The sequence below is a fragment of the Arthrobacter sp. UYCu511 genome, from assembly GCF_040547105.1.
Classification (GTDB): domain Bacteria; phylum Actinomycetota; class Actinomycetes; order Actinomycetales; family Micrococcaceae; genus Specibacter; species Specibacter psychrochitiniphilus.
Genome location: NZ_JBEPPB010000012.1, coordinates 1 through 56966, shown reverse-complemented (window position 1 = coordinate 56966; position 56966 = coordinate 1). Strand labels below are relative to the sequence as shown.

Annotated in this window: 55 protein-coding genes and 1 pseudogene (1 of these 56 running past the window's edge); 40 read left to right on the top strand and 16 right to left on the bottom strand. The window is 60.6% G+C overall.

The genetic code is table 11. The features are described 5' to 3' along the window. Positions 1–163: the 5' portion of a hypothetical protein gene (locus ABIB48_RS14960; protein ID WP_110107686.1), read on the bottom strand. The gene continues 203 nt to the left of window position 1, outside the view; the window shows 163 of its 366 coding nt (coding positions 1–163); its start codon is at positions 161–163; its stop codon lies off the left edge, out of view. A 1314-nt stretch (positions 164–1477) separates the two neighbouring features. Between ABIB48_RS14960 and ABIB48_RS14955 the strand changes: the two genes are divergently transcribed. Further along, positions 1478–1684: a helix-turn-helix domain-containing protein gene (locus tag ABIB48_RS14955; protein ID WP_110107701.1), complete on the top strand. Its 207-nt coding sequence runs from the start codon at positions 1478–1480 to the stop codon at positions 1682–1684. Then, positions 1681–2925, top strand: coding sequence for a type II toxin-antitoxin system HipA family toxin (locus tag ABIB48_RS14950; protein ID WP_354213495.1), 1245 nt, complete (start codon positions 1681–1683; stop codon positions 2923–2925). The genes ABIB48_RS14955 and ABIB48_RS14950 overlap by 4 nt, the downstream gene beginning before the upstream one ends. Positions 2926–3061: 136 nt before the next feature. On the opposite strand, the gene ABIB48_RS14945 is transcribed toward ABIB48_RS14950, so the two are convergent. Together ABIB48_RS14945 and ABIB48_RS14940 are read right to left on the bottom strand one after the other, a co-directional pair. Further along, positions 3062–3517, bottom strand: coding sequence for an SRPBCC family protein (locus ABIB48_RS14945; RefSeq protein ID WP_315915172.1), 456 nt, complete (start codon positions 3515–3517; stop codon positions 3062–3064). A gap of 769 nt (positions 3518–4286) precedes the next feature. After that, entirely contained in the window at positions 4287–4610 is a 324-nt protein-coding gene (locus tag ABIB48_RS14940) for a hypothetical protein (RefSeq protein WP_354213494.1), read from the bottom strand. 241 nt (positions 4611–4851) lie between these two features. Between ABIB48_RS14940 and ABIB48_RS14935 the strand changes: the two genes are divergently transcribed. Then, positions 4852–5100 carry a type II toxin-antitoxin system Phd/YefM family antitoxin gene (locus ABIB48_RS14935; RefSeq protein ID WP_354213493.1) on the top strand — a complete coding sequence of 83 codons (249 nt, stop codon included), beginning with the start codon at positions 4852–4854 and terminating at the stop codon, positions 5098–5100. After that, positions 5097–5354, top strand: coding sequence for a type II toxin-antitoxin system RelE family toxin (locus ABIB48_RS14930; protein WP_354213492.1), 258 nt, complete (start codon positions 5097–5099; stop codon positions 5352–5354). The genes ABIB48_RS14935 and ABIB48_RS14930 overlap by 4 nt, the downstream gene beginning before the upstream one ends. A gap of 214 nt (positions 5355–5568) precedes the next feature. On the opposite strand, the gene ABIB48_RS14925 is transcribed toward ABIB48_RS14930, so the two are convergent. From ABIB48_RS14925 to ABIB48_RS14915, 3 genes and pseudogenes are all read right to left on the bottom strand, one after another. Continuing rightward, complete coding sequence (locus tag ABIB48_RS14925; RefSeq protein WP_354213544.1) at positions 5569–5730, bottom strand: hypothetical protein; 162 nt, start codon at positions 5728–5730, stop codon at positions 5569–5571. A 62-nt stretch (positions 5731–5792) separates the two neighbouring features. Continuing rightward, positions 5793–5909 (bottom strand): annotated as a pseudogene (locus tag ABIB48_RS14920) (isocitrate lyase/phosphoenolpyruvate mutase family protein); the annotation flags it as partial. A gap of 308 nt (positions 5910–6217) precedes the next feature. Next, positions 6218–6670: an Lrp/AsnC family transcriptional regulator gene (locus tag ABIB48_RS14915; RefSeq protein WP_110105650.1), complete on the bottom strand. Its 453-nt coding sequence runs from the start codon at positions 6668–6670 to the stop codon at positions 6218–6220. A gap of 259 nt (positions 6671–6929) precedes the next feature. Here ABIB48_RS14915 and ABIB48_RS14910 point away from each other — a divergent pair, with 259 nt between their 5' ends. From ABIB48_RS14910 to ABIB48_RS14885, 6 genes are read left to right on the top strand one after another with little or no spacing between them, the layout of a single operon-like run. After that, on the top strand, positions 6930–8111 hold the full coding sequence (locus ABIB48_RS14910) for a thiamine pyrophosphate-dependent dehydrogenase E1 component subunit alpha (RefSeq protein WP_354213491.1): 1182 nt from the start codon (positions 6930–6932) through the stop codon (positions 8109–8111). Further along, on the top strand, positions 8108–9178 hold the full coding sequence (locus ABIB48_RS14905) for an alpha-ketoacid dehydrogenase subunit beta (protein WP_354213490.1): 1071 nt from the start codon (positions 8108–8110) through the stop codon (positions 9176–9178). The genes ABIB48_RS14910 and ABIB48_RS14905 overlap by 4 nt, the downstream gene beginning before the upstream one ends. Beyond that, complete coding sequence (locus tag ABIB48_RS14900; RefSeq protein ID WP_354213489.1) at positions 9175–10536, top strand: dihydrolipoamide acetyltransferase family protein; 1362 nt, start codon at positions 9175–9177, stop codon at positions 10534–10536. Before ABIB48_RS14905 ends, ABIB48_RS14900 begins: the two co-directional genes overlap by 4 nt. A gap of 36 nt (positions 10537–10572) precedes the next feature. Further along, entirely contained in the window at positions 10573–10818 is a 246-nt protein-coding gene (locus tag ABIB48_RS14895; RefSeq protein ID WP_354213488.1) for an MBL fold metallo-hydrolase, read from the top strand. Positions 10819–10839: 21 nt separating this feature from the next. Then, positions 10840–11088, top strand: a complete 249-nt coding sequence (locus tag ABIB48_RS14890; RefSeq protein WP_354213487.1) for an MBL fold metallo-hydrolase — start codon at positions 10840–10842, stop codon at positions 11086–11088. 31 nt (positions 11089–11119) lie between these two features. Then, the gene (locus ABIB48_RS14885; RefSeq protein WP_354213486.1) at positions 11120–12397 is read left to right on the top strand and encodes an MFS transporter; all 1278 of its coding nucleotides are present in this window, start codon (positions 11120–11122) and stop codon (positions 12395–12397) included. Here the strand turns inward: ABIB48_RS14885 and ABIB48_RS14880 are convergent. Together ABIB48_RS14880 and ABIB48_RS14875 are read right to left on the bottom strand one after the other, a co-directional pair. Next, positions 12381–12866 carry a hypothetical protein gene (locus ABIB48_RS14880; RefSeq protein WP_354213485.1) on the bottom strand — a complete coding sequence of 162 codons (486 nt, stop codon included), beginning with the start codon at positions 12864–12866 and terminating at the stop codon, positions 12381–12383. The two genes, ABIB48_RS14885 and ABIB48_RS14880, sit on opposite strands and share 17 nt — an antisense overlap. A gap of 62 nt (positions 12867–12928) precedes the next feature. Further along, the gene (locus ABIB48_RS14875; RefSeq protein WP_110105421.1) at positions 12929–13831 is read right to left on the bottom strand and encodes a phosphatase PAP2 family protein; all 903 of its coding nucleotides are present in this window, start codon (positions 13829–13831) and stop codon (positions 12929–12931) included. A gap of 59 nt (positions 13832–13890) precedes the next feature. Here ABIB48_RS14875 and ABIB48_RS14870 point away from each other — a divergent pair, with 59 nt between their 5' ends. Then, complete coding sequence (locus tag ABIB48_RS14870) at positions 13891–14895, top strand: o-succinylbenzoate synthase (RefSeq protein WP_315915183.1); 1005 nt, start codon at positions 13891–13893, stop codon at positions 14893–14895. A gap of 154 nt (positions 14896–15049) precedes the next feature. Beyond that, positions 15050–16864, top strand: a complete 1815-nt coding sequence (menD, locus tag ABIB48_RS14865) for a 2-succinyl-5-enolpyruvyl-6-hydroxy-3-cyclohexene-1-carboxylic-acid synthase (RefSeq protein ID WP_354213541.1) — start codon at positions 15050–15052, stop codon at positions 16862–16864. Here the strand turns inward: menD and ABIB48_RS14860 are convergent. The 4 genes from ABIB48_RS14860 to ABIB48_RS14845 all read right to left on the bottom strand — a co-directional run bounded on the left by ABIB48_RS14860 (position 16848) and on the right by ABIB48_RS14845 (position 21000). Next, positions 16848–17639, bottom strand: coding sequence for an amino acid ABC transporter ATP-binding protein (locus tag ABIB48_RS14860; RefSeq protein WP_354213484.1), 792 nt, complete (start codon positions 17637–17639; stop codon positions 16848–16850). The two genes, menD and ABIB48_RS14860, sit on opposite strands and share 17 nt — an antisense overlap. Further along, positions 17632–18588 carry an amino acid ABC transporter permease gene (locus ABIB48_RS14855; RefSeq protein WP_170120910.1) on the bottom strand — a complete coding sequence of 319 codons (957 nt, stop codon included), beginning with the start codon at positions 18586–18588 and terminating at the stop codon, positions 17632–17634. Before ABIB48_RS14855 ends, ABIB48_RS14860 begins: the two co-directional genes overlap by 8 nt. Beyond that, positions 18585–19508 (bottom strand): ABC transporter substrate-binding protein, encoded by a 924-nt coding sequence (locus tag ABIB48_RS14850; RefSeq protein WP_110105426.1) that lies wholly within the window; start codon positions 19506–19508, stop codon positions 18585–18587. Before ABIB48_RS14850 ends, ABIB48_RS14855 begins: the two co-directional genes overlap by 4 nt. A 166-nt stretch (positions 19509–19674) precedes the next feature. Beyond that, on the bottom strand, positions 19675–21000 hold the full coding sequence (locus ABIB48_RS14845) for an isochorismate synthase (RefSeq protein ID WP_354213483.1): 1326 nt from the start codon (positions 20998–21000) through the stop codon (positions 19675–19677). A gap of 124 nt (positions 21001–21124) precedes the next feature. On the opposite strand from ABIB48_RS14845, the gene ABIB48_RS14840 reads away from it, so the two are divergent. From ABIB48_RS14840 to ABIB48_RS14830, 3 genes are read left to right on the top strand one after another with little or no spacing between them, the layout of a single operon-like run. Further along, a complete protein-coding gene (locus ABIB48_RS14840; RefSeq protein ID WP_110105428.1) occupies positions 21125–21853 on the top strand; it encodes a demethylmenaquinone methyltransferase in 729 nt (242 codons plus the stop codon). A 20-nt stretch (positions 21854–21873) separates the two neighbouring features. Continuing rightward, positions 21874–23196, top strand: a complete 1323-nt coding sequence (locus ABIB48_RS14835) for a geranylgeranyl reductase family protein (protein ID WP_354213482.1) — start codon at positions 21874–21876, stop codon at positions 23194–23196. After that, entirely contained in the window at positions 23193–24296 is a 1104-nt protein-coding gene (locus ABIB48_RS14830; protein ID WP_354213481.1) for a polyprenyl synthetase family protein, read from the top strand. The genes ABIB48_RS14835 and ABIB48_RS14830 overlap by 4 nt, the downstream gene beginning before the upstream one ends. A gap of 32 nt (positions 24297–24328) precedes the next feature. On the opposite strand, the gene ABIB48_RS14825 is transcribed toward ABIB48_RS14830, so the two are convergent. From ABIB48_RS14825 to ABIB48_RS14815, 3 genes are all read right to left on the bottom strand, one after another. Beyond that, positions 24329–24928 (bottom strand): hypothetical protein, encoded by a 600-nt coding sequence (locus tag ABIB48_RS14825; RefSeq protein WP_315915189.1) that lies wholly within the window; start codon positions 24926–24928, stop codon positions 24329–24331. A 63-nt stretch (positions 24929–24991) separates the two neighbouring features. Then, complete coding sequence (locus ABIB48_RS14820; RefSeq protein WP_110105432.1) at positions 24992–25423, bottom strand: hypothetical protein; 432 nt, start codon at positions 25421–25423, stop codon at positions 24992–24994. Between the two features lie 49 nt (positions 25424–25472). Beyond that, positions 25473–26117, bottom strand: a complete 645-nt coding sequence (locus ABIB48_RS14815) for a trimeric intracellular cation channel family protein (RefSeq protein WP_354213480.1) — start codon at positions 26115–26117, stop codon at positions 25473–25475. Between the two features lie 126 nt (positions 26118–26243). Here ABIB48_RS14815 and ABIB48_RS14810 point away from each other — a divergent pair, with 126 nt between their 5' ends. Then, complete coding sequence (locus tag ABIB48_RS14810) at positions 26244–27221, top strand: ABC transporter ATP-binding protein (RefSeq protein WP_315915192.1); 978 nt, start codon at positions 26244–26246, stop codon at positions 27219–27221. Beyond that, positions 27208–28428: an ABC transporter permease gene (locus tag ABIB48_RS14805; RefSeq protein ID WP_354213479.1), complete on the top strand. Its 1221-nt coding sequence runs from the start codon at positions 27208–27210 to the stop codon at positions 28426–28428. Before ABIB48_RS14810 ends, ABIB48_RS14805 begins: the two co-directional genes overlap by 14 nt. Positions 28429–28453: 25 nt before the next feature. Here ABIB48_RS14805 and ABIB48_RS14800 read toward each other — a convergent pair whose 3' ends face one another. Next, entirely contained in the window at positions 28454–29785 is a 1332-nt protein-coding gene (locus tag ABIB48_RS14800; protein ID WP_354213478.1) for an NAD(P)/FAD-dependent oxidoreductase, read from the bottom strand. Positions 29786–30079: 294 nt separating this feature from the next. Between ABIB48_RS14800 and ABIB48_RS14795 the strand changes: the two genes are divergently transcribed. The 23 genes from ABIB48_RS14795 to ABIB48_RS14685 form a co-directional block, all read left to right on the top strand. Beyond that, the gene (locus ABIB48_RS14795; RefSeq protein WP_354213477.1) at positions 30080–31552 is read left to right on the top strand and encodes an MFS transporter; all 1473 of its coding nucleotides are present in this window, start codon (positions 30080–30082) and stop codon (positions 31550–31552) included. A gap of 74 nt (positions 31553–31626) precedes the next feature. Next, the gene (locus ABIB48_RS14790; RefSeq protein WP_354213476.1) at positions 31627–32112 is read left to right on the top strand and encodes a CBS domain-containing protein; all 486 of its coding nucleotides are present in this window, start codon (positions 31627–31629) and stop codon (positions 32110–32112) included. A 73-nt stretch (positions 32113–32185) separates the two neighbouring features. Further along, positions 32186–33226: a pyruvate dehydrogenase (acetyl-transferring) E1 component subunit alpha gene (gene pdhA, locus ABIB48_RS14785; protein ID WP_354213475.1), complete on the top strand. Its 1041-nt coding sequence runs from the start codon at positions 32186–32188 to the stop codon at positions 33224–33226. Beyond that, positions 33223–34236: an alpha-ketoacid dehydrogenase subunit beta gene (locus tag ABIB48_RS14780; protein WP_354213474.1), complete on the top strand. Its 1014-nt coding sequence runs from the start codon at positions 33223–33225 to the stop codon at positions 34234–34236. Before pdhA ends, ABIB48_RS14780 begins: the two co-directional genes overlap by 4 nt. Positions 34237–34245: 9 nt before the next feature. Next, positions 34246–35553, top strand: coding sequence for a dihydrolipoamide acetyltransferase family protein (locus tag ABIB48_RS14775; protein ID WP_354213473.1), 1308 nt, complete (start codon positions 34246–34248; stop codon positions 35551–35553). A gap of 175 nt (positions 35554–35728) precedes the next feature. Continuing rightward, positions 35729–36442, top strand: a complete 714-nt coding sequence (locus ABIB48_RS14770) for a sirohydrochlorin chelatase (RefSeq protein ID WP_354213472.1) — start codon at positions 35729–35731, stop codon at positions 36440–36442. A gap of 137 nt (positions 36443–36579) precedes the next feature. Continuing rightward, a complete protein-coding gene (locus ABIB48_RS14765) occupies positions 36580–37677 on the top strand; it encodes a thioredoxin domain-containing protein (protein ID WP_354213471.1) in 1098 nt (365 codons plus the stop codon). Between the two features lie 136 nt (positions 37678–37813). Further along, complete coding sequence (locus ABIB48_RS14760) at positions 37814–39595, top strand: nitrite/sulfite reductase (protein ID WP_315915199.1); 1782 nt, start codon at positions 37814–37816, stop codon at positions 39593–39595. Continuing rightward, the gene (locus ABIB48_RS14755) at positions 39592–40305 is read left to right on the top strand and encodes a phosphoadenylyl-sulfate reductase (protein WP_354213470.1); all 714 of its coding nucleotides are present in this window, start codon (positions 39592–39594) and stop codon (positions 40303–40305) included. The genes ABIB48_RS14760 and ABIB48_RS14755 overlap by 4 nt, the downstream gene beginning before the upstream one ends. Beyond that, entirely contained in the window at positions 40302–41255 is a 954-nt protein-coding gene (gene cysD / locus ABIB48_RS14750) for a sulfate adenylyltransferase subunit CysD (RefSeq protein ID WP_110105444.1), read from the top strand. Before ABIB48_RS14755 ends, cysD begins: the two co-directional genes overlap by 4 nt. Beyond that, a complete protein-coding gene (locus ABIB48_RS14745) occupies positions 41255–42643 on the top strand; it encodes a sulfate adenylyltransferase subunit 1 (RefSeq protein ID WP_354213469.1) in 1389 nt (462 codons plus the stop codon). The genes cysD and ABIB48_RS14745 overlap by 1 nt, the downstream gene beginning before the upstream one ends. Before the next feature lie 207 nt (positions 42644–42850). Continuing rightward, positions 42851–43834 carry an urea transporter gene (locus tag ABIB48_RS14740; RefSeq protein ID WP_146212999.1) on the top strand — a complete coding sequence of 328 codons (984 nt, stop codon included), beginning with the start codon at positions 42851–42853 and terminating at the stop codon, positions 43832–43834. Positions 43835–43904: 70 nt separating this feature from the next. Then, entirely contained in the window at positions 43905–46034 is a 2130-nt protein-coding gene (locus tag ABIB48_RS14735; protein ID WP_110105447.1) for a HelD family protein, read from the top strand. Between the two features lie 121 nt (positions 46035–46155). Further along, positions 46156–46737, top strand: a complete 582-nt coding sequence (locus tag ABIB48_RS14730) for a hypothetical protein (protein ID WP_110105448.1) — start codon at positions 46156–46158, stop codon at positions 46735–46737. Between the two features lie 173 nt (positions 46738–46910). Then, positions 46911–47924 carry a GTP pyrophosphokinase gene (locus ABIB48_RS14725; protein ID WP_110105449.1) on the top strand — a complete coding sequence of 338 codons (1014 nt, stop codon included), beginning with the start codon at positions 46911–46913 and terminating at the stop codon, positions 47922–47924. Positions 47925–48048: 124 nt separating this feature from the next. Further along, the gene (locus tag ABIB48_RS14720) at positions 48049–49227 is read left to right on the top strand and encodes an ABC transporter substrate-binding protein (protein WP_110105450.1); all 1179 of its coding nucleotides are present in this window, start codon (positions 48049–48051) and stop codon (positions 49225–49227) included. Between the two features lie 173 nt (positions 49228–49400). Continuing rightward, positions 49401–50588: an ABC transporter substrate-binding protein gene (locus tag ABIB48_RS14715; protein WP_110105451.1), complete on the top strand. Its 1188-nt coding sequence runs from the start codon at positions 49401–49403 to the stop codon at positions 50586–50588. Then, positions 50585–51382 carry an ABC transporter ATP-binding protein gene (locus ABIB48_RS14710; RefSeq protein WP_110105452.1) on the top strand — a complete coding sequence of 266 codons (798 nt, stop codon included), beginning with the start codon at positions 50585–50587 and terminating at the stop codon, positions 51380–51382. Before ABIB48_RS14715 ends, ABIB48_RS14710 begins: the two co-directional genes overlap by 4 nt. After that, positions 51375–52271 carry an ABC transporter permease gene (locus tag ABIB48_RS14705; RefSeq protein ID WP_110105453.1) on the top strand — a complete coding sequence of 299 codons (897 nt, stop codon included), beginning with the start codon at positions 51375–51377 and terminating at the stop codon, positions 52269–52271. The genes ABIB48_RS14710 and ABIB48_RS14705 overlap by 8 nt, the downstream gene beginning before the upstream one ends. Positions 52272–52402: 131 nt before the next feature. Then, positions 52403–53656: a uroporphyrinogen-III C-methyltransferase gene (gene cobA, locus ABIB48_RS14700; RefSeq protein WP_110105454.1), complete on the top strand. Its 1254-nt coding sequence runs from the start codon at positions 52403–52405 to the stop codon at positions 53654–53656. Between the two features lie 33 nt (positions 53657–53689). Further along, the gene (locus ABIB48_RS14695; RefSeq protein WP_179442487.1) at positions 53690–55150 is read left to right on the top strand and encodes an FAD-dependent oxidoreductase; all 1461 of its coding nucleotides are present in this window, start codon (positions 53690–53692) and stop codon (positions 55148–55150) included. Between the two features lie 118 nt (positions 55151–55268). After that, entirely contained in the window at positions 55269–56528 is a 1260-nt protein-coding gene (locus ABIB48_RS14690) for a hypothetical protein (protein ID WP_354213468.1), read from the top strand. A 101-nt stretch (positions 56529–56629) separates the two neighbouring features. Further along, the coding region (locus ABIB48_RS14685; RefSeq protein WP_354213467.1) for a chaplin family protein at positions 56630–56966 on the top strand (337 nt) is incomplete at its 3' end.

The following is a 56966-nucleotide window of genomic DNA, read 5'->3' as shown; positions in this document are numbered from 1 at the left end:
CGGGCCATCTGGCCAATAACGCTTCGACGTACGTTCGGATTCTCGTTGTTGGTTCTGGAGCAGGTTCGAGATTGAGAATTGCCATGTTCATTTCCAAGGCGGCATTCAATTCGTAGTCCGAGTTGGGCATTTCACCCTCCCATACAGCAAGGTCATAACTCACATTGACTCTCCGATCTGTTCGATGCGATCGTGGCTCCATCCAAGCCGAGCCTCCAAACTGCACCACCGACGCAACAACCAAGCCCAGGAATGGGGTGACTCAATCCGCCGTTCCCTACCAGTCTTACCGTCGCTTTCGGTAAAGCTATCACCCCCGGCGACAGTATTAACCCGCAACATGCGAGTTCCGACCATGGAAATGAGCTCAAATCTGCCAGACAAAAGTACAGTCATCTGGTTCTGCCAGGTAGGGATTGGGGTTGGAACCGGCGAGCAGAAATCGACTGCGACGGTGGTAAATTCGAGGCCACCCGATGGGCGCATGAACGCGCCGTCCTGTCCTTCGCCTCATGGTTGGGATCCATAATCGTTATCTCTTAGCCGCAAGTTTCGCTCCATCGCGGAGCCGCGCCGACATTCCAACTGGAAACGTCAGTGTCCATCGCTACGCCGATGTCCCGTCGTAGCACCTTACCCAGCCCAATTCCTACGGTCATTCCTGGCGGACCCCATTATTGGAAACACCCTGCTGTCGGTCATCACCGGTTCTTGCCATGGTCAGCGGTGTCAAAATCCGGGCAACAACACAGTGGATTAACCCATCCGCCCGAGCTCTGTCGCAGCTAAGAAACTAACTGCCAAGGAAAACAACGAAACGTGTCCCGCGGAACGTTCCATCTCCGGCATAGGAGAGAAACTTCGCTGGTTGCTCCTCACGGCTCATTGGTGGTGTGCTCTTGGCCTGCTGGACTGTCTCCTTCCCGACTTTTGAGTTCCATCCAAGCCCGAATTGCTTGATAAACGCAGAAGCTACCAAGGGCCAGCGCAGCGACAGCTACCCACGTTTTGATAGAAGAGTCCCGTTCAAAGAGCACAAAGGAGGAGATAAAGAAGCTTGCCGCTAAAACGAAACGATTATTCCTGAACGCCCGCACCTGTACGACTGATGACTGCCGCAACTTGTCTCCATTCATAGCTAAAGGTAACAAGCTGACGACGGGATATATAGGTCCTGGCAACGTCCCGCAGCGGGTTCCCCTACGGGCTCAGAGCTACCAAGCTAACGACTTCTGATAGTCGTGCCGTCGCTTTCTGAAAGCGACAGCTGCATAGCCAACGGTCAATATGACCAGCTGCGATCCTGAATTGCAAAGGTGCTGAGGTCAACGGCATTCGCCAGACACCGGAATTGATGCGAATATTCATATCATTGGTTACGATGTGAATATTCGTATCACAGCATCGTCTGTGTCAATGGGGAAGGCTCAAAGTGTCGAAACAAATAGCGAAGATCCATTCACCGTCTGATCTAGGGATGGCTTTGCAGCAGGCGAGGCTGGCCGCAGGGATGTCCCAGAGGGAGCTTTCCGCGCGGACGGGCGTCACGCAGAGCGCTATCAGCAATCTGGAGTCCGAGACCTATACCCTCTACGCGGAAAGGCTTTTTAAGCTCTTTCGCGAATGCGGTGTGACCGTCACCGCGGAGTGGGACGACAGTACTGAAAGTGGAGAACCTCAATGAGACTCCATGTTGAGTTGAGCGGGCAGTTCATTGGGGAGCTGAGCGGTGACGAGCGCACATTCGACTTCACACCGGCACGCACGGCTATCGATCATTTCGGGGTGGGTAGCCGGGCCTTATCCGTCGCTGTGCCATTCGTCGCGCGGCCAAACAGGGCGCACTCATCGCGGAGGCGGAACTTCTTCGAGGAACTCCTCCCGGAAGGAGATCAGCTTGAGTTCATGCTGGCGATGGCCGGGCTGCGCAGGCGCGATACTTTTGCGTTCTTGGCCCGGTTCGGGCGCGACATCGCGGGCGCGCTTCAGATATGGGACGCTGACAATCCTACGGAGCCACAGACACCCGAAGCCCGGCCGGTGTCGGAGGAGGACGTGCACGTCCTGCTGACTGAGCGCGCCGCGAACCCGCTCGCTAACTCCGGCGTTCTGGGCAAGACGTCACTCGCTGGCGTGCAGCCGAAGATTGTTCTTGCCCACCTGAACGGCGGGTGGCACCAAGTCTTCGGCGGGTTCCCGTCGACGCACATCGTGAAGCCGATAGTTTCAAGTCGGCCCACGGAAATATTCGATGAAGAGTACGGAGCGCGCTTCACCCGTGCGCTTGGCATTGCCAACTTTGACACGCATCTTGCAAACTTTGGCGGAACCGATGCGCTCGTTATCCAACGGTTCGACCGTGATCTTGCAGTTCCCGGCGGGAGGGTTCACCAAGAAGACTTCAACCAGGTCCTCGGAGCCGCCAGGAACCAGAAATACCAGGCGTACGGCGGCATCGTGAATCTGAAGCGCATCGCTGAAGTACTGAGAACTCACGGTCAGGCACACGATATGCGGAAGCTTGCCGTCATCACAACCCTCGGCGTCGCCATCTCAAACCTCGACATGCACGCGAAGAACCTGGGTCTTCTTCACTATGCCGATGGGCACATTGCATTGGCGCCAGCGTATGACTTTGTACCTCATGGTCTTCGCGAAGGGTTGGTTGGGCAGCTGGCCCTCGCTGTGAACAAGAAGTACTTGCACGCGACCGTCACCAAGGACGATCTCGTCCTCGAGTTCAGTTCGTGGGGTCTGCGCGGCACTAAAGACATCGTCAACGACACGCTTGAACAGGTGCAAGTCATTGCCGCTAGGGAGGAACCCGTTACTCAGGCGGCGCCAGGATTGGCCGAGAATGCTAGTGCGACTGTGCAGCATCTGCTCGACGGACGTGCCGCGGGCGCAATGGAAATAGGGTCGTGACAATCAACGACGAGAGATTTATGCGCTAGCGCCAGCATGCGGTTTCGGACTTACATGCCTCGTTCGGCTCCCCTTGGATCAGGCCTTCAGTCCAGGCCACCAACGTGTTCCGTCCAAGGTTGGGTTACTGGATGACTTATCTGTGCGTCAGTTCCTCGGTGAGGTGGCGATTCCGTGTTTCAATCAGTTTTCGCATATAGCGGGCCAGGGCCAGCTTCTCAACGAGTAGCCCGACGGGGCCGAAGGGTGCCGCGAACTCTATGCGGTCAATCATGATGGTGCCCTTCGCATCCTGGCTGAACTCATGGATATGACGGAACGACTTAAACGGGCCCTTAACCTGTTCATCAACGAAGGAGTCTGGCGCCTCCATTTGTGTGATCCGGCTTGTCATCCGCAGCGGAAGACCGAAATGCCACGCACGCCACGTCACCTCTTCTTCAAACGAAATGAGTCCCGAGGTGACACCAGCGACAGCTTTTTCACGGGAGTGCGCCATCGAGTCCTTATGCGCGTCAATGCTGCGCGCCAAATCAAAAAGCTGCGCTTTTGGCATGCTGGATGGTGTCGTGCATTCGAACGAAACGGCCATGATCAGCGTATGTCAGGTAGTTCCGTCTTTGCCCGTATCGCCGGGCAACCACTGGCAAACCGCCATAGAAGCGGCTCCCCGCGGCATGAGATACCCACCCAGCAGCTGGATGCCTGGAACACCACGAGGTTGCCCCGCGGAGGGTTCCCCTCTGGAACTGCCATGGCAGGACTTTTCGGCTCCCGCGTGCGCCTGAATCCGTAGGCCGGTATCCGACCGGCTTGTGGGACGGTTGGCCGACATCCTTTGACAGACAGTCTTTGCGGGGACCCAAGCTGTTGTGACGGTAAGGAAGCCATGTTCCGGATTCCTCAACTGGTGGTGTTATATGCTCGAAGAGCGATTCGTTCATTAACGCCACCGAGCAGGTGGTACTGGAAAGCTGGGGGTTCAAATGTATGGTTTTGGTGTCATGGGCGGCCTTTTTATCGGCCTCTACTCATTGGTTCTCGTCGTTATCGCAGTACTTGTTATCTGGGTCTTGATCCTGGCCGTTACTTTTCTGCGACTCCGGATTGCGGAGATTAGGGGCACCACGGGGTCTGCAAGCCGAAGCGCATAGTCTCAGTATCGCCATGCCGGCTTCGGTGGCGCTTGAACCCAGATGGATATCTGTCATCCGTACAAGGTTCCCTTGCGGGTGAGCATCGTCTATTCCAGACTGCCCAGACAGTGCTCGGATCCCACATCGATTCTCCTCAGCACCTAGTCCAGCGAAGAATTCAGACGGTGCACATTCCACAAGATTCCTGCACCCTGTATGTATAGCTCAGTGCCTTAATGATGGCTCGCATAAGGGCTCAACCAGTGCCGGACGAGAACGCTGACGAGACTTCACCAAGATGACCACGAACACTGCGGCCAAGACATCAGCGACCAGCACCATGAGCAAGGAAGCATGCGCCGCCATCCACATAAGATCCGCATTAGGAAGCATCTGGGATGGATCGAAACCATTAGTCGTCTCCATCCGATTAATAGCCGCACCATCCGCGATCTGCCAGAGAGCGAAAAACAGCGAGACCGCGATATTAAGGCCCAGCAGCGTCAGACCACTGAGAATTCCTAGAGCCTTCTTGGTACCTTTTGACATTTGCATTCCTTCTCAGAACCGTTCGAATGCCGCCTAGGAGCCCCGTGCGGTCACATCTGAGTCCATGCCCCAGTATTCCTTGTTTGGAGCCTGCAAGAGTGCAGCGAAATGATCGAACCCCTCCTGTTGCAATAACCGCCAGAATCCGCCGTTCCTTCAGTGGGTATCTCGATCAGCGTGATTTTTCTTTCCAGGAACTCATTTCATGTACATTTCAAGATATGGGATGTACAGTTTGACTATGTCTACAGTCAGCGTCGCAGACGCACGCAACCACTTTTCAGACGTCATCGAGCGATCGAAGACCGAAGCGGTGTTCATCGAGCGTCGCGGTCACCGCGCCGCCGTGGTTGTCAGTCCTGAGCGCTACGAGCAGATGCTTGAAGCTCTGGAAGAAGCCGAAGATATCGCCGCGTTCGACGAGGCGATGGCCGAGGAGGGCCCTAATATCCCTTGGGCTCAGGTGAAAGCCGATCTGGGCTGGGTATGACCTACCAAGTCGAGTGGCGTCCGGCCGCAGTCCGCGCGTTGAAGCAAATTGATCATCAGGATCGCGACCGCATTCGCGGAGCGATCGCGCTCCTCGGTGAGGATCCACGGCCACCAAGCGCCAAAGCCCTCCAAGGACGTCCCGGCCTGGAAGTTCGCATTGGGGACTACCGGATCGTCTACTTGGTTAACGACAACGTCCTCGTTGTCGCAGTCATCACACTCGGGCATCGCTGCAACGTCTACGAACGCTGACGGCCCGCCAACGAATCCGCTTTTGGTAACCTCCTGTGTGCCTTAGACGTTCCCCATAGGGACAGTGCTCCGAGGGGGTCCTGAAGGTTCGGACGGCGTCTTGACTGCGAAAACCCACCCCCACGGCTGGGTGGGAATACCCGCGCACCGTGCGCGAACAAGACCGCGTTGTGCTCCGATCCGCCGGCACCTGGCTGACGTTGCCGGCGGACTATCAGTTCAGCACGCGGGTTCCTTGCCGCACCGTGCCGCTGTTCATGAGTACAGTGGCGGCATCAGCCATGGCGGTCGGGGTGACCCGTTGCATCCACGGGTCGTAAGAAATACGGGCCACACCCAGTCCCCGCCCAATCCCGGCCGCGAGTGCCTTCGCCATGGTTTTGTCCAGACCAAGATGCGCTTGGCCCCCACCTCAAGCCAGGCGCGGCCACGTTCGACGGCGGCCTCCAGCAATTCGCGCGGTTCCCGGTCCGCGCCGCGAAGGTAAGCGTCGGCGCTGGCGTTGAAGACAAAGTCGATGCCCTCCGTGTCGCCGGCGTCATCCGCTGCTTTCATGCGCGCAACCGACTGGTTTAGCGGCAGCATGTGGTCCCCGATGGTGCCCCGACGCAGATAGCATTGCGGATGTGCTCGCCGTCCTCGTAACCGTAGACTGCTGCAATCGAGTGGCTGGCGTTGCCAGCACCATGGTGCTGGCAAGTTCGGCAATGACCGTGGCGTTGACCGCATCCCACACATTGGCCAATTGCAGGATGCTCGAGACATGGCGGAGACGGAGAAGCTCGGTGGTTTCCATGTCATCAGCGTAGCTTCGGCGCGCCGGTTCCAACAGGCCTGACCCTCCAGCGGAGCGGAAATTTAGCTCACCGTGTGTCCAAGTCCTCAAAAATCAGGAAGGTCTGAGTGTCCAGCACGCTTGCCATCGATTGCAACCGGTTAAAAATTACCCGCCGTAGTCCCTGATTGTCCTCGGCCCGGACCAACAGGATCACGTCAAAATCGCCACCCACCAGCGCAATGTGTTCCACCTCTGGAATGGCTCGCAGTTCCTCACGCAATTCACGCCAGGAGTGCTGGCTGACCTTCAATGTCACATACGCAGAGGATTTCAACCCCGCCTTCACCGGGTCCACCACGGCCGTGAATTTTCTGAGCACCCCTGTAGAAGTTAGTCGGGAAATTCGGGCGTAGGCATGGGCGCGGGAGATGTGCACGTTCTGAGCCACTGCGCTCACAGACATCCTTCCATCAAGGGTTAGCTCGGCCATGATCCGCCGGTCCACCTCATCCAGCGGGACGGGGGTGTGCTCTGCCATGACTCTCCCAAGGGTGCCGGTGACGTTCTGCGACGAGACAACTTGGATGGGCACCGCGCCTTCACCACTAGTTGTGTCTTCCAGATTATGGAGATGGTGAGAAAAATTCCAGAGTTTTCCCGATTCCTGGATACAAAGCGGTGAAAAATCCATACTTAGCAGAACGGAACATCTTTAGAGCTACATACCGCTGGATGAGGCTATGAGGCAGTGCCCAACGTGGCACGCCCGCCATTGCTTGGAAGAAAGTGGGCGTTCAATGACGAACCATCCGGAATTTCTAGAGCACCCTGGAAACGCGGCACTGCTCGCCGGACACCAGGGGGAATACCTGCTGCCATCCGCCACCGCAGTGCAGTTCATCTCCGCTGAAGGCACCGCAATCACCACTGATAAATACAAGGAATGCTACGTATTTCCGGCTCCTGAAATCCTGCTGGAAGGGTACGGGGAATTGGTGCTGGGCCGGCGGATCAATGAGCAAGCCAGCGCGTTGGTTCGGCAGGGGCGGATGGCGGTGTATCCGTCGTCGTACGGGCAAGAAGCGTGCCAGGTGGCGGCCTTCATGGCCTTGCAACGCAGTGACTGGCTGTTTGCAACGTACCGGGACACGGTGGCCGTGATGGGCCGCGGCGTGGCGCCCATGGAAGCCTTTGAATCGCTGCGCGGGGATTGGCATAGCGGCTTTGACCCGCACGAATACAACACGGGGCTGCCCACCACCCCGCTGGCAACGCAGTTATTGCATGCCGTCGGGGTTGCGCACGCGGCCAAACTGCGTGGTGAGGACACCGTGGTGCTGGCCCTGTGCGGGGACGGTGCCACGAGTGAGGGCGATTTTCATGAGGCCCTGAACTTCGCGGCTGTCTTCCACATACCCGTCGTGTTTCTCGTGCAAAACAACCAGTACGCCATTTCCGTTCCGCTCATTCACCAATCGGTGGCGCCCTCGCTGGCCCACAAGGCGATTGGCTACGGCATGCCGGGGGAGCGTGTGGATGGCAATGATCTGGCCGCCCTGCTCGCTGTCTTGGGCAGCGCCGTTGAACGGGCCCGCAATGGCGGCGGGCCGGCGCTCGTGGAGGCGCACACCTACCGGATGGAATCGCACACAAATGCCGATGACGCCACCCGTTACCGCAGTGCCGAGGAGGTGGCTCAGTGGGTGCCCAAGGATCCGCTGGTGCGGCTGAAAAAGTACCTGGTCCATGCCGGGGTGCTGAGTCAGGCTGATACGGATCATTTTGGCGCGGCCGCTGAAGCTCTCGCGAAGACGCTCCGTGACGGACTCAATGAACGCACCGAGGCGGACCCGCAGGACATGTTCCGCTTCGTCTACAGCGAGCCGACCCCGCAGCTTCGCGAGCAAAGCAGGATGCTCGCAGCGGAACTGGCCGCCGCCGGTGTGGCTCCGACCTCAGCAGATGGAGACTTGCCATGACTGCCGCACCAGTTCTGAATCCGCTGGAACTGACGGGGATCCGGGAACTCACGTTTGCCAAGGCGCTCACCCTGGCCCTGCACGATGCCATGGCGGCGGATCCCGCCGTCGTCGTTTTCGGCGAAGATGTGGGCACGCTTGGCGGAGTGTTCCGTGTGACAGACGGGCTAACCGCCACATTTGGTTCGGAGCGCTGCTTTGACACTCCATTGGCCGAATCAGGGATTGTCGGTATGGCCACGGGGATGGCGATCAACGGCATGCGCCCCATTGTAGAGATGCAGTTCGATGCCTTCGCCTACCCCGCGTTCGAGCAAATCGTCAGCCACGTCGCCAAGATGGGAAACCGCACGCGCGGACACGTCCGCCTGCCGTTGGTCATCCGTATCCCCTACGGTGGTGGCATTGGCGGGGTGGAGCACCACTGCGATTCCTCCGAAGGCTACTACGCTCACACTCCGGGGCTGACAGTGCTGACGCCGTCGAACGTGCAAGACGCCTACGTCCTGTTGAGCGATGCCATCGCCAGCCCGGACCCCGTGGTGTTCATGGAACCGAAGAAGCTGTACTTTTCCAAGGCCACGGTTGACCTGGACGCCCTGCGCGCCCGGTATGCCTCCTCGGGAGAGCGTGGAGGGGCCGGTACCGTGCCGTCCAGCATCGGGCAGGCGGCGATTGTCCGGGAGGGTTCCGATGCAACGCTTATTGCCTACGGTCCGTCCGTGGCTCCGGCGCTCGCCGCCGCCGCCACTGCGGCTGAAGAAGGCAGATCGCTGCAGGTGGTGGATGTGCGCTCCCTTGTCCCGTTCGACGACGAAACCATCAGTGCCGCCGTCAGATCCACCGGGCGCGTGGTGGTCATTGCAGAGGCTTCCGGTTTTGCCTCGATGGCTTCTGAAATTGCCGCCCGCGTTCAGGAACGCTGTTTCCATTCGCTCGCGGCGCCCGTACTGCGTGTGACAGGTTTCGATGTGCCATACCCGGCACCAAAATTGGAAAAATACTACCTTCCGGGGGTCGATAGGATCTTGGATGCCGTGGACCGGCTGCAATGGGGGCAATCATGACTGAACAGGTGTTCCTGCTGCCGGATCTGGGTGAGGGGCTTGTTGAAGCGGAGCTGGTGTCCTGGCTGGTGGCCGTGGGTGACCTGGTCCATGTTGACCAGCCCATCGCTGAGGTGGAAACCGCCAAATCTGTGGTGGAGGTCCCCTCGCCATATGAGGGGACTGTGGCAAAGCTGCACGGAGCCGAGGGCGATACAGTAGCGGTTGGCACACCGCTGATCACGATCCTTGCCGGGGCTGATTTTTCCATGCCGGGCAATTCTGCGCTTGAAACTGAGCCAGCACAGCAAAGTCCAGCACAGCAAAGTCCAGCAGCGGCTGGCTCGGGGAATGTTCTCATCGGCTACGGAACCACGGGATTGGATGGCGCAGGCCGCAGCAGGCCCCCTGTGCGCCAGAACCCCCTGGTAATTTCGCCAATAGTGCGGAAAATGGCGCAAGATCACGGGATCGCGCTCGCCGGCCTCCACGGTTCAGGTACTGACGGGCTGATCTTGAAATCAGATGTTGAGGCAGCCATGCTGACGGCCGGAAACGAGCCGGTCGGAGACTCGACACCCGCAACACATGTACTCACCGAAACGGCACCTTTGCTCCCACAGCGAGAAGGTCAGGGCAACGAGCAGGGGGCCTTCGGAGCGGTTGATCAGCGCACTGGACTGCCAGTTCTTGCACGCACGCCGCTGACAGGCTTCAAGAAGGCGGCGGCTGCGGCACTGGTACGCAGCCGCCGTGAGATTCCCGACGCCACTGTGTGGGTGGAAGTGGATGCAACAGCGCTGATGGAATTGCGCAGCGGGCTCAAGGAACAGGGGGAGGCGCCGGGGGTGTTGGCGTTTTTGACTCGCTTTGCGGTGGCCGGATTGTTTAAGTTCCCTGCATTGAACATGCAACTGGACTCCAGTGCTGGTCAGGATGAGCTGGTTGAATTCGGTGGCATTAATGTGGGTTTTGCCACCCAGACCGAGCGGGGGCTCATGGTGCCGGTGCTCCGCAATGCCCAGGGGCGCAGCGCCCGAGAGCTGGAGCTCGCCATTCGTGCGCTCACCGAGAGGGCGCTCGGTGGCCAAGCTGGGCCGGAGGAACTGGGGGTGGGAACATTTACGATCAACAATTACGGTGTGCTGGGTGTGGACGGCTCAGCCGCCATCATCAATTATCCGGAGGCGGCCATGCTGGGGTTGGGACGCATCATGGATAGACCCTGGGTGGTGGACGGGCAGCTGTGCGTGCGGAAAGTGACCCAGCTGACCTTGGCGTTCGATCACCGCGTCTGCGATGGAGAAGTTGCCGCCGGGTTCCTACGCTTCATAGCCGACGCCATGGAGAATCCTGCGAAGATGCTGGCCGAGCTCTAAGGCTCACTCCTCATCCTTCTAGGCTGGAAGCACTGGATGGGAGAATTTATGGTGCACAACGGCGTGACCTGGCAGGCGCTGGGCACGCACTCCTTCATGCTGCGTAGCTCAACGGTCCGGGCGCTGGTCAACACGCACGCCCACTGGGACCATTTCTTTGGCAACGCCATTTTTAAGAACGACGGCGTCACCGACTTTTGGGCGCACGCCGCCACTGCGCGGGTTATGGCTGAGACGGGTGAATCGCAGCGGGTCGAAGTTGCCAGCCTCGAACCGGACTAGGCTGCTGGTGCCGGTGACCTGATGGTAAGTATCCCCGGTGAACTTGGCGCCCCAGGGGTGCTCTTTGCTGGGGATGTTCTGGAGGAGGGGGCGCCGGCAGCTGTGGATCCGGAATCCTCCGTGCCGGGCTGGGCTACTGTGCTGGACAGGCTGGCGAAGATGGGCGGAAAGTACCCCATCATGGTGCCCGGACACGGTAACCCCGTTGGCGCAGAATTCGCAGCCACGATGGCAGTCCACTTCTGGGCCCGCTGGCAGCGCAATAGCTAGTGCCGGCGTAGCCGGGTTTAGAGTTGAGACAGTGAGTAAGCGAACCAATCCCGAAGGCTTTAGCCTGCGGTCCATTGCCATTCCGGCGTTTGGGCCATCCTTGTTGTTCGGCATTGGTGAGGGTGCCATACTGCCGGTCATCCCGCTGAGCTCCATTGGGATGGGATCCTCCCTGGCTGGTGCCGCACTGGTGGTGTCACTGATTGGTATTGGCTCACTGATCAGCAACATTCCAGCCTCGATCCTGACGGCGAGGTTTGGCGAGCGTGTGGGCATGCTCGGGGCTGCGCTGTTGAGCCTGTCCGCCATGTTGATTTGCGTCTTTGCCCGGGAACTTTGGCTTTTTGCCGCCGGGGTGTTCTTAATCGGTGCCGCCGCGGCCGTGTTCAACCTAGCCCGCCAAAGCTACCTCACCGAGGCGGTGCCGCCAATGCTGCGCGCCCGGGCTATGTCCACACTGGGTGGGATAGGCAGGATTGGGCTGTTTGCGGGCCCCTTTATTGGTGCTTTGGTGATTCATCTGGTCGGTCTTTCGGGGGCGTATTGGGTGGCGGCCGTGGCTGTTGCGGCGGCAGGTGGTGTGGCGTGGGGACTGCCCGATCTGGTCAGCCCCGCCAGTACTGCTCCCGGCGGTACAGCGCCCGCTATCCCGGGGCCCGGGGGACCTGCGCCCGGGGAACCTGCGCCCGGCGGCCCGGCTCGCAGGGGCCCGCAACCCACTGTGGCATCGCTGTTGGTGGCTCACAGGCGGGTATTCCTGACCGTAGGAATAGGGGTGCTGTTGGTCAGTGCCGTCCGCTCTTCACGCCAAGTGGTATTGCCCCTATGGGCGGATAGCCTGGGACTAAACCCGGCCACAACCTCGCTCATTTATGGGCTCTCCGGCGCTATCGACATGCTCGTTTTCTACCCTGCTGGCAAGATTATGGATAAAAAGGGCCGTGCAGCCGTGGCAGTGCCATCCATGGCCCTCATGGGCCTGGCCCTGTTGCTGATGCCCCTGACAACTGGTGCGGCCACGCTCATGCTGGCAGGGTTGCTGATCGGTTTTGGTAATGGCATTGGATCAGGGCTAGTCATGACGCTGGGGGCAGACTATTCCCCACGCCGTGGCAGGGCACGGTTCTTGGGAATCTGGCGCTTCCTGGCGGACAGTGGCGGCTCCTCCGGGCCCGCCATTCTGGCTGGACTGACAGCCGCCGTCTCCCTTTCCTTCGGCATTGCAGCCTCGGGGCTTCTGGGCCTGGCAGCGGCTGCTGTTCTTTGGTATTGGATACCGCGCAACAAGGACGCTATTTCGCCAGAGTGAGTGAAATATCTTCAGTATGACCCGCCAGGCTGACCCTGATAATTGAGTTTGAGAAGACACTTTCCGGCACGGCAATGCTGGATGTCCAGGGCGCCATATCGGCGGTGCAGACCCCGCCACCGTTTTTCATTTGCGTGGTGATTTCAAGGTGGTTTCCATCGGTGAGCGTCAGGGAATTGACCCATGCAGGACAGGAGGAGCTGCCGTAGGTGGTCACGTAGAGCAGTTTCTTTGCTACGGATAGTTCCGCAGCCCAAGACTTGTCAGCAGCGTGGATAGCAGCCTCAGAAACGCCCCGTGTGCCTTGCGGATCCGGTGAGGTACCCGCAGGGGAGCACCCGCTCAGAGCGGGTGCCAACAGACCGGTGACCAAAAAACCGGAGACGAGAAATCCGGCGCGTAAAATTCTGGCTGCCAGAATTCCCCGCAGTGAGTCTAAATGCCGTGAGCGCGCCCCCTTGGTAGTCATCCAGTCACTGTAGCCGCAGCCCAGCCACTTTTCCACGGTGAGGCAGAGGTGAGGGAGAGGGGTTAACGTACGCGCCGGCGTCGTACGGGCAAGGTCAGCAGCAGCGTTCCGGCAAGGGTGAGCCCATAGCCGGCAACCACAATTTGACCCACGCCGATCAGGAGATAACTGGTGCTGCTGTCGGCATCGAAGCCCCAGATCCGGCGCAGGACCAAGGTCACGGCCAGTGCGGACAGCACGGCAATCACGCCAGGAATGAGCGTCCACCCGCGCGCCGAAGCCCAGTGGGCTTTGGACCCCAACCAAACATTCCAGGTGGAGCCGGTACGCATGACCCACAGGGCGGCCAGAGCCGTCCAGAACGCCACCACGAAGAACGCAGCCAAGACGTCTGAGGGGCGGTGCCACTGGTTGATGAGGGTGGCGATCCCAGCGAGGATGGCGTAAGTTCCGCCCACAAAGGCCGCCGCGGGCCGCCATCGGGGGGAGACCACTAGAAAGACCGCCGCCGCAGCGCTGGCAGCCAGCGTGCTGTGTCCGGACGGGAGAGAGTTCAACGCCAACGTGGCCACGCCCATATCGGGGCGGTCTGGCAGGCCCGCTTTGATCAGTTGTGTGGAGAGGTTGGCAGCGGCCATGGCAGCCAAGGCGATGCCGGCCGCCTTCCATCGCCGCCGGGCCAGCGTGACAAAAACCACCACCACGGTTGCCAACACCACGGACGTGGCGGGCAAGAGATCCAGAATTTGGGCGCTCTGCGCACCGATGCGTGCCTGCGCCACGGCAGCCTCAACCAGCGCTGACTCGTCAATGTACTGGCCCGTGGTGGTGTTGACGAAGATACGGTAACTCAGGATGAGCCCGGCCAGACTGATCAAGGCTGCTATGACAAATGGCCACGCAGCAGTCCGCGCTGGTGCGGAACCTCTGGGGCCTGTGCGGGACAGGGCAGCATGGGTATTCATTGTTCCTAGGTTCCCACATTTTCATGGGAGCTTGCTGACCACCGCGGTACAGTGGCACCATGCTCACCCTCCCGCCACTTGATGAAATCCTTGCCACCGCCCATGTTGTGGCCCTGCCCATGAAAGTAAAGTTCCGGGGGGTGGAGCTGCGTGAGCTCATGGTTTTTTCCGGGCCTGCCGGGTGGGCGGAATTTTCCCCGTTCCTGGAGTACAGCGACGTCGAATCGGCCAGGTGGCTGGCCTCGGCTCTGGAGGCGGGCTGGGTTGGGTATCCGGAATCGGTGCGGGACTGGGTCCCCGTGAATGCAACACTTCCTGCGGTTTCACCCGCAGAGGTCCCCGGCGTGTTGGCAGCTTTCAACATGGGCTCAGCTGGTGCAGCCCAGAGCGTGAAGATCAAAGTAGCTGAGGCTGGCCAGTCACTGGGCGAGGATGCCGCCAGGGTGGGAGCGGTCAGGCATCTGCTGCCCGAAGCCAAAATTCGTATTGATGCGAACGGCGGATGGGATGTGGGGCAGGCAGTTAAAGCGTTACGCATGCTGTCCGTGTTTGGACTGGAATATGCCGAACAGCCAGTAGCCACCATTGCCGAGATGGCCGCTGTCCGCAGCGCACTGGATGGTTCGGTTCTGATTGCAGCCGATGAAAGCGTCCGTAAGGCCACAGACCCACTGGCGGTGGCTCGTGCCGGTGCTGCCGATTTGTTGGTGGTCAAGGCCGCTCCGTTGGGTGGTGTGCGCAGGGCCTTGGAAATTGTGGCTGAGGCCGGGCTGCCTGCCGTGGTGAGTTCCGCCCTGGACTCCTCGGTGGGGATCAGCGCCGGATTGGCGTTGGCGGCCGCGCTGCCCGAATTGCCCTACGCGTGTGGCTTGGGCACGGTATCGCTGATGGCCGCAGACATTGCCTCCCCGAGCTTGGTGGCAGAAGCTGGTGGCATGAACGTGCGTGAGGTGGTGGCAGATCCGGGACTTTTGGCGCAGTTTGCCGCCCCCGCAGACCGCCGTGACTGGTGGCTGGGCCGGCTTCGGCGCGTTTACGCCGTGCTGGCAGGCGCTGAGGCCTAACCCCAACTTCGATCCGTGAGAAATGGTCGCTTCCATCCCGGAAAGTGGCTGATTAGCGACCATTTCTCACGGATCGATGCGGTGCGCCATCGCAGTGCTGATCCGCGCCAGGCTGAGGTTGGCTAGAGTTGGTGGCGTGACTTCACTTAGCTCAATGGATTGTGCCCGCTACGTTATAGATGCGCTGGAGCGTGCCGGCGTGCACCACGTGGTGGTGGCTCCCGGTTCCCGCAGCGCCCCACTTGCCTATGCCTTGGCTGAGGCCGAAGCCGACCGCCGGATCAAGGTGTCTGTGCGCATCGACGAGCGCGTTGCCGGGTTCACAGCCTTGGGCTTGGCGCTTGGCAGCGGCGAGGCCGTTGCCGTGGTGACCACCTCTGGCACGGCTGTAGGCAATCTTCTTCCGGCCGTCATGGAAGCCAACCATGCAGGGGTTTCCCTCATGGTGCTCTCCGCAGACCGGCCCGAGGAGTTGCGCGGAACGGGAGCCAATCAGACGACGGTGCAGCTGGATTTGTTCGGCGAGCATGTGCGATTCGCCACCGACGTCCCGGCCGGAACTGACCCCACGGGGGCCATATCCACCGCTATCAGCGCGGCACGCGGCCGTCTCGAGGGCATTCCCGCCGGCCCCGTGCAGGTAAATCTGGCCTTCCGCGACCCGCTCACACCCGCCCTGGACGGTTCCGAATGGGAGCGGCTTTTACCTGTCATCGAGACCCCTGACGCTTCCGCTGAGCTCCTGATGGACGACGCCGTCAACTCCTCCGCGATCAGCGGCACCGAGGTAGCTCCCGCGGAAGAGGACCGGGCCACCGCGGAAGATGTCCCGCCGGAGATAGTCCAGCCCTCCTCAAATCCCACGTCCAGCCACCGAACAGTAGTGGTTGCCGGGCACGGGGCCGGTCCGGAAGCGGAGTACTTTGCCCGAATGTTGGATCTGCCACTGCTGGCTGAACCGTCATCGAACGCCCGCTTTGGTCCGAACGCGATTGGTCCGTACCGGCTGCTGCTGGAGCTTTTTGGGCCAGGCAGCGCCCAGCCCATCCAGCGCGTGGTGGTCTTTGGGCGCCCCACCCTGTCCCGCCACATCAGCACCTTATTGGCACGCACCGATCTGGAACGGGCCTTGTTTGTGCCCCAACCCGTGCCGTGGTTTGACGCGGGACGCCGCACTGAATTAGTTCTGACCCAGTGGGACCAGCTTGTTGGATTCGCCGGAGCGGGCCCGCACGGATGGCTGGAAGCCTGGCAGGAAGCCGCTGCGAGGGCTGAAGAAGCGCTAGATGCCGCCCTGGATGCTGACCCGGATACGCAACCTGCTCAGCCGGTGCAGCTGACTGGGCCCGCACAGCTGACTGGGCCCGCAACGGCTCGCGCCGTCTGGGCAGCCGCCCACCGTGACGCTGGCAGTAATCTCATGCTCGGCTCCTCAAACCCTGTCCGTGATGCAGACCTTGCGGGCCGGCCAACACCGGCGAACAGTGCCATGGTCTTTGCCAACCGAGGCTTGGCCGGAATTGATGGCACTGTTGCCACAGCCACCGGGCTGGCACTGGCCACGGGGCGGCCCACGCGACTACTCCTCGGTGACCTCACACTCCTGCACGATTCCGGGGCCCTTATGATCGGCCCCACAGAAGCGTTACCTCAACTGCAAATCATTGTCCTCAACGATGGCGGCGGGGGGATCTTCACGCTGTTGGAGCACGGTTCGCTGGGCCAGTCACCAGGCTATGCGGGCGCCGTGGAACGCTTCTTTGGTACACCCCACACCGTGAACCTCGCGGCACTGGCCACCGCTTATGGCTGGTCCCACACGCTGGTGCGCACCAGGGAGGAACTCAACGCCGCGCTCACCTCGCCGTTGCTGGCACCGGAAATTATTGAGGTGGCCGCGGCGGAGCGGTCAGGCCTGCGGGAACTGCACGCCCACATTGAGCGTGCAGTTCTTACAGGACGCGGCTAAGGAACTCCTTGGTGCGAGCGTGCTGCGGGTTGGCGATGATCTCGCGGGGGTTCCCGAATTCCACTACCACACCGGCATCCATGAACGTCAGGGTGTCTCCCACTTCGCGGGCGAAGCCAATCTCGTGGGTTACCACGATCATGGTCATGCCGGATTTGGCCAGGTTTTTCATGACTTCCAGGACGTCCCCCACCAGTTCCGGGTCAAGGGCGGAGGTGGGCTCATCAAAGAGCATCAACTCCGGTTCCATGGCCAAGGCCCGGGCTATGGCAACACGTTGTTGTTGACCGCCGGAGAGCTGGGCAGGGTAGAAATTGGCGCGGTCACTTAGACCCACCATCTCCAATAATTCACGTGCTTTGAGCTTCGCGGCTGCCTTGGACTGACGCTTGACCTGGGTAGGTGCTTCAATCACGTTTTGCAGGGCAGTCTTGTGGGGGAACAAGTTGAAGCGCTGGAACACCATGCCAATTTCGCGGCGCTGGGCCGCGATCGCCTTGGTGTTCAGATCGTGCAGCTTGCCGTTGACTTCCCGGTAACCGATCAAGTCATTGTGCACGTAGATGCGGCCTGCACTGAGGGTTTCCAAAAGGTTGATGCAGCGCAACAGGGTCGATTTTCCCGAACCCGACGGGCCAATGATGACGGAGACCTCGCCCGGGTTGACAGTCATGTCAATGCCTTTGAGGACGTGGTGGTCACCAAAGAACTTGTGCACGCCCTGAATCTCCACCAAGGGCTTAGGTGTGGCGGCTTTGTAGGTTGAGTCAGGCAAGGTTGTTCCCCCTGGGCTTCAAGATGGGGTCAGTGGTGGCCGGTGGTTTCTCTTTGACGGGTGCCTTCATAACGTTGTCAACGCCCTTACCGAAGTGCCGTTCAATGTAATACTGACCCACCATCAACACTGATGTGATGACCAAGTACCAAATCGCTGCCACAATGAGCAGCGGGATGGGTAGGTAAGTCCGGTTGGCAATGGTGTTGGTGACAAATGTTAGGTCCAGGGTGAATGGGATAGCCAACACCAATGAAGTGGTTTTCAGCATGCCAATAGTCTCATTTCCCGTGGGTGGGACTATGACACGCATGGCCTGCGGGAGGATGATCCTCCACATGATCTTTGAACGACGCATGCCCAACGCTTCGGCGGCTTCCATCTGGCCGTTGTCTACCGATTTCAGTCCGGCACGGAAAATCTCAGCCAAGTAGGCGGACTCGTTCAAACCGAGACCAACAATCGCGCCCACCAAGGCAGTGATTACGGTTTCGGTATTGACGGAGAACCATTCAGGGCCAAATGGCACGCCAATGATGATCTTGGGAAACAGCACGGCTACCAGGCCCCAGAAAACCAGCTGGGTGTAGACCGGGGTGCCACGGAAGAACCAGACCCAGAACCAGGCTACGTACCTGAAAAGTGGGTTGTCTGACTGGCGCATGAAAGCCAAGCAAATTGCCAATGCAATGGCCAGCACCATGGAGGAGACAGTCAGTAACAGTGTCCAGCCAATACTTTGAAGTACAAGAACATCGAATAGATATTTGCCAACGGTGTCCCAGCGGAAGTTCTTGTTCGTGACCAGGCTTTGGATCGCCAGTGCAACAAACAGAAGAATAAAGGCGGCGCCAACCCACCGGCCGGGGTGACGAACAGGAACTGCCTTGATCAGTTCAACTCCGCCGGCCCCGCCCGATGACTGCACCCCACGGGCGGGTGTGCTCAATTGCTTGTCACCGGGTTCAGGACAGCCTTGGAGATAGCACCTTCATTATTGTTCCAGTCCTTCAGGATTTGGTTGTAGGTGCCGTCTTCCATGAGCTTGTTCATGACCTTCTCGATGACCTCCGCGAATGCTGTGTCATCCTTGGCGATGGCGATTCCCTGCTCAGCGGAGTCGTAAACGTCGCCGAGCGTTTCCAAAGAATCTCCGGTCTTCTGCAAGGCGTTCTTAATGATGGGGGAGTCTGCGCTCATGGCGTCGATGCTACCGCTGACCAGACGCGTGGTGACATCCGTCTGGTTCTTCAGCGAGATGATCTCAATGGCCGGTTTGCCGTCAGCAACGCACTTTGCGGAACGGTCCTTCACATCGGGATCTTCCTCGACAGTGCCGGTCTGCACGCCAATCTTCTTCCCGCAAATGTCATCAAGGTTGATGTTCTTAGGGTTGCCCTTCTGGACAGCCCACCAAACGCCAGCGTTGAAGTAGCTGACAAAGTTCACGGCTTTTGAACGTTCCGGGGTGATGGTGAACGAGGAGATTCCTAGATCATATTTGGATCCGAGCGAGGGCAAGATGGTGGAGAACTCGGAGGTTTGTACCTTGACGTCCTTGCCCAGTACGGCTCCAATGGCCTTGGCAATGTCAACGTCGTAACCGATGGGAGTCTGGCCGTCGGTGGCGAGGAATTCTGCTGGTTCGTAGGAGGTGTCAGATCCCACGTTGAGGGTCGACTTATCCTTAAGCGCAGCAGGTAGGAGTGCGATCAGTGCATCGTCCGCCTTGACCGTGGAGGGATCGAAGGTGGCGCCGCCGCTGCCCGTTGTGGTGCCTTCCTCAGCGTTGTTGCAACCGGTCAATGCCAACGCTGAAACGGCCAGAACAGCCGCAAATCGCAGGCCCAGTTTGGATGAGATGTGCATGATTTACCCTTTGTGAAGTCCCTGAGGAGCCAGTATTTGAAATCTAGTGTAGCCTGCCAGTGACTTGCGTCACGGTAAACAAGTTTTTACTAGTGAACAACTAAATGTTGGCTCGCGCAAGAGCTCGCACACTGAGGGTGTCTGAAAACCAGGGCAGATCGGTGCCCTACGGGTGGTTGGGGAGGTTCAGAGCCTGCAGCATGGGCCGAAATTTGGCCCATGTCTCGGCCAGTTCGGCAGCCGGATCGGAGGCCTCAACAATGCCCGCGCCGGCGTACAAACGAACGGTGTGTTCGTCCTCCAGGACGGCTCCGCGCAAAGCAATGCCCCATTCGCCGTTGCCCGCCCCATCCAGCCAACCCACCGGTCCCGCATAAGGACCGCGGTCCATTTTCTCCAGATCCAAGATCAGCTTCCCGGCTTCTTCCCGAGGGGTTCCACACACGGCCGCAGTGGGGTGCAGGGCCTCAACCAGCGCCAAAGACGTGGGTAGATGGCCATTTGAGCTAGCTAATTGGGCAGTCACATCGGAGGCCAGATGCCACACGTTGGGTAGCTCCAAAATGAATGGCTCTGCCGGGAAAGAGAGGTCCGTGGAGAAGGGTGCCAGCTGCCGGGTAAGTGAGCGGACGGCAAAATCGTGTTCTTGGCGTTGTTTGAGTGAACCTCCAAGAACCGTATCCGCAAAGCCTGTTGAGCCGGCCGGTTCATCCTCGCGGTCAAGCGTTCCTGCCAGGACACGTGCTTGAGCTGTGGAGCCATCAACCTTGATGAGTATCTCCGGTGTGGCGCCCACCAGACCACGGACGCCGTAGGTCCAACATTGACCGTAAAGCTCCACTAATCGTTGCAGAATTGAAACCCGCCGCACTGGTTCCGGGAAGGTAGCCACCACATCCCGTGCCAAAACCACCTTTTCTAAGCCACCTGCGGTAATGGCATTGACCCCCGCGCGGACGGAATCCTTCCATTGCTCTTCGGAGAGTGCCCCTGGTCTTAGCGTTCCAACAGAGGGGGTGGCCGGCGTCGAACTTCTAGCGGTGGCCAGGGCCCGCAGCAGGTTCAGGGCGGATTTAGCGGTAGGGACTGCGCCGTCCAGGGACAGCTGGGTGAGCCAGGCCGTGCCGGAGGAGAAGCCCACCACCAAGGCAGGGACTATGAGTACGGATTCGAAGGCGCTGCTTTTTGAGAAGGCAAAAGAGCCAAAGGCCATGGCGCCGGTGCCGGGCATGCGCACGGGATCGTTCACGGCAGCCGTGGCCACCAGTGATTTCCACCACTGTTCGGCGTCGGCAAAGCGCGTGGGGCCTGTGGCGGCAAAGGAGGCGATTTCGCCAAAACCTAGCAAGCCCTCGCCTAGGCGCAACCAGCACAGCGGTCCAACGCCTGGATCAGCCCCCAGCAAGTCCGCAGGGCCGGTGATGCCAAGCTCCGTCAGCGTGGCCGGGGTGAGGGCCAAGGTGAGGGTACGCAGCGAAAAGGAAACAGTCATGATGAGTCCAGATTACTCTCTGGGGCGCCAAAAACAGGTGCTTGCACGGTGTGATGGCCCACAACCTTGCCCAAACATCGGCGAACAATGCGCGAAGCTGCACAAAGTTTGAGAGACTAAGGGAGTGAACCGTGCATCCTTGGAGAAGCGTCCGGAAGAAATGGCCGCCATGTTTGACGACGTGGCCCCCAAATACGACGTCGTCAACGATATTTTGTCGATGGGACAGACGCGCCGTTGGCGGCGCATTGTCCTCGAAGCCGTGGATGCAAAGCCCGGCCAGCGGGTGTTGGATCTCGCCGCCGGCACCGGCACCTCGAGCGAACCGTTTGCCGACGCTGGCGTGAACGTGGTGGCCTGCGATTTCTCCGTGGGCATGCTCAAAGTTGGTAAACGCCGCCGCCCGGACATTGACTTTATTGCCGGGGATGCAACCAACCTGCCGTTTGCCGATAACTCCTTTGACGCTTCCACCATCTCCTTTGGCTTGCGTAATGTGATGGATCCGAAAAAGGCGTTGCGGGAGATGCTGCGCGTCACCAAGCCCGGCGGCACGCTGGTGGTGGCCGATTTCTCACACCCCACCTTTGCCCCTTTCCGCACTGTTTACACCGAATATTTGATGCGAGCCTTGCCTCCCATCGCCAAAAAAGTTGCCTCCAACCCTGCGGCGTACGTGTACTTGGCGGAGTCCATCAGGGTGTGGCCCAATCAGGACAAGCTCTCCGCCTGGCTCACCGAAGCAGGTTGGGATGCCGTGGCCTACAGGAATTTGAGCGGTGGCATTGTGGCCGTGCACCGAGCCGTGAAACCCCTGACGGTTGATGGCGAATCAGCCGCAACCGATCGCTAAACAAAGGAACTCCACCCACAGTGAAGGTACTCATAGTAGGTGCCGGTCCCGCCGGATCCACTGCGGCCTGGCATCTGGCATCCGCCGGGATTGACGTCACCGTGCTGGAAAAGACCCGCTTTCCACGTGAAAAGGTTTGCGGCGACGGGCTCACCCCACGGGCCGTGCGCGAAATGGCGCTCATGGGCCTGCCGCACGAGCCCTCCGAAGGATGGCGCCGCAACAAGGGCCTACGGCTGATTGCCGCCGGGCGCCAAATTGAGGTGCCGTGGCCCGAACTCAGCGACTTCCCCAATTACGGGCTCATCCGTACCCGGCTGGGCTTCGATGAAGCACTGGCCAATCATGCCCGCGCCGCCGGTGCCACCATCCTCGAGGGCCATTCGGTGACACAGGCATTGACGGACGACGCCGGCACTGTGGTGGGTGCACGGGCATCACTGGTGGACGGGGCTGGGCGCAAGACGGGCGAAACTGTGGACTTCCAGGCCGACGTGGTGCTTGCCGCGGACGGGAACTCCACCCGCACTGCCGTCTCGTTGGGGCACGCCAAACGTGACGACCGGCCCATGGGCGTTGCTTACCGTACGTATTTCACCTCACCTCGGCACGAGGACGATTGGATGGAGGGCTGGCTGGAGCTTCCTTCTCCCAACGGACGGGTTCTGCCAGGGTACGGATGGGTGTTTGGGGTAGGTGACGGAACCTCCAACGTTGGTTTGGGCATACTGAACACCTCTAAGGAATTCGGCAAGCTCGATTACCGCGGCGTGCTGCGTGACTGGACTGCGGCCATGCCCGGGGAATGGGGTTTCACCCCTGAAAACCAGGTGGGACCCATCAGGGGTGCCGCCCTGCCCATGGCCTTCAACCGGACTCCGCACTATTCGGGCGGCCTGCTCCTGCTCGGTGATTCCGGCGGCATGGTGAGCCCCTTTAACGGTGAGGGAATTTCCTACGCCATGGAATCTGCCCGGTTCGCGGCAGAACAGATCATCCAGGCAGCAGGCACCAACTCGCGTCTCGCAGCAGATCACGCACTGTCCAACTACAGCACCCTGGTGCGTGATGCGTGGGGCAGCCACTTCACCATGGGGCGGGTTTTTGCTTCCATGATTGGAAATCCCACCATCATGAAGTTGGCGCTGCGCACGGGCATGAGTGTTCCGGTGCTGATGCGGTTTGTGGTTCGGTTGATGACGAATCTGACGGACACAGACAAACGTGGTTTTGAGGATAGAGTGATTCATCTACTGGAGAAGCTCGTCCCTGCTACCAGCAACCAGGACACTACCCGCACATCCGAGCAACAATCCCTACCAAAAGTTAGTGTTAAGCAGTGACTACTTCCGCGAACCACAGCTGGACCCATGCCGGGCAAGGACGCCCTGAATCTCACGACTCCAACCCCAGCACCATGGCCATTGCCACGGGGCTGGCACTGCCGTCCGGTTTTTCGGCAGTGGCAGAAGACCCGGATCTGGGCCCCTCGATTGCCATGAGCATGGCCAAGGTGGAGAAGGTGCTGCGTGAAGCAATTGCCCACTCTGATCCTCTGGCCGACGCCACGAGCCGGCACCTGGTAGAAGCCGGCGGCAAGCGCATCCGTCCGCTGCTGGTCCTTCTGGCCGCCCACCTTGGGGACCCGAACCGGAAGGAAGTGGTGCAGGCCGCCGTGGTGGTTGAACTGACGCACCTGGCCACGCTCTACCACGACGACGTCATGGACTCGGCGCCCTTCCGCCGCGGCGCCCCCACGGCCCACGAAGTATGGGGCAACACTGTTGCCATTCTTACGGGTGACCTCATCTTTGCGCGCGCTTCAATTCTGGTCTCGGAACTGGGCGGGCGGGCCCTGGGAATTCAGGCACGCACCTTTGAGCGGCTGTGCCTGGGCCAACTGCATGAGACAGTTGGCCCGCGTGAAGACGAAGACCCCATTGAGCATTACCTCTCGGTTATTGCCGATAAGACCGGTTCGCTAGTTGCCGCCTCTGGCCAGCTCGGGGCAATCTTTGCCGGTGTTGATGAGAGCCTTCAAGATGTCATGCTCGAATACGGTGAAAAAGTGGGCGTTGCTTTCCAACTGGCCGATGACGTCATTGATGTCACCGGTTTGAAGCAGGTTTCTGGAAAGTCCCCGGGAACGGATCTGCGCGAAGGCGTCCCTACCCTGCCCGTGTTGCTGCTGCGCAATGCTGCTGCCGCCGGAGACGCCGATGCCGCCGCAGCGCTTGCTCTGGTAGATGGCGATCTGAGCAGCGATGAGTCACTGGCCGCGGCCGTGAAGGCGCTGCGTGAACATCCTGTCACGCTTGAGTCTTGGGCCGTGGCGCGGCAATGGTCGGACGCCGCCATTGCTGCACTGGCTCCGCTACCGGAAGGTATGGTCAAAACAGCGCTGGCCAGCTTCGCCGAAGCCGTGGTCTCACGCGACGTTTAGCTTGGGCGCAATGGGGGCTGGGTGCTCGGGATTTACTTTTGTGCACCCAGCTTCGGCATGACGTAGGGGCTTAGGGCCTCAGCGCTGTTATTCCAGTGCGCCGGCGCATTCCGACGCCGAGCTTCTGCTTCTGAAGCCGAAGCCAAGCCAGCATCGTCGACGCTGACCATGACTCCGCTGTGTTGGAGATTGAAGAATCGAATCACAATGCGGCGGCCGTTGACGTTCCAAACGCACGCCTGAACAATGGGATCGTGCCAAGGATTTGTGCCCTCACCATAGAGGGTTATGAGCCGGTTATGGATGTCATCGTAGCCTTGCCGTGTGGACGGATTATCTGTTTGCATGGAGGAATAAACCTGCATGCTGATGCCCAGAAATCTCCCGTTGTAGGAAGTCCATGAGGAGGCGATCTCCCCGCCAGCCATGGGAGTACGCAGCGAGTAATGCGCTACAGCGGGGGCGGCGCTGGCCTCATCCCAAGCGGCCCCAGAGACCAATCCATGGCGTTCAAACCACGCCTTGCGGTCGAAGTCTGAGCGGGGCCACATCCCCTCAACCAACTTTTCAACCAGGCCAACAATTGCAGCCGGTTCCGGATCCAATGTGTTCGAAGCTTCCTGTGCGTTCATAACGCCACGCTACCGCTCCCGGATGAATATTCCCATAGCCATTCGCTGCGTACTTGCTGTGGGTTAGTCCTGGTCGGTGAGTACTTCCTTGAAGACCCAATCAAGCATGTCGAACACAAACTCGCTAAAGGTGCCTTCTTCGTTGATCCATTCACCCGTGGCGTTGTTGCGGCGCCAGACAATGGGATCGGGAACGTCCGCCTGATCTGCCAGCATTCCCCACGTGTAGTTCTCGTCTTTGTCCTCGAGGAAGAGTAGGTAACCGTCTTCGAGTTCCAATTCTTCGGGATCCCAGAAGTAGTAGTAGGCCTCCATGAGTTCCTCGCAGTTGCCCAAGGCGTGCAGGAATTCGCGCAAAGCCAGGGGTACTGTGATCTGCAATTCGGAGAAGACTGCGTCCAGGTCCGCCACGGTGATGCCGTCGGCCTCCTGCCAGGGCTCCTCCAAGTACAAGGGGACCAGACCGCGGAACTTCTCTACGAACATGTCAGACATTAAAATCTCCAGAAACTAGCAACAGGTAGCAATGCGCTCTAGAGCAATCTTAGCCGCGCTGGCCCCGCCGCGGTGTCCAGCTACGGGCAGCCAGGGGAGCATGCCAGCCGTAGCGCAGACTCAGCATGCGCAAGGCGAAAACCACTACAGTGGCCATAGCCCCCGTGGTAAAGCTCAGCCAGCCCAGATGCCATAATCCAGTGGCTAAACCGGCACCAATAAAGGCCGGAATCGCGTAAAGGTCCTTGGGGTCAAAAACCTTGGGGACGTCATTGGCGGTGACATCGCGCAGGATCCCTCCGCCCACGGCGGTGGTGACTCCCAGGAGGATGGAGGCCACGGGGTTCATTCCCGCTTCGAGGGCCTTGAGCGTACCTGTGACGCAAAACAATGCCAACCCGCCGGCGTCGAACATGAACAGCAGGCGGCCACTGCGCTGGACGTTTTTCACCGTGAAATAGACCAAGGCGGCAGCTGCTGCAGGGGGCAACAAATAGATCTGATTTGTGAAGGCGGCAGGAGGTCCGGCATTCAAGACGATGTCGCGGATGACACCGCCGCCCAGGCCCACCATGGAGCCCAGCAGGAGCGAACCGACAAGATCAAAACCCTTGCGGGTCGCGAGCAGGCAGCCCGAAACTGCGAAGAAAAAGACGCCGAGTAGGTCAAGGATGAGGAGCAGATCAAAGTTCATGGACGCATTCGTGGATCGGCAGCCGGTAACAGCTGCAAGGGGCAGGCAGCGCTAAGCTTAATGGGTGCTGGCAGACAATGCCCAATTTCCTATCACACGGGAGCCATTTGTGACTACGCTGGAAAAATGGATGCCGCTCAGCCGCTGATTTACGTTCATGACTTCCACATGCAATTCGGGGCCAAAAAAGTCATTGAGGGACTTTCCTTTGACGTGGCGCGCGGGGAGACGTTTGGATTTCTGGGCAGCAACGGCAGCGGTAAAACAACCACCATCAGGGCTTTACTGGGCATCTACCGGCCCACGGCGGGAACTCTTGAGATCAATGGCAAGGTGTTCAGTGATGATTACGGTGCCCGGCTCGGCTACCTGCCCGAGGAGCGCGGGCTGTATAAAAAAGAGTCGGTACTGGATGTGATGAGTTACTTTGGCCGGCTCAAGGGGTTATCCAAACAGGACGCGGTGGAGTACTCCCGGCAGTTCTTGGAGCGCGTGGATCTTTCCGACAAGGCAGATGTACGCGTGGACAAGCTCTCTGGTGGTGAACAACAAAAAGTGCAGCTGGGTGTGACCATTATGAATGAGCCGGAGCTGTTGATCTTGGATGAGCCCACCAAGGGGTTCGACCCCGTGAACCGGCGTCTGCTCATGGACATCATCGAGGAACGCAAAGAAGCTGGGGCCACGGTCATGATGGTCACCCACCAAATGGAGGAAGTGGAGCGGCTCTGCGACCGGATCATTCTGCTCAAGAATGGGCGGGCGGAGGCGTACGGCACCATTGCGGAAGTCCAAAACCAGTTTGGCGGGCGGACCATTCGGCTGAAATATTCGGGTGTGTTGCCCCGCTCACCGCACTACGCAGTGGTCTTGCAAGAAACCAACTACGCAGAGCTTTCGCTGGAGGATTCCGCAGATGAAGCCGAGGTGTTGAAGGAACTGGTGCTGGCCGGGGTGGTGGTGCGCGGGTTTGTGGCAGCCAAGCGCAGCCTGGAAGACATTTTCATACAGGTGTACGGGGAGGCGGGCGGTGCGCAGGACGGCACAGCCACACCAGCAGCCCGGGGACTTCGAAGGAAGGGGCGCTACGATGGCGCGGCGTAACTTGGGCACGGTGGTGAAGTTTGAGTTCACCCGCACCATCAAGAAGCGGCGTTTTTGGATTGCCACCTTGGCCATCCCCGTGCTGCTGGGAATAGTTTTTGCTCTGGTTTTTATCAGCAATTCCGCCACGGCAACTCGCTCCGACGAGCAAAAGAACCAGACACTTGCGTTCACCTATACGGACACCTCCGGGATCATCGACCCCAAGGTGGCCACCGCCATGGGCGGGGTCCCGGAGCAGAACCCGGGCACCGCAGCGCAACGTGTTAAAGGGGGTGAACTAAATGCCTGGTTCAGCTTCCCTGCGGACATCACCAAGGAGCCGGTGCTGGTCTATGGGGCGGATCAGGGAATCTTCAAAAACGGCACGTATGAGGCTGTAGCCAAGGAACTGGTGGTTCGCTCGGCGCAGGAAAAGGTGGGCTCGGCGGAGCTGACGGCGGCGGTGCAAGGGAATTTCAGGACAGAATCTCAGACGTTCAAGGACGGCGAACCTTCGGGCGGGCTCGCAACAGTGGTGCCGCCGCTGCTGTTTCTGGTGCTGTTTTATGTGGTGATCATCCTGCTGGCGAACCAGATGCTGGCGTCCACGTTGGAGGAGAAGGAAAACCGTGTGACGGAGATGATCCTGACCACGCTGAACCCCACCACGCTGGTAGTGGGCAAGGTGATTTCGCTATTTCTGGTGGGGGCCGTGCAGGCGTTGGTGTTTGCCACGCCCATGGTGCTGGGCTACCTATTCTTCCGCGAGCAACTGAACATGCCCAACTTTGATTTATCCACGCTGCAGTTCCAATTCCTGCCCATGCTGACTGGGGCGCTGATGTTCATTGGCGGGTTCATCTTGTTCACCGGCGTGCTGGTGGGGATCGGGGCTGTCATGCCCACAGCGAAGGATGCCAGCACCGTGTTCGCCCCGGTCATGATCATGATGTTCATCCCGTTCTACATTGTCACTTTGGTGGTTAGTGACCCGGGCTCACTGATCGTGGAAATATTCACGTTCTTCCCATTCACAGCGCCCATCACGGCCATGCTGCGCAACGCCTTCGGCTCCCTCCCGGGCTGGCAGGCGGGCATCGTCATTGCCGAATTGTTCATCTTCGGTGCCCTGGCCCTGCGCATTGCCGTGCACTTGTTCCGCTACGGCTCCATTGAATATTCCCGCAAGCTTTCCCTGCGTACAGCGTTTGCGCGGAAAGGCTGAGGCCCGGCCCTGGTGAATGCCGCAACTACTTCTTCTTGAACGTCTCTAGGAAGGCCTGGCGTGGGTGTTCGATCCCTGGCAGCGCGGTGAGGTCGCGCTTGGCGAAGGAGCCGGCAGTCCACGCCGTAAACACATGCCACTTGCGGTTAAAGGTGGGCACTGCCAGGCCGTGGTAGAGCCGGTCCGCAAACCAGGCGGGCCGGTTCTTTAGTTCAATACCCAGTACGACGGCGGCGCCCCGGCCCACCCCGTAGCTCGCCAGGGTGCCCAGGGACTTGTGCCTGAATTCCACAAGGGGCTTGCCGTCCAGATCGGCGGCGATGTTCCGGGCCAGTACCTTCGCTTGACGCATGGCATTTTGGGCGTTCGGGGCGTAGAAAGCAGGCTGCTTTTCTGCGTTAGCATCGGGGACCTGGGCGTTGTCGCCAGCAGCCCACGCGCCGGGGACCGGTACGCCGTCGTCAGTGATGACCTGCAACTTGGCATTGGCATTGACGTGTCCCTTGGGCCCGCGGGGAACATCGGTGTCATCCAACACGGGATTGGGTTTGACCCCTGCTGTCCAGACAAGAGTATTGGCGGCGAAGGTGGTGCCGTCGCTGAGCACCACCTGAGAATCAACACACGATGTCATGGTGGTCTCCAGACGAACGTCGATGCCGCGCTCACGCAACTGCATCAAGGTGAATTTGGAGAGTTTGGGGCCCACTTCCGGAGCCACCCGGTCCAACGCTTCCACAAGGACCCACCGGAGGTCGCTGCGGCTCAGTGAAGGGTATTCATCCACGGCAAGTTTGGACAGGTCGCTCAGCTCGCACAGCGCCTCCACCCCTGTATAGCCGCCCCCGACGAAGACGAAGGTCAAGGCTTTGGCGCGCTCCTGTGGATCAGTGGCTGCCGCCGCGATGGCAATGTTTCCCAGTACTTGGTTCCGCACATGGACGGCCTCTGCCAAGGTCTTGAAGCCGATCCCGTGCTCGGCCAGCCCTGGCGTGGGAAAGGTCCGGCTGACGGCGCCCATGGCAAGGACTACGTGATCAAAGGACATGGTGGAGGGTGTACCGGTGAGCGATTCAAGAGCCGCGGTGCGTCCGGCCAGGTCCAAGGAGAGGAGCCGGCCGCGAAACAAATCCAAGCCCTTCAATGCACGGGAAAGGTCAACAGCAACGCTCCGGGCATCGAGCTCGCCCCCGGCCACCTCCGGTAGCAGTGGCTGGTAGGTCATGTACGGATTAGGCTCAACCACCGTGATGTGTGCCCTGCCTCGCGGTAGCGCCCGGCGCAACCCCCATGCGGTGTAGAGGCCTACGTACCCACCGCCAAGAATAAGGATATGAGGGACTTGTGTGGGGGTCATGGCCCCTCCTAGAGGGTGGAATCTTTAAAGGAACAATTCTGTTGCCGTCCCTTCCACGATCGTCCCATTGGGCCCGGACGTCAATAACTCGAGGTGACTTGGCCGTGGTGCAGGCAAGCCTTGACGGGTTGGCCTTTGAGGGCCTCTAATGGCCACATGGGGACACGGAATAAGGGTGTCAGAGAGTTGCCTTGGCGGCGCAAGGGCAGATTGCCCCGCGCGGGTTCCGGCTTGCCGGTTTCTGGCTCCACGGCCCAGGTGCCCATGACGTCCTTGCAGCGAAGGGTCCTGTGGGTGGCTATTCTTGCCTCCTTCGTGGCGTTTCTTGACGGAGCCATCGTCAATGTGGCGCTCCCAGCCATCAAAGACGATCTGGGAGGCGGCTTAGCCACTCAGCAATGGGTAGTTGATGCCTATCTGCTGACGCTGGGTGCTTTGATCCTGCTGGCCGGTTCACTTTCGGATACCTTTGGCCGGATTCGCATTCTTGGCGTGGGGCTTGGTATCTTCGACATCGCTTCTATGGCCTGTGCGGTGGCACCCACAGGTGCCTTGCTGATCGCCGCCCGTGCCGTCCAAGGTGCCGGGGCTGCACTGCTGGTGCCCAGCTCGCTGGCACTGATCACCTCGGCCTTCACAGGCCCCGGGCGGGCAAAAGCCATTGGCTCATGGACTGCCTGGACCGGGACAGCCTTCGTCGCAGGTCCGCTGCTGGGAGGGGTGCTGGTGGAATACGTCAGCTGGAGGCTCATCTTCGCTATCAACGTTCTTCCCATCGCGGGAACGCTGGTGCTCCTGGCCGGGTTGGGCCGGAACAGCAGCGCAACACCCCAGCTGGCCGGGGCGAGCTCTGCCACCGATCCGGGCGCATCAAGAGTTCGCCCTAGCGTTGACGTCGCCGGTGCAGTCTTGGCGGCGGTGGGCTTGGCTGGCACGGTGTTTGCATTGATTGAGCAGCAGCGCTTGGGCTGGAAGAACCCTGCGGTCTCGGTCCCGTTCGTGGCCGGGATGGTGCTGCTGGCTGCTTTCCTTCTCTGGGAGGCCCGGAGCCGGCACCCCATGATGCCTCTGGGGTTGTTCAAAGCCCGCAATTTTGCCGTGGGCAATCTAGCCACGGCCTTCGTCTACGCAGGGGTTTCGTTGGGGCCGCTGATGGTGGTGATTTTCTTACAGGAAGTGGCAGGGTTCACGGCTGCGCAGGCAGGCCTGGCAACGCTGCCGGTAGCGGTGCTTACCATCTTCTTGGCCGGTGTCTTCGGAGGCCTGGCCGGGCGCTATGGCCCGCGCTTGTTTATGGCAGTGGGTCCAGCGGTGGCCGGGTGCGGCTTTTTATGGATGATGACGGCAACCGAACCATTTAACTTCTGGTTCCAGATGCTTCCGGGCCTTATCTTGTACGGAATTGGCCTATCCGTGACCGTGGCGCCACTGACGTCTGCCATTCTTGGTGCCGTCCCTCCGTTACAAAGCGGCATCGGATCTGCTGTAAACAACGCGGTCTCCCGAGTGGCTGGCCTCGTTGCCATCGCTTTGGCCGGGATCATCCTAGGAACAGCTCTAGATGTTGACTCGTTCCGGCGGATCATGGTGGTGGTTGCAATCTTGCTGCTGGTGGGAGGGGTCATCTCCGCCGTAGGCATCAGCAACAAGGACACCGGCGGGTTTGTGCCGGACGAGGCAGCTGCTTGCTGCCAGGACAAGGCGGCCCCCGGAGCTGTTGCGGCCGGCTCCGGTCAGAGTGGCTTCGGGCAGGCCCGCACCGGATGATACGCCGCCAAACGTGGATCGAGCAGGTCCAGGTCCGGCTGGCACAAACTGTTACACGCATCTTAGGAGAAACCATGGACGCAAAAATCCCGGCCACGGCGGCAGACATCATGAGCAGCCCCGTAATAACCATCCCTGCGGATACGGCGGTGGCTCAGATCGCGGAACTGTTGCGTTCCCACCGGATCAGCGGTGTGCCAGTGGTAGACCATTCCGGCCACGTCTTGGGGCTGGTTAGCGAATTTGACCTGCTCGCCAAGGAAGGCAAAACAGCCGCATCCCTGATGACCACTGCGGTGATCTCCGTCAGCGAAGACACTCGCATTGCAGACCTGAGGCATCTGCTGATTGAAAAACGAGTCCGCCGGCTCCCGGTACTTCAGGAGGGCCGAGTGGTAGGGATAGTCAGCCGGGGTGACATTGTCTCCTTGCTTGCCACCGAATGGGTGTGCGGGGTGTGCGGGGAACCTGTCCGCGGACCCACGCCGCCGGACAAATGCCCCCGATGCCAAGGTGATGGCAGCCGGTTTGAGCTCCATGAACAACCGCCCGGAACCTGAGCCGCCACCTCAGAGAGCCGGCCAGCTAGGCGGCACCGGCCACTTCCACACACAGACTTGAAGGAGATGGACAATGAACGAGTCGAGGACAGCGGACGCCGGGGCCCTGGTGGAGTTTTACCGGCGGATGGTGCTCATCCGCAAGTTCGAATTAACCGCGGACCAAATGTACAAGCGGGCCAAGATTGGCGGGTACTGCCACTTGAACTTGGGCGAAGAGGCATCGGTGGTGGGGCTGATGGATGCCTTGCGGCCCACCGATTACCTGTTCACCAACTACCGGGACCACGGCTACGCCCTGATGCGTGGCATGGATACCGGCAAGGTCATGGCAGAACTGTTTGGCAAGACCACCGGCGTCTCCAAGGGGCGGGGTGGCTCCATGCACATGTTTGACACGGGCACGCGGATGCTGGGCGGCTACGGAATTGTGGGCGGGCAGATCCCGCCGGCGACGGGTGCGGCTCTGGCGCTGACGTACCGCGGCGCACCCGGCCCGGACGCCGAAGCGGTCATGTGCCAGATGGGGGATGGAACCACCAACATCGGTGCGTTTCACGAGTCGTTGAACTTAGCCGCGGTGTGGTCGCTGCCCATTGTCTACGTTGTCATCAACAACAGGCTGGGCATGGGCACCACTGTGGAGAAAGCAGCGGGGGAGCCTGAGCTGTACAAGCGCGGCGCGTCCTACCGGATACCCGGGGTCAGGGCCGACGGCGACGACGTTCTGGCAGTGCGCCAGGCAGCCACCGACGCGTTGGATCAGGCGCGGACGCAACGTCGGCCAGCCCTGCTGGAGCTGATGAGTTACCGGCTGCGCGGCCACTCGGTGGTTGACCCGGCCCGTTACCGTTCCGCAGCGGACGTTGAAACCGCCCAAGAGGCTGACCCCGTGCCGGCACTGCGTGCCCAACTAATTGCCGATGGCACTCTCACCGAAAAACAGGCGGACGCCATTGAAACAGAGATGGAGGAGCAGGTGGCGGCTGCGGTCGCGTTTGCGGATGCGGGGCCGGACCCCACCCCCGATCAGCTCTTTGACTATGCGTATGCAACGCCGGTGCCCAATGCGCCCACGGCACTTCCCGGGGAAAGGATGGTGGTGCTGCCATGAGCGCAGAAGCCGACAAGACAAAACTGGTGACCTACCGGCAGGCGTTGAATGACACCCTCCGCAGCGAAATGAGCCGGGACGAAAAGGTGATCCTGCTGGGTGAGGAAATTGGCATTTTTGAGGGTTCCTACAAGATCACGGCAGGGCTGCTGAGTGAGTTCGGCCCGGAACGGGTCAGGGACACGCCCATCGCCGAGGAAGGCTTTGTGGGGGCGGCCATCGGAGCCGCCATGCTGGGTATGCGCCCGGTGGTGGAGATCATGACACTGAACTTCAGCCTGATCGCCATCGACCAGATTGTGAATCACGCGGCCAAGATCTACGGCATGTTTGGCGGCCAGCAAAGCGTACCCCTAGTGATCAGGATGCCCGGCGGCGGAGGGCAGCAGTTGGCAGCCACACACTCACAGAACCTGGAAGTCTGGTATGCGCACGTACCCGGTCTCAAGGTGGTGGCACCCTCCACACCGGCTGACGCCAAGGCGCTGCTATTGGCAGCCATCCGGGACGATGATCCCGTCATCTTTCTGGAGAACCTGGCCCTGTACAACACAAAGGGCGAAGTCCCGCCAGAGGATACGCCGGGCGAAATCGGTAGGGCCGCCGTCGTCAAGGAAGGCACAGACCTGAGCGTGATCACATACTCGCGTGCCACAACCGTCGCCGTGGAGGTGGCCCGCCAAATGGCGCAGGAGGGCATCTCCGTGGAGGTGGTGGACCTGCGCAGCCTGCGACCCCTTGACCGGCCCACCATCTGCGCCTCTGTGCGCAAGACCGGACGGGCCGTGGTCCTCGAGGACGATTGGCTCAGCTACGGTATTGGTGCAGAAATCTCGGCCACATTGATGGAGGGCGCCTTTGACTACTTGGATGCACCGGTGCGCAGGGTGGCGGCAGCCGAGGTTCCGCTGCCGTATGCGAAACCACTGGAGCGCCGCGCACTACCCGATGCCGTGGACCTGCGCCGCGTGATCCTTGAAATACTCGATGACACAAGTTTCAGAAGCTAGGAGGACCCCATGCCCGAGGTAATCATGCCCCGCCTGTCCGACACCATGCAGGAAGGGATCCTGGGCCGTTGGCTCAAACACGTTGGCGATCAGGTCAAGGCCGGGGACGTCATCGGTGAGATTGAAACCGACAAGGCCACGATGGACTTGGAGGCCTTCGACGACGGTGTGCTGGAACGACTACTGGTGGCCGAGGGTGCCACCGTGGCTATCGGAGAGCCTGTGGCGTTCATTGGCGACGGCAGCGGCATAGGATCCGGTGCTGGCTCTAGCTCCGGCGGCGGTTCGGCAGAGGCTGCCACGCCCGGAAGCGCAAACGAAGCCCCGAAGAGGGATACCCACTCGGGTACTGACACCCACGGACATGCCGATGGCAGGGTGTTCGCATCTCCATTGGCGCGCAAGATGGCGGTGGAACGGGGCCTTGATCCTGCGGACATCAAGGGCACCGGTCCCGGAGGCCGAGTGGTGAGGGCGGATGTTCTGGCCGCCGGTGACCATGCCTCTTCCGGCCGTGCCGCCGGTGACCACGGCTCTGCTGACCACGGCGCTGCTGCCAGCCGGGATGGGAAGGCTCCCTCGTCCACATCTGTATCCACTCCTGCAACTGCAACTGCACCTGCTGTACAGGAGGACTCGGTAGAGATCCCCTTGACGCAGATGCGCAAGGTCGTGGTCAAACGGCTGACAGAGAGCGCTGCGGTGCCGCACTTCTTCCTGACCGCCGTGGTCCAGATGGATGCGCTGCTGGAGTTCCGCAGCGGAATCAATGTGAGGTTTGCGGATGTGGGTCTCAAGGCGAGCGTCACCGACCTGCTGGTGCGTGCCTGTGCGGTGGCGCTGCGGGTCCACCCTGAGGTCAACTCGTCGTGGGCGGGTGAGAAGATCTATCAGCATCGGCACATCAACGTGGGCCTAGCCGTTGCGGTGCCGGACGGCCTAATTGTGCCTGTGGTGCGGGATGCGGACAGGAAGGGCCTGGCGGAGATCGCCACGGAAACGCGGGATTTGGCGAGCAAGGCCAGGGAAGGGACCTTGACGCTGCAGCAGTTTAGCGGTGGCACATTTACTCTCAGCAACTTGGGCATGTTCGGGATCGACAACTTCACGGCCATCATCAACCCGCCCGAGGCCGCGATCCTCGCCGTGGGTGCAACGTCGGAGGAGCCGGTGGTGCGCAACGGTGAACTCACCACACGGAAGGTCCTCAAACTCACGCTGACGGTGGACCACCGGGTGCTCGATGGCGCCACGGCAGCCGCGTTCCTGCAGGATCTGAAGCAGATCCTGGAGGATCCGATGCGGATTGTGCTCTAAACATGCACCGGACGCCAGACACGAGTCCGGTGAAACCACTACAGCAAGGACAACGGCAGCACCATAGCGGTCAGTGCAGTGTGTTCTCAACTGGCTGCAGGCAGGTTCCCAAATAACGTACATTGGCACCAAGATCAGCCAGTGCCTTTGCACGCCGGCGAGAAGGAGTCTGCCCATGAGTATGAGAAGAACTGAAGTGACCGAGCCGGGCTTGGAGACGGTGATGATTGCGTGCGCGCACGGCACCAACAATGCAGAAGGCCAAAAACGCATCAACGCGCTCCGGGCCGAGATTGTGGCACTGCGGCCTGGGCTTTCCGTGCGGGAGGCTTATGTTGACGTGCAGGAACCTGCGCTGCCGGATGTGGTGGCCGGGCTGGCGCCGGGAGTGCGTGCCGTGGTGGTTCCGTTGTTGCTGACGGTGGGATTCCACGTCCAGGTGGATATTGCAGAGGCTGTAGCGTCCCGGCCGAACACCCTGGGGGCTCTGCCGTTGGGGCCCGATCCGAGGCTGGCGAAGCTGCTGGATGAGCGTCTGGGGGAGCTGCCTCATGGGTGGGGCATTGTTCTGGCCGCGGCAGGATCTTCCAGGCCGGAATCGGCTGAGCATATTGAAGTGCTTGCTGCGGATCTTGCCGTGCGGCGGCCCGAGCAGGTGATGGCCGCCTATGGTGCCAGTGCGCTCCCGTCCGTACCAGATGGAGTTGCGGCATTGCGGGCTTCGGGCGCACGCGGGGTTGCTATTGCCTCCTACTTGCTGGCGCCGGGATATTTTCATGACCAGCTTTCGCTGGCAGGTGCCGATCTAGTGACAGCGCCCCTGCTGCCATCTTCTTTACTGGCGGAATTGGCGTTGGAACACTTCGATTCGGCACTGTCCGGGCGGTGAGAGCTGAACACCTCCATATCTCGCTGTGATGGAGGGCAGCGCCGAGGGTTGCCCCAGGTTTTGCAGTCACAGAAATAGTTGAACAGGCCCGCGCCAAGGCCATGGGGACACCAATTGCTGGGATGATGGTGGGAAACATGTTCCACGAAGAAATGCATGCTGTGGGGGAGAACCCGGTCCAAGGCCCAGACAGTCCACGCAATGATCCAACAGATCAGCCACCGTACGGCCAACAACCTTACGGCCAGCAGCCACCGTACGGTCAACCGCCTTTGTATCCCGGAATGATGCCTCTGGGTTCAAAGGTGGAAACAACTAACGTTTTGGCAGTTGTCTCACTCGTGTCCGCCTTCGTGGTGAACGTGGTGGGGGTCATCACGGGTCACATTGCCTTGGCCCAAATCAAGCGGACTGGGGAAAAGGGGCGTGGCCTGGCGATCGGGGGCCTCGTTGTGGGCTATGTTTCTTTGGCTTCCACGATCATCCTGGGCACCTTGCTGATCATTGGCATCCTCGCCAGCACGCCAAGCACCTCCAGCCATGAACCTCTGGCTCCCCAGCCGAGTTACGGCGCGCAGGAGATGAGCGGAACGTTGAATGCTTTTGGTGGCATCACTTTTGGTCCCGGAGGCGGCGTGCTTCCGGCAGCGGAGCTCCCCGGAGAGGTGGACCTGTCACAGCTGTCCATGGACCCTGCTGCGTTAGATGAAATTGGCATTGCACCCTCCGCCAGCGGTGAGGCAGTGCAGGTGGTGGTTTACCTGGATTTCCTGTGCCCCTTCTGTGCCGAGTTTGAAACGACAAATGGTCCCGCACTGAAAACGCTCCGCGATCAGGGGAAGATCACGCTCGAATACCGCCCTCTTGGATTCCTGGACCAGCTATCAAATGGCACTAAGTACTCCACCAGGTCCGCGGAGGCTGCAGCGTGCGTGGCCAACAATGCCCCCACCAGTTACGAGCGTTTCTTTGACTCCCTGTTCAAGAACCAACCGGCGGAGATGTCGGCGGGCCTAGACAACGCGGTGCTGGTTGGGCTGGCACAAGAAGCTGGTGCCGGTGACATTTCCAGCTGCCTGGCCAACAGGGATTTCGCAGGTTTTGTGGGAGATTCTTCGATTCTCGCCCAGAATTATGGTGTCTCTGGAACGCCTACCGTCTTTGTGGAGGGGCAGCAGTGGAGCCAAGGCCCCCTGTCAGATTTCACGGCCAAGGCACTGGCAGTCAAAAAGTAACAGCCCGGGCGCTAGTCCCGCACTGACTAGAAGCACACCCTGGCGGCGAATGGCGGGTGTGACGAAATATTGCCCAAGGTGAACGTGCGTTGCAATCGTGATTGGTGCCGGCCCGGGGGCACCTTACGCTCGTTTTATGACACAGACAGCTCTAGCCGGAGCAGAGACCTCTGGCAGTGACAATGCTCCGGCCGCACTGACCGCCGAGGCTCCCGCGAAGCCGGTTCGTACCTCCCGCCCCCGCCCCGCGGCCAAGCCGCATGGGCAGTGGAAGGTGGACGGCAAGGAACCGCTGAACGCGAATGAGGTCTGGAAGCAGGAAGATGGCGGGCTCAGCGTCCGCGATCGCATCGAAACCATCTACGCCAAGGGTGGCTTTGACAGCATTGATAAAACAGACCTGCACGGGCGTTTCCGCTGGTGGGGCCTGTATACACAGCGCAAACAGGGGATCGATGGCGGTAAAACAGCAAGTCTGGAGCCGCACGAACTAGAAGATAAGTACTTCATGCTCCGAGTCCGCATTGATGGCGGATCCCTCACCACGGATCAGTTGCGCGTGATCGGCCAGATTTCCACCGAGTTTGGCCGCGACACCGCAGATTTAACCGACCGGCAGAACGTTCAGCTGCATTGGGTTCGTGTAGAGGACGTTCCGGAGATCTGGAACCGTCTTGAGGCGGCGGGATTGTCCACCACTGAGGCCTGCGGTGACGTGCCGCGCGTCATTCTGGGTTCCCCCGTAGCCGGCATCGCCAAGGACGAGATCATTGACCCCACTTCACTGATCAAGGAAGTCAGCGCACGTTTCATTGGGGACCCTGAACTTGCCAACTTGCCCCGCAAGTTCAAAACAGCCATCACAGGCCACCCATCACAGGATGTGGTTCATGAGATCAACGATTTCGCCTTGGTTGGTGTGATTCATCCAGAGCTTGGCCCGGGTTACGATCTCTGGGTGGGTGGAGGCCTGTCCACGGCGCCGCGTCTGGCTGAACGTCTCGGCGTGTTTGTTTCGCCCGAGGTTGCCGCAGAGGTCTGGCTTGGCGTCACCAGTATCTTCCGCGATTACGGCTACCGGCGCATGCGCACCAAGGCTCGGCTGAAGTTCCTGCTGGCCGATTGGGGCACCGCCAAGTTCCGCCAAATTCTTCAGGATGACTACCTGGGCCACAAGTTGCCTGACGGGGAACCGGCCCCGAAGCCCACATCCCCCGGCGATCACATTGGCGTGCACGAGCAAAAAGATGGCAAGTTCTTCATTGGGGTCACCCCCACCGTGGGCCGCGTCTCCGGTACCAAACTAACCGCTCTCGCTGACGCCCTTGAGGCACATGGCTCCTTCCGGTTGCGCACCACGCCGCACCAAAAGCTCGTCATTCTAGATGTGTCCAAGGAGCAGGTGGAGCCACTCATCACCGTCCTTGATGGTCTGGGTTTGTCCGCACGGCCCTCGCTGTTCCGCCGCTCCACAATCGCCTGCACAGGGATCGAGTACTGCAAGCTGGCCATTGTCAACACCAAAGACACCGCCGCCACCGCCATTAGCGAGCTCGAAACTAGACTCGCGGATTTGGTGGACACCGGAGTCCTGACCCAGCCCATTGCCCTGAACATCAACGGCTGCCCCAACTCTTGTGCCCGGATTCAGACGGCAGACATTGGGCTCAAGGGCATGATGCTTCCCACGGACGACGGCGGCACCGCCCCCGGTTTTCAGGTTCACCTAGGTGGTGGGCTGGCTACCGACAACCGGGTTGAGGCAGGCTTGGGCCGCACCATTCGCGGCCTGAAAGTCACGGCAGCGCAGTTGCCCGATTATGTGGAGCGTGTGGTGCGTAAATATGCGGACGTTCGCCTCAGTAATGAAACTTTTGCCGAGTTCGCCCACCGGGTTGATGAGGAGCTGCTGAAATGACTGTGACAACGCTCCGCTCGCATGCCGAGCTCCAAACGATTGCCGAGTCCGGCGCCAAGGAATTGGCCTGGGACGCGTCCGCACAGGAAGTCATCGCCTGGGTGGCGCGGAACTTCGCAACGCAAGCATCCGCCGTCGCCTGTTCCATGGCAGACGCCGTGTTGCCGGCACTGGTAGCCGAGCAGCTGCCCGGGGTGGACGTGTTGTTCCTGGACACCGGCTACCACTTCCCCGAAACCTACGCCACACGTAATGAGGTGGCAGAAAATCTGCGGGTCAACGTGGTTGACGTGCTCCCGGTCAAAACCGTGGCCGAGCAGGATGCGCGCCACGGCATGGACCTGTTTGCCCGGGATCCTGCCGGATGCTGTGCGCTGCGGAAGGTGGAACCACTGCACCGTTCCCTGCAAGGCTACGAGCTGTGGTTCACCGGGGTGCGTCGCGATGAGGGGCCCACCCGCACCAACACCCCCCTGGTGGTGTGGGACGAAAAGAATGGGTTGGTCAAGGTCAACCCCGTCGCCACGTGGAGCTATGAAGAGTTGATCAATTACTCCGATGAGAACCTGCTACCCGTGAACCCACTGCTCAGCCAGGGCTACCCGTCCATCGGCTGCGCCCCCTGCACCAAGAAAGTGGCCCCCGGCGCCGACCCAAGGAGCGGGCGCTGGGCCGGAACCTCCAAGACAGAATGCGGACTACACACATGAGCACCCAAATTACTGAAACCCCTTCGGCGGTTGAGACTCTCGAGGCCTTTGAGCCCGCCGAACTGGATTCCCTGGACCTGCTGGAATCCGAGGCTATCCACATCATTCGTGAAGTGGTGGCCGAGTTTGAGCGCCCTGCGCTGCTGTTCTCCGGCGGCAAGGACTCGGTGCTGATGCTGCATTTGGCCACGAAGGCGTTCTGGCCGGGGAAGGTTCCTTTCCCCGTGCTGCACGTGGACACCGGGCACAACTTCCCGGAGGTCATCGAGTTCCGCGACCGCACCGTGGAGCGTCTGGGTCTGCGCTTGGAGGTGGGTTCCGTGCAGGAGTTCATAGACAGTGGCGAGCTGGCTGAGCGGGCTGACGGCACCCGCAACCCGCTGCAGACAGTGCCGTTGCTGGACGCCATAGCCAAGAACAAGTTCGACGCCGTTTTTGGCGGAGGCCGCCGTGACGAGGACAAGGCCCGCGCCAAGGAGCGGATACTGTCCCTGCGTGACGAGTTTGGCCAGTGGGATCCGCGCAACCAGCGCCCCGAACTGTGGAATCTGTACAACGGCCGCCACACCGTGGGCCAGCATGTGCGTGCCTTCCCCATCAGCAACTGGACCGAGCTGGATGTGTGGCGCTACATTGCCCGCGAAAACATTGAACTGCCGCACCTGTACTACGCCCATGAACGCGAAGTCTTTGAACGCGACGGCATGTGGCGTGCGGTGGGCGAGGTCTCGGCGCCGCGCCCCGATGAGGACGTGATCATCAAGCAGGTCCGCTACCGCACGGTGGGGGACATGTCCTGCACCGGCGCCGTAGCTTCAGATGCCACCACCGTCCACGATGTGGTGCGCGAAGTGGCCGCCTCAACCCTGACCGAACGTGGCGCTACTCGGGCCGATGACCGCATCTCCGAGGCCGCCATGGAAGACCGCAAAAAGGACGGCTACTTCTAATGAGCACAACAACTTCACTGATCGAGCCAGCAGAGGTCCAGGTCGGAACCCTGTTTCGTTTCGCCACGGCCGGCTCCGTTGATGACGGCAAGTCCACCCTGGTGGGCCGGCTGCTCCACGATTCCAAGGCGATTCTGGCTGACACACTGGCCGCCGTCACCCGCACCTCCGCGGACCGCGGCTTTGGCGGGGAGAATGGCAGCACGCAGAAGATCGACCTAGCTCTGCTCACCGACGGACTGCGCGCCGAGCGCGAGCAGGGCATCACCATCGATGTGGCCTACCGCTACTTCGCCACCGACCGCCGCAGTTTCATCCTGGCCGACTGCCCCGGGCACATCCAGTACACCAAGAACACGGTGACGGGCGCGTCCACTGCGGATGCCGTCGTCGTCCTTATTGACGCACGCAAGGGAGTGCTGGAGCAGACGCGCCGGCACCTGTCCGTGCTGCGCCTGCTGCGCGTGCCCAACGTGCTGGTGGCGGTGAACAAGATTGACCTGGTGGACTTCAGCGAGGAGATTTTCCGCCTCATTGAGGCCGACGTTCAGGCGGTTGCTGCGGGTATTGGCCTGTCCGGTGTGCTGGTGGTTCCCGTGTCCGCGCTGGAGGGCGATAACGTGGTGGACCGCTCCGCCCACACCCCTTGGTACATGGGCGCCACGTTGCTGGACATCCTGGAAACGCTGCCCACCACGGACGAGATGGAGCGCGGGCTGGAGCCGTTCCGCTTCCCCGTCCAGCTTGTCATCCGGCCGCAGGGTGCGCTTGCCCCTGACCTTGCAAACGCGGACGACGCCGGAGCCTCCTTCCGTGATTACCGCGCCTATGCCGGTCAGGTCGCCTCGGGCGGCGTGACGGTGGGAGATGAGATCACGGTTCTGCCCTCGGGGCGGAAGGCCTCCGTGGTGGGCATCGACTTTGCTGGCCGCTCTCTGGAAACTGCGGTGGCGCCGCAGTCGGTGTCATTGCGGCTGAGCGAGGAGATCGACATTGCCCGCGGTGATGTCATTGCCGCCACAGGTACTTTTGGGGAGGTGAGCCAGGATGTTTACGCAGAACTGTGCTGGCTTTCAACGAAGCCGCTGCGCGAGGGTTCAAAGGTATTGATCAAACATGGCAGCAAGACCGTCCAGGGCCTGATCCGTGCCGTGACGGGGAAGCTGGATTTGGAATCGTTCGGCTATGCGGCCGCGTCGGGACTGGAATTGAATGACATCGGCACGGCGCAGATCCGCCTCGCCTCGCCGCTGCCCGTTGAGACTTATGCGCTACATCGCCGTACGGGCGCGTTCCTTGTCATCGATCCGCAGGACGGCAACACACTGGCTGCCGGTCTGGTGCGTGATCATCCCGGCGATCACGAGGATGAGCGCTATAACATCTAAGCTTGCTGGCCGCCCGGGTTGTGTGGTGGAGGAGAACATCTACCTCATGATGCTCAGGCCCACGGCTTTTCCCACGTTCACGGACAAACCCATCGTTGATCCGGCCACCCGCCTGCAAGGAGCCGCGACCAGCACAAATTCGGCAGCGGATCCACCCACCTGCGCGCCGTGTCATTAGCGGCCCCGAACCGAGAGTAAAGTCTCGATGTGAACCATATTCAACCGGCCGCCCGGCCATCGAGGGAACCGCTGCTGCGCAGAGCTGGCCGTACGCTGCTGCTTGGCTTCTCGCAGATATTCTTTCAGGCTCAAATGCTCCCCGGGCTGCTGATCTTGGCCGCTTTTGCGGTGGCCAGTTGGCAGATGGCGCTTCTGGCACTACTGGGCTGCGCAGCCTCCACGGTGACCGGATTGCTGATGCGGGCACCGGCGGCGATGGTGCGCGCCGGCGACCACGGATTTTGCGGAGCACTCGTGGGAGCCGCGGCGTTCGCGGCTATTGGTGGCGGTCTGCCGGGAGCCATCGCTGCGCTTCTGGGCGGTGCGGCGTGCGCACCCGTGACGTGGGGTTTTCAAAGATTCTTCCGAACCGCACTGCTCGGGCCCCTCAAGTTACCCTCCATCACGGCACCGTTCTGCCTTGTTGCCGGTATTTTGTTCTTCGCCACGGCAGACCGTCGCGTGGCACCGGCCTACATCACGATGGACGGATCGCCTGTTGCCCTTTTCCTGCGCTCCATTTTGGCCAATGTGTCCCAGGTGGTGCTGATTGACTCCGTGATTGCCGGCGGGCTGATCCTTGCCGCCCTATTTCTTGCACAGTGGAAAGTGGGGTTGGCAGCTTTGGTGGGCAGTGTCCTCTCAAGCGTGATAGCTGTGGCCACCGGAGCGGACCCCCTGCTGTTGGGGCACGGCATGTTGGGCTACTCCAGTGTTCTGGTGGCCATTGCCATGGCTGCGTTGTTCGTGGCAGGTTCCTGGCAGCCATGGGCATTGGCCGCGGTGGGGGCGCTACTGGCTGCTGGGCTTTCGATGCTCACTCAGGGTGTGCCCGCCCTTTATACCTGGCCTTTTGTGGTGGTCACGTGGCTGCTGCTAACAGTGGTCCACTTTGTGCCCGGACTCAAAAGGTCGCGTCCGGGCAGCTCAGATGACGCACCGCCGAAGGTACACGCCGGCGAGTTGAGCTAGTTGGAATATTTTCGTAGGTATTGGTGTTGCCTCGTAAGCGAGAACAGTTCTTCGTAGTGAAAGAGTGTAAGTGCCCTTTAATAACGTGACCACACTTGTTACAGATGACGCCGCAGCGCACATAGGAACCGCAGCGGAGGAACAGCTCATCCTCGACGAGGCCTTCGCCCGCCGCGACGGGATACTTGAGCGCCTTGAGGCGGAGCTCGCCACCCCGGCGCAGGACGCAGTTGAGCAGGCCCGGATGCGCATGCTGATCCGCCGCCGTGCGGAACTCCAGCACGCGGAGCAAGGTTTGATCTTCGGCCGGATCGATGCACTCGATGAGACAGTGCGCCATCTGGGGCGCGTGGGTATTCCCAGCCCCAGCGACGACGGCGATCCTCTCGTCATCGACTGGCGTGCACCGGCCGCACGGGCCTTCTACACGGCAACGCCGGTGGACCCCCAAGGGCAGGCCCGTCGTCGTCATATACGCACCCAAGGGCGCAAGGTCATCAGCTTTGATGACGAGCCGCTGGATGGTTCCAGGGCCAGTGAACTGGTGGGTGAGGGGGCCCTGCTCGCCGCCCTCGGCGAGCGGCGCACGGGCCAGATGAGTACGGCAGCGGCAACGTTGCAGCGTGAGCAAGACGATGTGGTTCGCGCGGATTCCCGCGGCCCGCTGGTTGTCCAGGGCGGACCGGGCACCGGAAAAACAGTGGTGGCCTTGCACCGGGTGGCGTACCTACTTTTCACGTATCCCAAGCTCGCCGCACAGGGAGTCTTGGTGATGGGACCGTCACCGCGTTTTCTGGACTACATTGCCCAGGTACTGCCGGCGCTGGGGGAGACCGCAATAGTCTCGGCGACCTGCGACACCCTGGTTCCTGGCATCAGTGTGGAGCGTTCGGAACAGCGTGAGGTCGCAGAGATCAAGGGCAGGGCGCTATGGCAACAAGGGCTCGCCCGGTATTGCGCATCGCGCCTGCCGCAACCAGCCGGCGTCGAACTGCTGTGGGAAGGGGAAGGGTACACGATCGATGAAGCACAGATCGCCCGGACCGTTGCCTCGGCAACCTCGGGACGCTCCTACCATGGTGCGCGCGCAGTGTTCATCCAGCAGGTCCAGGACCAACTCACCGATGCCGTCGTGGCACGCAGCGAAGCGACGATGGCACAGGTTGAAGACGGACTTGAGGACCTGCTCAGCGACTTCGATGCCGTCTTCACCCACGCCGATAATCGCGCTGTGCGCTCCGGGGCAACAGGCACTGACGTCGACGGGATGCTCACCGAGGAAGACATTGACCTCCTCCGTGAGAGGATCGCGGATGACGACGGCGTGAACGCAACGCTTCAGCGGTGGTGGCCAACACTCGATACGACGGCCGAACTGCGCCGGCTCTTAGGCGATGAGGCACTGCTGGAGCAGTGGGTGCCGGAGCTTACCGATGCCGAACGGGGATTGATCGTCGGCGAGCCACAGACGTGGGCCAGCAGTGATCTGCCCTTGTATGACGCGTTGGCTGATTTGTTGGGCGATGTCATCCCCAACAATGGGCAGGGCGAATTTATGAGCGATCGTGCTGGCGCACAAAGGGACTGGGTATACGGCCACATTGTCATTGACGAGGCCCAAGAGCTTTCGGAGATGCAGTGGCAAATGGTTATGCGCCGCTGCCCTTCCCGATCGATCACCGCTGTTGGCGACATCGACCAAGCCGAGGCGCCCCACCGACACGCCACCTGGCAAGAAGCGGTCAGTGCTGCCTTCGGTGAAAGGTGGACCGAGGCGCAGTTGACCATCTGTTACCGCACGCCTCTGGAGGTCATGGCTCTCACCGGCGCAGTACTTCGCAACGCCGGCAGCCAAAATGAGCCTCCTCGCGCCGTTCGCGCTGCTGGCATTGAGCCGTGGGAACGCTCCGTCAGCGAAGATGAGCTGGCCGCTGAAGCAGTACGCGCCGTCGAGCAACTTTCAGCACGCTGGGAGGGCGGGATGGTCGGTGTGATTGCGCCCCTGGAACGCTTGCCAGCTTTGCGGGAGGCCCTGCCCGGCACCCCAGTGCTCTCCGCGACTGATGCCAAGGGGCTGGAATGGGATGCCACGTTGCTCATTGACGCGCCAAGCATTGCCGCTGCGCCGCGCGGGTGGAACGGACTCTATGTGGCGCTGACTCGTTGCACCCAAGAGCTGGGGCAACTGCTGGTGAGGTAGAGAACTCCCGAGCTAAAGGTGCCGGTCTCGAGGCGGATGGCGTCCTCGTCGGGTTGCGCTCAGCCGGAGGAGCAGTGGCATTTTCGTGGCAAATGTTGCTGCCGCAGAGTAGGCTCCCCACATGGAAACCGATCAGCTATTCCTCGCCACTGACGCCGCACTTCGAAGCGTCATTGACCGCATCGCCCCAGAGGATTTTGATAAGCCGGTTCCCGCCGGATGGACGCAAAGTGCCAATCCCACCATCCTGGACATCCTCAGGGCTCACGCCTACGACGAGGCCTGGGTTCCCGCAGTGATTGCCGGTGCTTCGGTTGCGGACGGGGATGAGCTGCGCGATCGCGATCTCCTTGGGGATGACCCGATCGCTGCTTATGACACGCTGAACGACGCCGCAACGGCCGCTGTTCAAGCGGGCGTCGATGGGGAGGCAATCTTCCGTTTTCAGTACGGCGACTACCCTGCAAAGGAGGGCTTCGCACACCTGGCAATGTATCGGGGTTTTCAAGCGTGGCTTATTGCCAAACACCTTTCAATCCCGTTCCATTTGTCCCCCGAGCTGATTGCGGGGATGAATGAACACGTTGTGCCCAACGCGGAACAATGGCGTAGCTTCGGGGTATTTCCGCCAGCGATTGATCCACCGGACGGTGCCGATGATGAGACCCGGCTACTGTGCACAGTCGGGTTCTGGATCCCGTGAACCGGCTCTAGACTCGATGCGCCACCTCACGGACACTGAACCGATGCGCCACCAAGGCGAGCCGTGACATAAACCGCACCGCCAGCCGTATTGTGATGGTCGCAGGGGAGACATTGGCCCGGGCCGTGCGTAGAGTTGTAGCTACAGGGCGCTGGAAGAAATGAGTTGCAATTATGGGGCAGGCAATCGTTCACTTGGACCAGGTATTTGTAGAAAGATCTGCACAAAAAACCGCGTTGGAAGACGCCGCGCAGGCCATTCGCAACACGATTGTGGGCAGGCTCCATGACGATGGGCTCAACCACCACGACGTGCAGTTCAGAGTGAAGTCAGCCGAGTCTGCAGCCGAGAAGATGACCCGTCGCGACCATGACGGCTTGTTGAAATACCCTGGCGGCCTGGCAAAGCTCGATGACTTGATCGGTGTCCGTGTCATCCTCTTCGTGGAATCGGACATTGACGCTGTGGCGATCGCACTCTCTAGCCAGTTCATCTGCCATGACGATGAAGACAAAACCGCCATGATGCGCAAGAACGGCGGCATTGGCTACGCAGGACGCCACCTGACACTTGAAGTGCCGGCCCACAACCCACCCAACGGTTGCCAAGAGTACACCGGTCAGCGTTTTGAGGTGCAGATCCGCACGGTACTCCAACATGCCTGGGCGGAGTTTGAACACGATATCCGTTTCAAGGGATCAAGCGGTGACAACGCCGAAATCAGCCGAGCCTTCACCATGGCCTCCACACTCATTGAGCTGGCGGACCAACAATTTGTGAACATTAGCGACATCCTGAAACGGTTGCAGGTCGAAAGTGCCACTGATGCTGCCCAAGAAACCAAGCTGCTCGACGCCGGATCCCTCCAAAGCGTGTTGGCCCGCGCATTCCCCCAATACCGCACCAGCAAAGAAAATCAGTACGACTGGATGGTCCGTGTTCTTGGCGTCAACGGGATCGACACCGTCAACGCTGCGGAGGAATGGTTCAGCTCAATGGATCCGGACCGGGTTGCCAGAATCATGGAATACAGGTTCTCACCGGGACAAGTCCGTGTGGCTGATGACCTCCTTCTGGAAACGTTGGGAGAATCCTACGTTGATGCCACTAAAGAGGTTGGTAGTGATATCAACAGGGAAAGGAAACTGCGCTCGCGGCTGCGTAAGCTTCGCCCCGGGAGTGACTGAACGTTTCGTCATGCTGGGGAATCGCGTAGCCGAGGGTGCACCAATTTGTGACGTGGAATGACTGTGCGTGACGCAGCACGTCAGCATCATTGTGGGTGACTGGCGCCTTCCCTAGCCTTGATCCATGACGAGAATCCCCGCCACTCCACCGGAGTCCACAGTCGCTCCAGAGTTGAAAACAATCCGCATCGTGGCCGGTCAAAAAACTCGCCACAAGTTGCGCAAGGTGGAAATCGTGGTCCTTGCCGCACTGATTGCCTTGATCAGCGCTGGTGCGGCCATCGCGGCAGGGAGCGCGGGCACCAACACCGCCACCAACTACGCCAACGATGGGCACGCCGTAGCCGGTCCCGCCGCCAGCCTCCGGCTCGGGTACTTCGCAAACGTCACCCACGCTCCAGCCCTGATCGGGGTCAACAACGGCATTCTCGCCAGACACCTCGGGGCAACAACGTTGGAAACCCAGGTCTTCAATGCTGGCCCTTCAGCGATCGAAGCCCTGAACGCCGGGGCCATCGACGCCGCCTACCTGGGCCCCAACCCGGCCATCAACTCCTTCGTCACAAGCGGCGGCGAGTCCATCCGCATCATCGCTGGCGCCACGAGCGGTGGTGCCCAACTTGTGGTCAAACCCGCCATCACCTCGGCGGCGCAGTTGCGCGGGAAGGTCCTAGCCACCCCGCAACTAGGCGGCACTCAGGACGTTGCGCTGCGCTCGTGGCTGGCCGGCCAAGGCATGGCCACCACGCCCAGCGGTGGGGGTGATGTCACCATTAACCCCACCGACAATGCCAGCACCTTGAAACTTTTCCAAGAGGGGAAACTCGACGGTGCCTGGTTGCCTGAGCCGTGGGCCTCGCGCCTGGTGCTCCAGGCCGGGGCAAGAGTGCTCGTCAACGAAGCGAACTTGTGGGACCAGGGTAAGTTCGCCACCACCATTTTGATCGTTAGCAAGCAGTTCCTGGTAGAGCATCCACAAACTGTTGAGGCCCTGCTGGCCGGCAACACCGAGGCCATCGACTGGCTCAACACTCATCCAAAAGATGCCGCCACGGCAGTCAATGCGGCGCTGAAATCGGCAGCTGGGAAAGAACTGCCCAGTGACGTCCTGGACCGTTCCCTGGCGGGACTTTCGTTCTCCGCCGATCCGCAGGCCGGCACGTTCCCCAAACTGTTGGCTGACGGGGTAAATGCGGGGGTTGGCAAGCCAGCGAACCTGTCAGGCATCTTCGAGCTGCATCCGCTGAACCGGATACTGCAGAAGAATGGCCAGCCCGCGGTATCTGCCGCAGGCATGGGCTGAACACGGGCAGCCAGGCCCGCCGGCTACCAACATTTTATGACGCTCAATGACTTTGTATGACCCAAGGAGTCCCGTCATTGAACCGGCTCACCGGCAGTCCCTAACGTTTAACCATGACGACCGGCAGGAGAGTCTTCCCGGCTGCCACCCCACCCATGCGAAGGATCTGTCCCATGACGGCAAGCAACCGCCCTGAAAAACCGCAGAGCCCCGATTCCGTGCACAACGTTCCCGTGCTGCGGCTGCGGCGCATCGTTGCCGGTAAGAAGCCCCAGCACAAGCTTCGCGGAGTGGAAGTTTTTGTTCTCGCTGCACTCATTGCCTTGATCGGGGCAGGGGCGGCCGTGGCCAGCGTGCACGCCAAGGGCACCGATTCTGCTGCGCTCGTCCCGGAAACCGCGCCGGCCGCCGTCGTCAAGCTTGGCTACTTTGGCAACATCACCCACGGACCGGCACTGGTGGGTGTGCAAAAAGGTATCTTCGCCAAAGATTTGAGTGCAACACAACTGAAAACGCAGGTCTTCACCACTGGCCCTGCCACGGTTGAGGCGCTCAACGCAGGCGCCATCGACGCCGCCTACCTTGGCCCTAATCCCGCACTGAACTCCTTTGTGCAAAGCGGTGGCGAATCAATCCGCATCATTGCCGGTGCCGCCTCGGGTGGAGCCCAATTTGTGGTCCGGGCGGACATTACCGATGTTGCACAGCTGCGCGGGAAAACCATCGCCACCCCGCAACTAGGCGGCACTCAGGATGTGGCGCTACGCAAATGGCTGGGAGAGCGGGGGCTGAGTACCAACACCACAGGCGGCGGTGACGTCACCATCAACCCCACCACCAATGCCCAAACATTGCAGCTTTTCCAGGAGGGCAAGGTCGACGGCGCATGGGTCGCCGAGCCCTGGACCTCCCGCATGGTGCTCCAGGCAGGGGCCAAAGTCCTAGTCAATGAGGCTGACCTCTGGGACAACGGCGAGTTCAGCACCACCGTGCTCGCCGTCAATAAAACATTCCTAGAAGCACACCCGCAAACGGTGGAGGGGTTGCTGAGGGGACATGTGGAATCTCTCAAATGGCTCGATGAGCACCCAACCGAGTCTGGCACCGTCATCAACGAGGCGCTGAAGGTGGCCATTGGAAAGCCTTTGGAAAACAAGGTGATTGCCCGGTCCCTCTCGGAACTGACATTCACTGCGGATCCTTTGGCGGCCACATTCCCCACGCTGCTGGACCACGGGGTCAGTGTTGGTGTTTCCAAGCCGGCTGACCTCAAAGGGCTCTTCGAGCTGACGTTGTTGAACAAAGTACTCAAAGCAGCCGGCGGACAACCCGTCACGGCGGCAGGATTAGGAACACAATGACAGAGCTACTGATTGCTGACGCCACGACTGACACGCCCAGTACACGGGAGGCCGGCGGCGCAAACCGGGCACCCGCCGTTGTCCTGGAAAACCTGGGCAAGCGCTTTGGGGACGGCGCGCCGGTGCTCGATAACGTGAACGCGACAGTGGGCCAAGGCGAGTTTGTGGCCCTGCTGGGCGCGTCGGGCTGTGGGAAATCGACCCTGCTGAACATCATTTCAGGTCTGGACGTACCTAGCGCCGGCGCCTTGGAAGTGCCCGAGGACGGGGCAGCGTTCATGTTTCAGGACTCGGCCCTGTTCCCGTGGCTCAGTGCACGCGGAAACGTTGAACTGGCGCTGAAGCTGCGCGGTGTGGGCCGGGCTGAACGCAGGATCCGCGCGGCGGAGCTGCTGGAGCTGGTGAATCTGAGCCATTCGGTGGCAAAGCGTCCGCATGAGCTCTCTGGGGGTATGCGTCAACGTGTGGCGCTGGCCAGGGCGCTGGCGCAGGACAAGCCACTGCTGCTGATGGATGAGCCTTTTGCCGCACTGGACGCCATCACCCGGGACCTGCTGCACAATGAGCTGGAACGGGTCTGGAAGGAAACCGGGCGCACCATCATTTTTGTCACCCACAACGTCCGCGAAGCCGTGCGGTTGGGGCAGCGCGTGCTACTGCTCTCCTCCCGGCCCGGCAAGGTGGTGGCGCAGTGGAACGTCTCCGATGAACACCGAACGGATGCAGGCGCGGCCGGAGAGCTGACCGCGGACATCACCGCCCGATTACGCCAGGAGATCCGTAAACATGCCTGAAACAGTAACGTCACCGTTGATAAAAAGTGGTACTGAAGAGGAGATGCGCTCCCTCGAAGCGGGGCTGGATTCGCTGCAATCAGAGTCAGTTGAGCGGAGAGGGTTCGATTTCTCCCGCGTGCTATTGCCGTTGGCCGCCTTTATTGTGGTGTTGCTGGCGTGGCAGTTTTATGTTTCGCTGGGCCTGCGACGCCGGGATTTGGTACCTGGACCGCTGGATGTGCTGGGCTCACTCGGTGCGTTGTGGCAGAACGGAACCGCGCAGGAAGCGGTGTGGACCTCATTGCAGCGCGGCATCATGGGCTTCACCATCAGCATTGTGGTGGCCACACCGATTGGCCTGCTGCTCTCCCAAGTGAAGCTGTTGCGTCGCGCTTTTGGCCCGCTGATTTCAGGGCTGCAGGTGCTGCCCTCCGTGGCGTGGGTGCCGGCCGCCATCATCTGGTTCGGGCTGACTGATGCCACCGTCTACTTCGTCATGTTCATGGGCGCCATCCCCTCCATCATCAACGGGCTCATCGCCGGCGTGGACCAAATCCCGCCGCAATACCGCCGCGTGGGCCAGATTCTGGGTGCCTCACGGTGGGAAATGGCTGTGAACGTGGTACTCCCGGCAGCACTGCCCGGCTATGTGGGCGGATTGAAACAGGGCTGGGCATTCTCCTGGCGCTCGCTCATGGCAGCGGAGATCATCGCCATGGGCGGCTCTTTGGGATTCGGCCTCGGCTCGCTCCTTGAGCAGGGCAGGCAGCTTTCTGACATGGGGATCGTGATGTCCGCAATCTTGATCATTTTGTTCGTGGGCATCGCCGTTGAACTGTTGATCTTTGCCCCCGTGGAAAAGCGGTTGCTGCGCGGACGCGGCCTCCTCGCAGGGAGCACCCGCTAGCCTGACCCCGGAGCGGAGCTGTTTTGTTGAGCCCCTGACACTACGTAAAATGTGTCCTCCCGTGACTCCACGTGAACAGGTGTAACGCGTTCCTTGTGTGCAAATATCGCTCCTCTCTAAGGTTTTGTGTCATGGCTATTGTTGATCTCTTCCCCACCTCATTGAGGCTGCTGGGCCGTCCCGTCCTGGTGGTGGGCGGCGGCACCGTTGCGGCCCGCCGCGCCAAGGCCCTGCTAGACGCCGGAGCCCAAGTGACGCTGGTTGCCCCGGTTCTCAGCGTCCCGGCGCAGGAGCTGGCGGATGCCGGGCTGCTGCGCTGGCATGCCCGCGGTTATGAAAGCACTGACATGACACAGGCTTGGTATGTTGTGGCCGCCACTAACAACAGCGCCGTGGACTCCCGTGTGGCTCTCGACGCCGAAGCGAACCGCACCTGGTGCGTGAACCACTCAAATGCGCAAGAATCCGCGGCATGGACACCTGCCGTGGCTACTGTTGAGGACATCAAGGTTGCCGTCAACGCTGGGGGAGACCCGCTGCGGGCAGTGGCCATCCGCAACGCCATTTCAGCGGCGTTGGAAATTGGTGAACTGCCCCTGCGGCGTTACCGGACTGCCGGCCAGCGCGGCTCGGTTGCCCTTGTTGGTGGCGGCCCCGGAGCAGAAGATCTCATCACTGTCCGTGGCCGGCGGCTCCTGGCCGAGGCGGACGTGGTGGTTGCTGACAGGCTCGGCCCGCGCGGCCTGCTGAGCACCCTCAGTGATGACGTCAAAATCATAGAGGTTGGTAAAACACCCGGCCACCACCCCGTAACGCAAAGCGAAATCAATGCGATCCTGGTCCGGGAGGCGCAGGCGGGCAACAGGGTGGTCCGGCTCAAGGGCGGGGATCCCTACGTGCTGGGCCGCGGTGGTGAGGAAGCCATCGCCTGCCGTGAAAACGGTGTTGATGTTCAAGTTGTCCCCGGTGTCACAAGCGCCGTCAGCGTTCCCGCAGCCGCTGGTATCCCCGTCACACACCGTGGCCTGGCCAAAGCATTCACCATGATCAGCGGTCATGAGGAACTGGAAAACGTTCCGCAGGGCAGTGATCATACGGTAGTCCTTCTGATGGGTGTTGGCACCTTGAACCGGTCCATCCCCCTTCTCGAAGCTGCTGGACGCGGGCCGGACTGCCCCGTCGCCATCATTGAGAATGGATACGCCAAAAATCAGCGGGTCACCATCGGCACCCTGGGCACCATCGTGGCTCTCGCCCAGGCGGGCCGGGTACGCAACCCAGCGGTCGTCGTCGTTGGTGATGTGGTGCGGGTCAGCCCACTGGCGCCCATTGAATTGGCCACCGCCAATTACGGCACGCGGGAAACTATCAGTTCTCTCTCTTAGACTTATCCATAAGCCCTTTTTGAAAATATAGAAATGAGCACCTCCGTGTCATCACACACTTCAGCTGCGCCAGGAACTGCCGAGCGACCGCTGCGTATTGCCGTCATCGGGTCCGGTCCGGCCGGTGTCTACGCAGCGGACATGCTGACTAAGAGCACTGAAGTGAAGGAAGGGTTGGTTGTCAGCATTGACCTTTTTGACCGCTACCCCGCCCCGTACGGACTGATTCGCTATGGCGTAGCGCCGGATCATCCGCGCATCAAAGGCATTGTGAACGCACTCTACAAGGTGCTGGACCGCGGGGATATCCGCTTCTTCGGCAATGTTGACTACGGCACTGACCTTGCGCTGGAGGACCTGCAAAAGCACTACGACGCCGTCATCTTCGCCACCGGCGCCATCAACGATGCGGACCTGAACATCCCCGGCATTGAGCTGGAGGGCTCCTACGGCGGCGCCGATTTCGTCTCCTGGTATGACGGTCACCCCGACGTCTCCCGCGAATGGCCGCTGACCGCCAAGGAAATTGCCGTGATTGGTAACGGCAATGTGGCCCTCGATGTGGCGCGCGTGTTGTCCAAGCATGCCGATGACATGCTCGTCACGGAAATCCCGGACAACGTTTACCAGGGTCTGAAATCCTCACCCGTCACGGATGTGCACATCTTCGGGCGCCGCGGCCCGGCACAGGTGAAGTTCACGCCCATGGAATTGCGTGAGCTTTCGCATTCCCGTGATGTGGACATTGTCCTGTATGAGGAGGACTTCGACTTCGACGAGGCCTCGGATAACGCCGTCAAGACCAACAACCAGGTCAAGACCATGGTCAATACGCTCACCAACTGGCTGGTTGAGCAGGAGGACGACGCCGCTGACCCCACCACGGGTGCCTCCCGCCGTCTCCACTTGCACTTCCTGCACAACCCCGTAGAGGTTACCGGTCAAGACGGCGTGGTCACGGGTATCAAGTTCGAGCGCACCGAGCTCGATGGCACAGGCAATGCCCGCGGCACGGGCGAGTTCATTGACTACCCGGTCCAGGCCGTGTACCGCTCGGTGGGCTACTTCGGTTCCGCCTTGCCTGACGTTGGCTTTGACCACCAGCGCGGCGTTGTCACGAACGAGGCTGGCCGGGTTCTGGACGCCGACGGAACCCACGTGCCGGGTGTCTACGCGACCGGCTGGATCAAGCGCGGACCGGTGGGTCTGATTGGCAGTACCAAGGGCGACGCCCTGGAAACCATCACGCACCTACTTTCCGACCGCGACTCTCTGCCCCTGGCTACGTCTGCTGCCCCGGAATCAATTGTGGAGCTGCTTGATTCACGCGGAGTGAAATTCACTTCCTGGGAGGGCTGGTTGGAGCTCGACGCCCATGAAAAGGCGCTCGGTGCAGCGGCATCCGAGGCCGGACCGGTGCAGCGCGAACGCGTGAAGGTTGTTCCGCGCGAGGACATGGTTGAGCTCTCGCGCGGAGCATCCGTCCTCGGCTGAGGCTCACATCCTGGATAGTTGAACACTTCGGTGCCCGGTCCGCAAACGTAGCAAAGATGATTATTTCGTTTTTGCTGGAGTTTGCAGGCCGGGCAACGTACTGTTTGTAGTAGTTATTGTGACTGGTGACACCTTGAAGGGTCATCTGGAGCAAAACGGTCTCGTAGTACTTTCTTCACTGGGGGTGAATGCTGTGCATACTGACGCCAAGTCGCTGATGCTTGACGGCACCCCAGTGCGCCTGGTGCGTATAGCTTTTGGAGTGGCGTTGTTCGCCGCTCTTTTCTTCTTTCTAGGGTCATCAGGAGCGTTTGCTGCTCCCGATGCTCCGGCATCCTCCGACCAGTCTCCGGCCAAGGGCAAGGGGTTGATCTCAGGAATTCTCTCCCCCGTGGTTAACGTGGTGGATAAGAGCGTTTCGCAGGTTCCCGTTGTCAAGGACATTGTCGGGAACAACACCGTTTCCAAGGTTGTTGCACCTGTTTCGGGAATCACCGACAGGGCTGAACAGACGGCCTCATCGATTCCCGTGGTGGAAAAAGTTATTGCTCCGGTTCGGAACGTCACCACCTCCGTGGTTCCGCCAGTGGTCAACGTTGTGGACTCAATTACTGCGCCTGTACTTGGCACCGTTGACCACGTCACTGCTCCGGTAGTGCAGGTTTTGGCTCCCGTTGTTGCCCCGGTGACCGGGACCTTGAAGCCGGTTGTTGACGGCGTCACAGGGACTGTTGTACCTGTGGGCGACGGTGTGAAGGATGTCATTGATCAAGTTCTGCCCCCGGTAAAGCCCGGCACTCCGGGGACTCCCGGCGCCCCCGGATCGGTAGTGCCGGGCACGCCCATCACGCCTGCAACCCCGGGCGCGGACCTTGAACAGAGCGGGACCTCCGCCACTCCTGGCAATGCAACGTCTGCTGCTGACGGCACAGAGAAGTCCTTAGGCGCGAAGGCGCCTCTCGGAGCTCAGCTGCTTGGAACAGAGCGTTCAGGACTAAAATTGTCCGTGTCAGGGGGTCTTGGCTCTCTGGCGCAATACTTGGCTTCAGGGGCGGTGCCTGGATCATCCGGGGCAGTAAATCCCGCGGCCATGGCTGTGCCCAGCCTCCCTGTTGGAAGTAGCGCTTACTTCTCGTGTGACTCGGATACCAGCGGCCTAGCCGTGGGGCCTTGTGCGCCGGCTGTAAGTTCCAGCCCTGCCTCAGCGACCGGTTCCGGAAGTGGCGCCAGTGGCGCCGGTGGACCATCAGGATCTGGGGCAGCACAGGAAAACTTTGCAGGGCACTTCAGCATCGCGGTCCAGGGTTCAACCCTGCGAGATGTCAGCTGGTCCCTGCCTGCCTCCATGCCCTCAAACCCCGGATCAACACCCGGATAGATAACCGTTGAGCCTCTTCCCGACATTTGGGAAAAGCCACGGTGTTTCCTTGCTTGCGGTCGCAACCAGGGTCAAAAAATCTTATTCAGGAGTTGTTCATCATGCATGCAATTTTTCGTCGATCGCTTTGTGCAGCGGTCTTTGCCGGCGGTCTTCTTGCTCTCGGCACGGGTGCAGCGAGTGCTGCCGATCAGTCAAGTTCAGGAACCTCGGATCTTGTCCCCGCGGTCCAGAGTGCCGTATCCCAGCTCTCCAGCAACCACAGCAGCCACGATGCCTCGCCAAGAAGAGGCATTCTCGGTGACCTGCTCGGTGATGTTGTGGGCAGCGTCCAGGTTTCCGTTCCTGTGACGGTTCCGGTGAATGTTTCCGGGAACGCGGTGGGTGTTGTGGGTAATGCGGTTTCCTCGGGCTCCGAGGCCACTAACACCACTGTGG

Coding starts and splice junctions, on each gene's coding strand:
- ABIB48_RS14955 (WP_110107701.1), top strand. CDS start 1,478: ATGGCTTTGCAGCAGGCGAGGCTGGCCGCAGGGATGTCCCAGAGGGAG.
- ABIB48_RS14950 (WP_354213495.1), top strand. CDS start 1,681: ATGAGACTCCATGTTGAGTTGAGCGGGCAGTTCATTGGGGAGCTGAGC.
- ABIB48_RS14945 (WP_315915172.1), bottom strand. CDS start 3,517: ATGGCCGTTTCGTTCGAATGCACGACACCATCCAGCATGCCAAAAGCG.
- ABIB48_RS14940 (WP_354213494.1), bottom strand. CDS start 4,610: ATGTCAAAAGGTACCAAGAAGGCTCTAGGAATTCTCAGTGGTCTGACG.
- ABIB48_RS14935 (WP_354213493.1), top strand. CDS start 4,852: ATGTCTACAGTCAGCGTCGCAGACGCACGCAACCACTTTTCAGACGTC.
- ABIB48_RS14930 (WP_354213492.1), top strand. CDS start 5,097: ATGACCTACCAAGTCGAGTGGCGTCCGGCCGCAGTCCGCGCGTTGAAG.
- ABIB48_RS14925 (WP_354213544.1), bottom strand. CDS start 5,730: ATGGCGAAGGCACTCGCGGCCGGGATTGGGCGGGGACTGGGTGTGGCC.
- ABIB48_RS14915 (WP_110105650.1), bottom strand. CDS start 6,670: ATGGCAGAGCACACCCCCGTCCCGCTGGATGAGGTGGACCGGCGGATC.
- ABIB48_RS14910 (WP_354213491.1), top strand. CDS start 6,930: ATGACGAACCATCCGGAATTTCTAGAGCACCCTGGAAACGCGGCACTG.
- ABIB48_RS14905 (WP_354213490.1), top strand. CDS start 8,108: ATGACTGCCGCACCAGTTCTGAATCCGCTGGAACTGACGGGGATCCGG.
- ABIB48_RS14900 (WP_354213489.1), top strand. CDS start 9,175: ATGACTGAACAGGTGTTCCTGCTGCCGGATCTGGGTGAGGGGCTTGTT.
- ABIB48_RS14895 (WP_354213488.1), top strand. CDS start 10,573: ATGGGAGAATTTATGGTGCACAACGGCGTGACCTGGCAGGCGCTGGGC.
- ABIB48_RS14890 (WP_354213487.1), top strand. CDS start 10,840: ATGGTAAGTATCCCCGGTGAACTTGGCGCCCCAGGGGTGCTCTTTGCT.
- ABIB48_RS14880 (WP_354213485.1), bottom strand. CDS start 12,866: ATGACTACCAAGGGGGCGCGCTCACGGCATTTAGACTCACTGCGGGGA.
- ABIB48_RS14875 (WP_110105421.1), bottom strand. CDS start 13,831: ATGAATACCCATGCTGCCCTGTCCCGCACAGGCCCCAGAGGTTCCGCA.
- ABIB48_RS14870 (WP_315915183.1), top strand. CDS start 13,891: ATGCTCACCCTCCCGCCACTTGATGAAATCCTTGCCACCGCCCATGTT.
- menD (WP_354213541.1), top strand. CDS start 15,050: ATGGATTGTGCCCGCTACGTTATAGATGCGCTGGAGCGTGCCGGCGTG.
- ABIB48_RS14850 (WP_110105426.1), bottom strand. CDS start 19,508: ATGCACATCTCATCCAAACTGGGCCTGCGATTTGCGGCTGTTCTGGCC.
- ABIB48_RS14845 (WP_354213483.1), bottom strand. CDS start 21,000: ATGACTGTTTCCTTTTCGCTGCGTACCCTCACCTTGGCCCTCACCCCG.
- ABIB48_RS14825 (WP_315915189.1), bottom strand. CDS start 24,928: ATGAACGCACAGGAAGCTTCGAACACATTGGATCCGGAACCGGCTGCA.
- ABIB48_RS14820 (WP_110105432.1), bottom strand. CDS start 25,423: ATGTCTGACATGTTCGTAGAGAAGTTCCGCGGTCTGGTCCCCTTGTAC.
- ABIB48_RS14815 (WP_354213480.1), bottom strand. CDS start 26,117: ATGAACTTTGATCTGCTCCTCATCCTTGACCTACTCGGCGTCTTTTTC.
- ABIB48_RS14810 (WP_315915192.1), top strand. CDS start 26,244: ATGGATGCCGCTCAGCCGCTGATTTACGTTCATGACTTCCACATGCAA.
- ABIB48_RS14805 (WP_354213479.1), top strand. CDS start 27,208: ATGGCGCGGCGTAACTTGGGCACGGTGGTGAAGTTTGAGTTCACCCGC.
- ABIB48_RS14800 (WP_354213478.1), bottom strand. CDS start 29,785: ATGACCCCCACACAAGTCCCTCATATCCTTATTCTTGGCGGTGGGTAC.
- ABIB48_RS14790 (WP_354213476.1), top strand. CDS start 31,627: ATGGACGCAAAAATCCCGGCCACGGCGGCAGACATCATGAGCAGCCCC.
- pdhA (WP_354213475.1), top strand. CDS start 32,186: ATGAACGAGTCGAGGACAGCGGACGCCGGGGCCCTGGTGGAGTTTTAC.
- ABIB48_RS14780 (WP_354213474.1), top strand. CDS start 33,223: ATGAGCGCAGAAGCCGACAAGACAAAACTGGTGACCTACCGGCAGGCG.
- ABIB48_RS14775 (WP_354213473.1), top strand. CDS start 34,246: ATGCCCGAGGTAATCATGCCCCGCCTGTCCGACACCATGCAGGAAGGG.
- ABIB48_RS14770 (WP_354213472.1), top strand. CDS start 35,729: ATGAGTATGAGAAGAACTGAAGTGACCGAGCCGGGCTTGGAGACGGTG.
- ABIB48_RS14765 (WP_354213471.1), top strand. CDS start 36,580: ATGTTCCACGAAGAAATGCATGCTGTGGGGGAGAACCCGGTCCAAGGC.
- ABIB48_RS14760 (WP_315915199.1), top strand. CDS start 37,814: ATGACACAGACAGCTCTAGCCGGAGCAGAGACCTCTGGCAGTGACAAT.
- ABIB48_RS14755 (WP_354213470.1), top strand. CDS start 39,592: ATGACTGTGACAACGCTCCGCTCGCATGCCGAGCTCCAAACGATTGCC.
- cysD (WP_110105444.1), top strand. CDS start 40,302: ATGAGCACCCAAATTACTGAAACCCCTTCGGCGGTTGAGACTCTCGAG.
- ABIB48_RS14745 (WP_354213469.1), top strand. CDS start 41,255: ATGAGCACAACAACTTCACTGATCGAGCCAGCAGAGGTCCAGGTCGGA.
- ABIB48_RS14730 (WP_110105448.1), top strand. CDS start 46,156: ATGGAAACCGATCAGCTATTCCTCGCCACTGACGCCGCACTTCGAAGC.
- ABIB48_RS14725 (WP_110105449.1), top strand. CDS start 46,911: ATGGGGCAGGCAATCGTTCACTTGGACCAGGTATTTGTAGAAAGATCT.
- ABIB48_RS14720 (WP_110105450.1), top strand. CDS start 48,049: ATGACGAGAATCCCCGCCACTCCACCGGAGTCCACAGTCGCTCCAGAG.
- ABIB48_RS14715 (WP_110105451.1), top strand. CDS start 49,401: ATGACGGCAAGCAACCGCCCTGAAAAACCGCAGAGCCCCGATTCCGTG.
- ABIB48_RS14710 (WP_110105452.1), top strand. CDS start 50,585: ATGACAGAGCTACTGATTGCTGACGCCACGACTGACACGCCCAGTACA.
- ABIB48_RS14705 (WP_110105453.1), top strand. CDS start 51,375: ATGCCTGAAACAGTAACGTCACCGTTGATAAAAAGTGGTACTGAAGAG.
- cobA (WP_110105454.1), top strand. CDS start 52,403: ATGGCTATTGTTGATCTCTTCCCCACCTCATTGAGGCTGCTGGGCCGT.
- ABIB48_RS14695 (WP_179442487.1), top strand. CDS start 53,690: ATGAGCACCTCCGTGTCATCACACACTTCAGCTGCGCCAGGAACTGCC.